Below are 55,449 nucleotides of genomic sequence, written 5' to 3' on the forward strand. Positions count from 1 at the left end.
ACCCATTTGAACACCCCCATGAGGTCGGATTGGTGTCCAACTTCTTGGGGGCAGTTCACTGGAGCGTGAGGAACGAGAGGTGTCTGGACTGGAGCGTGAGCAACGATAGGTGGCGGGGCCGGACCACCCTCTGCGTCAGCCCCTCGCCCCAAGCCTTACCCGCGTCGGGCGTTCTTCATCGAGATCTGGTCATTCAGGGTCCAGAAGTCATACAGAATCCCCAAGAGAAACAACCCGCCCGTGCACAGGTAGATAATGCCGGTGATCCACTTGCCCTGGTACATGCGGTGTACGCCAAACAGGCCGAGGAAGGTCAGCAGGATCCACGCCAGGCTGTAATCGGTGGAACCCGAGGTAAAGCGCAGGTCGGCTTCGCGGTCCATCGACGGGATCAGAAACAGGTCGATCAGCCAGCCGATACCAAACAGACCGAAGGTGAAGAACCAGAGGGTCCCGGTGACCGGCTTGCCGTAGTAAAAGCGATGCGCACCCAGGAACCCGAAAATCCACATCAGGTAGCCCATGACCTTGCTGTGCGTGTCCGAACGATAGGCGTTCATTTTTACCCTCTTTGCGCTGATAGAAAAAAATACATAACAAATTTGTGACTTGGTTTCCCTCTTCCGACGTATGGCACATGAGGCGGTTTTATGCCGCCAAGCCCTTGTCGTCAAAGGGATTAGCAAGAAAAAAGAAAGAGTCTGTCGCATAAAACGCAACGATACCAGTGTGATGCGCTCGACAAATGGGGTCAGATTTTCCGAAAAAGCTGTTATAAAGTTGCGCGCTGACCACTACGAGCCCTGCCGAATGCGTCCTTTTTTCAAGACATGGCTAACCATTTGCCTTTTTATGCCACTGGCCGCCCACGCCACCAATCGTGAGCAACAACTTCCTGCGAGCTTCACGGGCTACACCGCCAAAAGTCACTCTTCACCGGCACTCGCGACTCGCAATGCACCCCAGGAAGCCACACCAGTATCCGTTCACCCCAAAAATGCCCGCGCTTCCAAGCCGGTTTCACGCAAGAACGCCAGCAAGGCCACCTTGCAGGCGTCGGCTGCTGTCCCTGCCAAGCAGGGCAATGCCGTCGTGAAACGCGCCTTGCAGGCTGTCGGTACGCCTTACCGCTGGGGTGGCACCACACCCGGCAAGGGTCTGGACTGCAGCGGACTGGTCAAATATGCCTACACGGATGTGCGTGAGGTCGACCTGCCACGCACCTCCAATGCCATGGCCCAGGGTCATGGACAGACGGTGGATCGCAAGGATCTGAAACCGGGTGACTTGCTGTTCTTCAACATCAAGAGCCGCAACATCAACCACGTCGCCATTTACCTGGGTGACAACAAGTTCGTGCATGCGCCGCGTCGTGGCAAGGCCGTAACTGTCGATACGCTGAACAAGCCGTACTGGAACAGTCACTACAAGATTGCCAAGCGCGTTCTGCCAAAACAGCCCGGCCAGATGCGCGTGGTTCAGCGCTGATCCTGGCGTGAATCTGCGGTCCGCAAGCCGCATCTGAAAAAAGGGGTCTTGAACGCGTTCAAGACCCCTTTTTCGTTCCTGCAGCATCCCTGCGATCAGAAGTTATCTGGCACCTTGGCCCGCTCACGAGCGCTTTCGCGGGTGATCAGGCCTTTCTTCACCAGATCAGCCAGGCACATATCCAGCGTCTGCATACCCAACGAACCGCCGGTCTGGATCGACGAATACATCTGCGCCACCTTGTCCTCGCGAATCAGGTTACGGATCGCGGGCGTGCCCATCATGATTTCATGCGCGGCCACCCGTCCGCCGCCGACCTTCTTGAGCAGCGCCTGTGAAACCACTGCGTGCAGCGATTCGGAGAGCATCGAGCGAATCATCGACTTTTCCTGAGCCGGGAACACGTCCACAATCCGGTCAATGGTCTTGGCTGCTGACGTGGTGTGCAGCGTGCCGAATACCAGGTGGCCGGTTTCAGCCGCAGTCAGCGCCAGGCGGATGGTCTCCAGGTCGCGCATCTCACCGACCAGAATCACATCCGGGTCTTCGCGCAGGGCCGAGCGCAGTGCTTCCGAGAAGCCCAGCGTGTCGCGATGAACTTCGCGCTGGTTGACCAGGCACTTCTTCGATTCATGAACGAATTCGATCGGGTCCTCAATGGTCAGGATGTGGTGATGCTTATTGCAATTGAGGTAGTCGATCATCGCCGCCAGCGTCGTCGACTTGCCTGAGCCGGTCGGTCCGGTGACCAGAATCAGGCCGCGCGCCACATCCGTAATCTTCCGAAACACACTGCCCATCCCCAAGTCTTCCATGCTCAGGATTTTCGAGGGAATGGTACGAAACACCGCGCCTGCGCCGCGATTCTGGTTGAATGCGTTGACCCGAAAACGCGCAACGCCCGGCACTTCAAAGGAAAAGTCGGTTTCCAGACGCTCCTCGAAATCCTGCCGTTGCTTGTCGTTCATGATGTCGTAGATCAGCGCCTTGACCTCCTTGGCGTCCAGCGGGGGCAGGTTGATACGCCGCACATCGCCGTCGACGCGGATCATCGGTGGCAGACCTGCAGAGAGGTGCAAATCCGACGCGCCCTGTTTGGCACTGAAGGCCAGCAGCTCGGTAATATCCATACAGCTCCTCAATCACATAGAATGCCGCAGACTTTAGCCCTGCTGGCGCAAATCAATGTCCACGATAGCAGCGAACATTTCAACGCTCGAACAACGAATTCGCGACGCAGCCCTCGCCGCCAACCGCGAACCGGCGTCCGTCGGCCTGCTGGCGGTGAGCAAAACCAAGCCCGCCGGCGACTTGCGTGAAGCTTACACCGCAGGCTTGCGCAACTTTGGCGAAAATTATTTACAGGAAGCACTGGGCAAACAGCTCGAACTGAGCGACCTGCCCTTGTGCTGGCACTTCATCGGCCCCATTCAATCGAACAAGACACGCGCTATCGCCGAGAACTTCGCCTGGGTACATTCCGTGGACCGCCTGAAAATCGCCCAACGCCTGTCCGAGCAACGCCCCGAGGCGCTTGAGCCACTGAACATCTGCATTCAGGTGAACGTCAGTGGCGAAGCCAGCAAGTCGGGCTGCACGCCTCAGGACCTGCCGGAGCTGGCCGCCGCCATCATCGCCCTGCCGCGACTGAAGCTGCGCGGCCTCATGGCGATCCCCGAGCCCACAGACGACCCTGCGGCTCAGCATGCCTCGTTCGCCGCTGTGCGCACGTTGCAGGAGCAATTGAACCTGGCGCTCGACACACTTTCCATGGGCATGAGCCACGACCTGGAAGCCGCCATTGCACAAGGCGCAACCTGGGTGCGTATCGGCACAGCTCTCTTTGGCGCCCGCGACTATGGCCAGCCATAACCTTCCCCATAAGGACCCCTTCATGAGCAAGACTCGTATTGCCTTCGTCGGTGCCGGAAACATGGCTGCCAGCCTGATCGGCGGCCTGCGCGCCCAAGGCGTGGACGCGGCACTGATCTGTGCCAGCGCGCCGGGTGCCGAAACCCGCGAACGCATCGCCAACGATCATGGCATCCAGGTATTTGCCAACAACGCCGAGGCGATCAAGGGCGCAGATGTCGTGGTGCTGGCGGTCAAGCCGCAGATGATGAAAAACGTCTGCCAGGCGTTGAAGTCCAGCCTTGAAGCCAATCAGCTGATTGTGTCGGTTGCGGCCGGCATTACCTGCGCTAGCCTGACTCAATGGCTTGGCGATCAGCCGGTGGTGCGCTGCATGCCCAATACCCCGTCGCTGCTGCGTCAGGGGGCCAGCGGGCTGTATGCCACCGACAAGGTCACTGCCGAACAACGCGGGCAGGCCGAGCAACTGCTGTCTGCCGTCGGTGTAGCGGTCTGGGTCGAGCAGGAAAAACACATGGACGCTGTAACAGCGGTGTCTGGCAGTGGCCCTGCGTACTTCTTTTTGATGATGGAAGCGATGACCGCGGCAGGTGTAAAACTGGGCCTGCCGGAAGACATCGCGAAAAAGCTGACTCTGCAAACCGCACTGGGCTCGGCACTGATCGCGACCGGCAGTGATGTGGGTGCGGGCGAGCTGCGTCGTCGTGTCGCCTCGCCGGGCGGGACCACCGAGGCGGCCATCAAGGCATTTCAGGCAGGCGGCTTCGAAGCACTGGTGGAAACGGCACTGACTGCCGCAGATCATCGTGCAGCCGAGCTGGCTGAGCAACTGGGCAAATAATTTTCGGGTTTTCTGGAGCAGATCGATGATCGGATTGAACACCGCTGCAATTTACGTCCTGCAAACGCTTGGCAGTCTTTACCTGCTGATCGTGCTGTTGCGCTTTGTGCTGCAACTGGTGCGGGCCAATTTCTACAACCCGCTGTGCCAGTTCATCGTGCGCGCCACCCAGCCGCTGCTCAAACCGCTGCGGCGCATCATCCCCAGCCTGGGCGGGCTGGACATGTCTTCGCTGGTACTGGCGATCATCGTGCAGATGGTGCTGATGGCCTTGACCCTGCTGCTGATGTTCGGCACCACGGGCGATCCGCTGCACCTGCTGCTCTGGTCGATCATCGGCGTCACCGCACTGTTTCTGAAGATATTCTTCTTTGCCCTGATCATCAGCGTGATTCTGTCGTGGGTCGCACCGGGTAGCAGCAACCCTGGCGCAGAACTGGTCAACCAGATCTGTGAGCCCGCCCTGGCACCGTTCCGCAAGATCGTCCCGAACCTGGGCGGGCTGGATATCTCGCCGATCCTGGCGTTTCTGGTGCTCAAGTTGCTGGACATGCTGGTCATCAACAACCTCGCCGCCATGAGCAACATGCCGGATGTGCTGCGGTTGCTGATGTAAGCAATCTTGTTCCACGCTGGAGCGTGAGGAACGATAACCTCAACTATCGTGCGACGCTCCGCGTCGCATGCCGTTCTGGACGCTCTGCGTCCTGTCCCGAGGTGCAGCTGATTTGTGCCTCACAACATCGCTTATTGCCGCTGCACCCCGCGGTCTTTAGACTTACGCCTCATTTATGCGAGAGCAGGGTCGATGCCCACGGTATTCCCTCACGATTCTGTCGGACTGGTCACACCACAGACGGCGCACTTCAGCGAGCCTCTGGCGCTGGCGTGCGGTCGTTCGTTGCCGGCCTATGACCTGATTTACGAAACTTACGGTCAGCTCAACGCCGCACGCAGTAATGCCGTGCTGATCTGCCACGCGCTGTCCGGGCATCACCATGCCGCAGGCTTCCACAGCGCCGATGACCGCAAACCGGGCTGGTGGGATAGCTGTATCGGTCCCGGCAAGCCTATCGACACCAACAAGTTCTTCGTCGTCAGCCTTAACAATCTGGGCGGCTGCAATGGCTCCACCGGGCCGAGCAGCATTGACCCGGACACCGGCAAGCCGTTCGGTGCCAATTTCCCGGTGGTGACCGTAGAAGACTGGGTCAACAGCCAGGCCCGGCTGGCGGATCTGCTGGGTATCGACACCTGGGCTGCGGTGATTGGCGGCAGTCTGGGTGGCATGCAGGCGCTACAATGGACCATCAGCTACCCGGATCGCGTGCGCCATTGCCTGGCGATCGCCTCTGCCCCCAAGCTGTCGGCACAGAACATCGCGTTCAACGAGGTGGCGCGTCAGGCCATTCTCACCGACCCGGAATTCCACGGTGGCTCGTTCCAGGAGCGCGGTGTGATCCCCAAACGCGGCCTGATGCTGGCGCGGATGGTCGGGCACATCACCTACCTGTCGGATGACTCGATGGGCGAGAAATTCGGCCGTGGTCTGAAGAGCGAAAAACTCAACTACGACTTCCACAGCGTCGAGTTTCAGGTCGAGAGCTACCTGCGTTATCAGGGTGAAGAATTTTCGGGGCGTTTCGACGCCAATACCTACCTGTTGATGACCAAAGCGCTGGACTACTTCGACCCTGCCGCCAACTTCAACGACGATCTGGCCAAGACCTTCGCCAATGCCACCGCCAAATTCTGCGTGATGTCGTTTACTACCGACTGGCGCTTCTCGCCGGCCCGCTCGCGGGAACTGGTTGACGCACTGATGGCCGCGCGCAAGGACGTCTGCTATCTGGAAATCGACGCACCTCAAGGCCACGACGCCTTTCTGATCCCGATTCCGCGCTACTTGCAGGCTTTCGGTAATTACATGAACCGAATTTCGTTGTGAGGACGTCATGAGAGCCGATCTGGAAATCATCCAGGAGTGGATTCCCGCAGGCAGCCGCGTGCTCGACCTGGGTTGTGGCGACGGCGAATTGCTGACCTGGCTGCGTGACCACAAGCAGGTCACCGGCTACGGGCTGGAAAACGACGCTGCCAACATTGCCGAGTGTGTCGCCAAGGGCATCAACGTCATCGAGCAGGACCTCGACAAGGGGCTGGGCAACTTTGCCAGCAACAGCTTCGACGTCGTGGTCATGACCCAGGCCCTGCAAGCGGTGCATTACCCGGACCGAATCCTCGACGAGATGCTGCGCGTCGGGCGTCAGTGCATCATCACCTTTCCGAACTTCGGTCACTGGCGCTGCCGCTGGTACCTGGCGAGCAAGGGCCGCATGCCGGTGTCCGAATTCCTGCCGTATACCTGGTACAACACGCCGAACATTCACTTCTGCACCTTCGGCGACTTCGAAGAACTGTGTCGTGAACGCGATGCAAAGGTGCTCGACAGGCTGGCCGTCGATCAACAGCATCGTCACGGCTGGGCCAGCAAACTCTGGCCCAACCTGCTGGGTGAAATCGGCATCTACCGGGTCACCAGCCCAGGGCTGACGGACCACAAGATTGCCGTTTAACCGACCGTTTTCAAGCACCACGACAGGCCAACCATGAACCTCACACAACTCGTACTGGCCAGCCACAATGGCGGCAAACTCAAGGAACTCCAGGCCATGCTCGGCGGCAGCGTAACGCTGCGCTCGGTCAGCGAGTTCAGTCTGGTGGAGCCGGAAGAAACCGGCCTGTCCTTCGTCGAGAATGCAATCCTCAAGGCACGTAACGCCGCGCGCCTGTCCGGCCTGCCTGCGCTGGCCGACGACTCGGGGTTGGCGGTGGATTTCCTCGGCGGTGCGCCGGGTATCTATTCCGCACGCTATGCCGAGGGCAAGGGCGATGCCGCCAACAACGCCAAGCTGCTGGAGGCGCTCAAAGACGTGCCGGACGAGCAGCGTGGCGCACAATTTGTCTGCGTATTGGCGCTGGTACGCCACGCCGACGACCCACTGCCGATCCTCTGTGAAGGGCTGTGGCATGGGCGCATCCTGCACGCTGCCAGCGGTGAACACGGCTTCGGCTATGACCCGCTGTTCTGGGTGCCGGAGCGCAATTGCTCGAGTGCCGAACTCGGCCCGAGCGAGAAAAACCAGCTCAGCCATCGCGCCCGCGCCATGGTCCTGTTGCGGCAACGCCTGGGTCTGCAATGACCCACGATTCGCCTGCGCAGCCGCTGTTTCTCGGCGAGAGCGGTTTCTCGTCAGAGAGCCCACGCCCTGCGCTGCCGCACCTGCCACCGCTGTCGCTGTACATCCATATTCCGTGGTGCGTGCGCAAATGCCCGTACTGCGACTTTAACTCGCACACCGCAAGCCCCGTACTGCCGGAACAGGAATACGTCGACGCCCTGCTCGCCGACCTGGACCTTGACCTGCCGCACGTCTACGGCCGCGAGCTGCAATCGATCTTCTTTGGTGGCGGTACGCCGAGCCTGTTCAGCGCAGACGCACTGGGCCGCCTGCTCAAGGGCGTGGAACAACGCATCCGCTTTGCCAGCGACATCGAAATTACCCTGGAAGCCAACCCCGGCACCTTCGAACAGGTCAAATTCAGCGCCTATCGCGGTCTGGGCATCAATCGACTGTCGATCGGCATTCAGAGCTTTCAGGAATCCAAACTCAAGGCGCTGGGCCGCATCCACAATGGCGACGAAGCGATTCGTGCCGCCGACATGGCGCGTCAGGCCGGTTTCGACAACTTCAACCTGGACCTGATGCACGGTCTGCCAGACCAGTCCCAGGACGAAGCGCTGGCCGATCTGCGCCAGGCCATCGCCCTCGCCCCGACGCACCTGTCCTGGTATCAACTGACCCTGGAACCCAATACGGTGTTCTGGAATCAGCCACCGGTGCTGCCCGAAGACGACATTCTTTGGGACATTCAGGAAACCGGACAGCAGTTGCTGGCCACTCATGGTTACGCGCAGTACGAAGTGTCGGCTTATGCGCAGCCCGGAAAACCGGCCAGGCATAACCTCAACTATTGGGCGTTCGGAGATTTCATCGGTATCGGCGCAGGCGCACATGGCAAGTTGAGCCATCCGGACGGACGCATCATGCGCACCTGGAAGACCCGGCTGCCCAAGGATTACCTGAACCCGGACAAGCCTTTTCAGGCCGGGGCAAAGCTGTTGCCGCTGGACGAATTGCCGTTTGAATTTTTGATGAATGCATTGCGACTGACAAATGGTGTGGACGCTGCGTTATTTCGCGAAAGAACCGGTCTAAGCCTCGATTCGCTCGCCGAGGCACGTCGACAGGCAGAACAAAAGGGTCTGCTGCACCAGGACCCGACACGCCTGATCGCCACGCCGCAAGGCCAGCTGTTCCTCAACGACCTGCTGCAATACTTTCTGATCTAAGGACCCTGCATGGATTTCGTACTCGATCTGCTCGCCACCGTTTCGCGCTGGAGTCGCAGCAATCTTTCAGAAATCGCACTCGCGCTGGTGGGCTGCCTGCTGGTGCTGTTCGGCTCGGACATCAAAGGCTGGCTGGAACAGCGAATCAGCGGCATTACCGGTGCCCTGCGCATCCCGCTGATCGCCCTGCTCTGCGCAGTCGGCAGCGGCGCGGCGCTGATCTACGCCACGCCGTGGGTAGTGCGCGGCCTCAGCCAGTTCAACAACTACAGCCTGGCGCCGGTGCTGCTGGTGGTGCTGGTGCTGATCGGGGTGATTGCGGACAGGAAGTGAGCGCTCCCTTTCACTGCCCACAGTGTGAAACCAGCTGTAAACAAAAGCCCGGCATCTCTGCCGGGCTTTTTAGTGTTGCCAATGCAGATCAAGGCACCAGTTTGTCCAGCAACGCCTTGTCACGCACCGCGCCCTTGTCAGCGCTGGTCGCCAACAGGGCGTAGGCCTTGAGGGCGGTGGTCACTTTGCGTGGACGCGATTCCACCGGTTTCCAGCCTTTCTTGTCCTGTTCGGTACGGCGCTCGGCCATTTCCGCATCGTCGATCAACAGGTTGATCGAGCGATTGGGGATGTCGATCAGTACCTTGTCACCGTCGCGCACCAGACCGATTGCACCGCCTGCCGCCGCTTCCGGTGAAGCGTGACCGATGGACAGGCCGGACGTACCGCCCGAGAAGCGGCCGTCGGTGAGCAACGCGCAATCCTTGCCCAGCCCTTTGGACTTCAGGTACGACGTCGGGTAAAGCATTTCCTGCATGCCCGGACCGCCTTTCGGGCCTTCGTAACGGATGATGACGATGTCGCCCGCTTTGACTTCGTCAGCGAGAATCCCGCGCACCGCGCTGTCCTGGCTTTCGAAGATCTTCGCGTTGCCTTCGAAGACGTGGATCGACTCGTCGACGCCAGCGGTTTTCACCACACAGCCGTCCAGCGCGATGTTGCCGTACAGCACGGCCAGGCCACCTTCTTGCGAATAGGCATGCTCGACACTGCGGATGCAGCCGTTTTCACGGTCGTCATCGAGGCTTTCCCAGCGGGTCGACTGGCTGAACGCGGTCTGCGTCGGGATGCCCGCCGGGCCTGCCTTGAAGAAGGTGTGCACGGCCTCGTCGTCAGTCTGGGTGATGTCCCATTTGGCGATGCCTTCAGCCAGGGTCTTGCTGTGTACGGTCGGCAGGTCGGTGTGCAGCAGGCCGCCACGAGCCAGCTCGCCGAGGATGCTGAAGATCCCGCCCGCGCGGTGCACGTCTTCCATGTGGTACTTCTGGATGTTCGGCGCAACCTTGCACAGCTGCGGCACCTTGCGCGACAGGCGGTCGATGTGGCGCAGGTCGAAGTCGATCTCGGCTTCCTGAGCAGCGGCCAGCAAGTGCAGGATGGTGTTGGTCGAACCGCCCATGGCGATGTCCAGCGTCATGGCGTTCTCGAACGCCTTGAAGTTGGCGATGTTGCGCGGCAACACCGAGTCATCGTTTTCCTTGTAGTACTGACGGCACAGGTCAACGATGGTGCGGCCGGCCTGCAGGAACAGTTGCTCGCGGTCGCTGTGGGTGGCGAGTGCGGAACCGTTGCCCGGCAGGGCCAGACCCAGTGCTTCGGTCAGGCAGTTCATCGAGTTGGCGGTGAACATGCCGGAACACGACCCGCAGGTCGGACAGGCGCTGCGCTCGTACTCGGCGACTTTTTCGTCACTGGCTGTCGAGTCGGCGGCGATGACCATCGCATCGACCAGATCCAGGCCATGGCTGGCCAGTTTGGTCTTGCCCGCTTCCATTGGCCCACCGGAGACGAAGATCACCGGAATGTTCAGGCGCAACGACGCCATCAGCATGCCCGGGGTGATCTTGTCGCAGTTGGAAATGCACACGATGGCGTCGGCGCAATGCGCATTGACCATGTACTCGACCGAGTCGGCAATGATCTCGCGGCTCGGCAGCGAATAGAGCATGCCGTCGTGGCCCATGGCGATGCCATCGTCGACCGCAATGGTGTTGAATTCCTTGGCCACGCCACCGGCGCGCTCGACTTCACGCGCGACCAGCTGGCCCATGTCCTTGAGGTGGACGTGGCCGGGTACGAACTGGGTGAAGGAGTTGGCGATGGCAATGATCGGTTTCTTGAAGTCTTCGTCCTTCATGCCCGTGGCGCGCCACAGGGCACGGGCGCCGGCCATGTTGCGGCCGTGGGTGGACGTTTTCGAGCGGTAATCAGGCATTGAAACACTCCGGCAAAAATAAGGCTGATCAGGAAGGGAGTGAGCTTCTATTGACGTCGCGAACGAGCGGCAGTGACCGCAGGCAGCGAAGAAACCGAACACCACGGGATCACCGTGTATTCGGCCTGAGCTCATAAACCCGCCGGGGATGACTGGCGATGAATAGCGCCGATTCTACACCGCCGGGTGGTTTGATGGGGTCCGAATATCGCCATCGGTGCCGCGCTGCAAATCCCGATGGACAAAATGCTATCAGGGCATTTATCTTCCTCGGCAGGCCGCCTCATGTGGCCACGTCGCTCGGACGGTTCCGGGCGCTTACGTTTGCGAGATACTCATGGCTGACCAAGGTTCGCCGCGCCGCTTTGCGCGCATCGATCGACTCCCCCCTTATGTGTTCAACATCACCGCCGAGCTGAAAATGGCTGCTCGTCGTCGTGGTGAGGACATTATCGACCTGAGCATGGGCAACCCCGACGGGCCCACACCGCCGCACATTGTCGAAAAACTGATCACCGTCGCCCAGCGCGAAGACACCCACGGCTACTCCACCTCGCGCGGCATTCCACGCCTGCGTCGGGCCATTTCCAACTGGTACAAGAAGCGCTACGAGGTCGACATCGACCCTGAAAGCGAAGCGATCGTGACCATTGGTTCCAAGGAAGGCCTGGCCCACCTGATGCTCGCCACGCTGGATCAGGGCGACACGGTGCTGGTGCCCAACCCCAGTTACCCGATTCACATCTACGGTGCCGTGATTGCCGGCGCCCAGGTGCGATCAGTGCCGCTGGTGCCAGGCGTGGACTTCTTCGACGAACTGGAAAAAGCCATTCGCGGCTCGATTCCCAAGCCGAAGATGATGATTCTGGGCTTCCCGTCCAACCCGACGGCGCAATGCGTGGAGCTGGATTTCTTCGAGCGCGTGGTGGCGCTGGCCAAGCAGTATGACGTGCTGGTGGTTCACGATCTGGCGTACGCCGATATTGTCTACGATGGCTGGAAAGCCCCGTCGATCATGCAGGTGCCGGGTGCCAAGGACATTGCCGTCGAGTTCTTCACCCTGTCCAAAAGCTACAACATGGCGGGCTGGCGGATTGGCTTCATGGTCGGCAACCCGGAGCTGGTGAACGCTCTTGCGCGGATCAAGAGTTACCACGACTACGGCACCTTCACGCCACTGCAGGTGGCGGCGATTGCCGCGCTGGAAGGCGATCAGCAGTGCGTGCTCGACATTGCCGAGCAGTATCGCCAGCGCCGCAACGTACTGGTCAAAGGCCTGCACGAGCTGGGCTGGATGGTCGAAAACCCCAAGGCGTCGATGTACGTCTGGGCGAAGATTCCACAGGCTTATGCGCACCTGGGCTCGCTGGAGTTCGCCAAGAAGCTGCTGGCCGAAGCCAAGGTGTGTGTCTCGCCGGGCATCGGTTTCGGTGAGTACGGCGACGATCATGTGCGCTTCGCCCTGATCGAGAACCAGGACCGCATCCGCCAGGCCGTGCGCGGCATCCGCAGCATGTTCAGGGCCGACGACAAGCTCAAGTCCTGAGTTCGCCTTTTACGCCATGCCTGCTGACCGAATGCGCTCGGCAGGCATGCGCATCGCCACCGATTACGCCCCGCCCTGACTGACCGACAGTCGCCTCGGCAATTTTTACTTACTGCAAATGGCCGCGGACCGGTATGATCGCGCGCCCCGATACACCCGGAATTCTGAAATAAAATGAAACCCACCTTGATCGCCGCCGCAGAACTCGATCGCATCGACACCTGGGCCAAATACTCCAGCCACATGTGCGGGGGCTGCGTATCCAGTTGCTGCACGTTGCCGGTAGAAGTGAAGATCAAGGACCTGATCCGCATAGGCATCGTCGATGAGTTCGAACGCGGCGATCCGGCGAAGAACATCGCCAAACGTCTGCAGAAAGAAGGCATCGTTGAGCGTTACAACCAGAAGTCGGAAATCTTCACGTTGCAGCGCATGAGCAACAACGACTGCCTGTATCTGGACCGTAAAAGCCGCCTGTGCACCATCTATGACAAGCGCCCGGACACCTGCCGCAACCACCCGAAAATCGGGCCGCGCCCAGGTTATTGCGCGTACAAGCCCAAAGAAGTCGTGCGTCAGGAAAGCGGTTCTTTGAGAAACGCCACCAGCGCGCCAGTGCCGAAGTTCTGACCCCTTGAAGGGCTGCGCAACGCGCAGAATATCGGCTCACATCAATCAAGCCCCGGTCAGGGGCTTTTTTGTGGGCGATGGAAAAAGCCTATCGATGTTAATTTTTGTGAAAAATAAAAATACTTCACATTATTTACTCATTGATTCACTATCCGATTCACAGATCAGAACAATAACGCTCGAATGCCAGCGACACAGGCATCGGCACTGACTTTGAGGATTACTGCATGACCAGCAAAAACGTTGGCGTTATCGGCCTGGGTGCGATGGGTCTGGGCATTGCCCGTTCACTGCTGCGTAGCGGCTTCACTGTGCATGCCTGCGATGTGCGCAGCAGCGTGACCGAAGCGTTTGCTCAGGAAGGCGGCGTTGCCTGCCAATCCCCGGCCAGCATGGCCGCTGCCTGCGATGTGATCATTACCGTCGTGGTCAATGCCGAGCAGACCGAAACCGTTCTGTTTGGTGAAAACGGCGCGGTCGCGGCGCTGCGTCCGGGCAGTCTGGTCATCGGTTGCGCCACCGTTGCGCCGACCTTCGCCGTCGAACTTGGCGAGCGTCTGGCCGCACAGAACCTGCTGTACCTCGACGCACCGATCTCCGGCGGCGCCGCCAAGGCTGCCGCTGGCCAGATGACCATGATGACTTCCGGCCCGGCCGAGTCTTACGCCAAGGCCGAAGCCATCCTCAATGGCATGGCCGGCAAGGTATACCGCCTGGGCGACGTCCACGGGCTGGGCTCGAAAGTCAAAATCATCAACCAGTTGCTGGCCGGCGTACACATTGCAGCCAGCGCCGAAGCCATGGCCCTCGGTCTGCGTGAAGGTGTCGATGCTGACGCGCTGTACGAAGTGATCACCAACAGTGCCGGTAACTCGTGGATGTTCGAGAACCGCGTGCCGCACATCCTCAACGCCGATTACACGCCGCTGTCGGCTGTGGATATCTTCGTCAAGGACCTCGGCCTGGTGCTGGATACCGCGCGCAGCAGCAAATTCCCGCTGCCGCTGTCGGCCACCGCACACCAGATGTTCATGCAGGCCTCCAGCGCCGGTTTCGGCCGCGAGGATGACTCGGCAGTGATCAAGATTTTCCCGGGCATCGAATTGCCGAAAGCCAAGCCAGAAAAAGCCTGAGGAGCGACTGATGAGCCTGAACAACGCTCGCCCGCTGCTGGGCTGCATTGCCGATGACTTCACCGGCGCCACCGACCTTGCCAACATGCTGGTGCGCGGCGGCATGCGCACCGTGCAGAGCATCGGCATCCCCAGCGCAGAAATGGCTGCCGGTCTGGACGCCGACGCGATTGTCATCGCCCTGAAATCGCGCACCACGCCAAGCGCCGACGCGGTGGCTGAATCCCTCGCCGCGCTGGAATGGCTGCGCGAGCGCGGTTGCGAGCAGATCTTCTTCAAATATTGCTCGACCTTCGATTCGACCGCCGCTGGCAATATCGGTCAGGTGAGTGAAGCACTGCTGAAACAACTGGACAGCGACTTCACCCTGGCCTGCCCGGCCTTCCCGGAAAACGGCCGCACGATTTTCCGCGGCCACCTGTTCGTACAGGACCAGTTGCTCAGCGAATCGGGCATGCAGAACCACCCACTGACGCCGATGACCGATGCCAATCTGGTGCGCGTGCTGCAAGCGCAGACCACCGGCAAAGTCGGCTTGCTGCGCTATGACACAGTCGCCAACGGTGTGGATAGCGTGCGCAGCAAGATTGCCGAACTGCGCGCCGAGGGCGTGAGCATGGCGATTGCCGACGCCCTGTCGGACGCGGACCTGTACACACTGGGCGCAGCCTGCGCTGACCTGCCACTGCTGACCGGCGGCTCGGGGCTGGCATTGGGCTTGCCGGGCAATTTCCGCAAAGCGGGCAAGCTGCGTGACATTGATGCAGCCAAACAGATCGCTATCAGCGGCGGCGAAGTGGTGTTGGCGGGCAGCGCTTCGGTTGCCACCAATGGCCAGGTCGCGGCCTGGCTGGAAGACAATCGCCCTGCGCTGCGCATAAACCCGCTGGATCTGGCCGCAGGCAAGCCGGTGGTCGAGCAGGCGCTGGCATTTGCCAGAGACGCCGGGCAAACCGTGTTGATCTACGCCACCAGCACTCCGGATGAAGTCAAAGCCGTGCAGAAAGAGCTGGGTGTTGAACGCTCCGGTGCCATGGTCGAAGCCGCGTTGGGCGAGATCGCCAAGGGGCTGCTGAACGCTGGTGTGCGCCGTTTTGTAGTCGCCGGTGGCGAAACCTCCGGTGCGGTGGTTCAGGCGCTGGGCGTGCAACTGTTGCAGATCGGCGCACAGATCGACCCGGGCGTTCCGGCCACGGTGAGCAGCGGCGCACAACCGCTGGCACTGGCGCTCAAGTCCGGTAATTTCGGCGCTCGCGACTTCTTCGCCAAAGCCCTCAAGCAACTGGCGGGGGCAGCCTGATGATTGATGAAAACGCCCTGCGTCAGGAAATCTGCGACGTCGGCAGGCTGTTGTATGGCCGCGGCTACACGGTGGGCAGCGCGGGCAATATCAGCGCGCGGCTCGACGATGGCTGGCTGATCACCCCGACCGACGCCTGCCTGGGCCGCATGGACCCGGCGGATATCGCCAAGGTCAATCTGGCCGGTGAATGGGTATCGGGTAGCAAGCCGTCCAAGACCCTGGCCCTGCACCGCGAAGTCTACGACCGCAACCCGCAGGTCGGCGGCGTGGTGCATACGCACTCGACGCATCTGGTCGCCCTGACCCTGGCCGGAGTGTGGCAGGAGGACGACATTCTGCCGCCGCTGACGCCGTATCAGGTCATGAAGGTCGGGCATATCCCCTTGATCCCTTACGAACGTCCCGGCTCACCGAAAGTCGCCGAGCGCGTGGCGGAACTGGCCAACAGTGTGCGCGGCGTGATGCTCGAGCGGCTCGGCCCGGTGGTCTGGGAAAGCTCGGTGGCCAAGGCCTGCTACGCCCTGGAAGAGCTGGAAGAAACAGCGCGTCTGTGGCTGATGAGCAACCCCAAACCTGCACCGCTGGACCCGGCGGCGCTTGAAGAGCTGCGTCAGGTGTTCGGCGCCAGGTGGTAACGAGCACACGGTGATCGGGGAGCGCATTGCGCCTCCCGGTCGAAAAACAATAACAACAGGAATCGAGAGCATGACTCACCCCTACCCCGCTGTTTCGTTGTCAGTCTTTACCACCATCGACCGGAGTGCACGGGCATGACGCCGCTCATGTTGATGGTCGTGGCCGGTGCGGGCATCGCACTGCTGTTGTTTCTGGTGCTCAAGTACAAATTCCAGCCCTTCGTCGCCCTGATGCTGGTCAGCATTATCGTGGCGCTGGTCGCCGGTGTTAAACCGGCCGATCTGGTTGCCACCATCGAAGGCGGCATGGGCAAGACCCTCGGCCATATCGCGATCATCATCGCCCTGGGCGCGATGATCGGGCGCATCATCGAGCTGTCCGGCGGGGCCGAAGCACTGGCCAAAACCCTGATCAACCGCTTCGGCAACAAGCGCACGCCTCTGGCGCTGACCATTGCGGGTTTCATGGTCGGTATTCCGGTGTTCTTCGAGGTCGGCGTGATCATCCTCATGCCGCTGGCTTACGGTGTGGCGCGTGCGGCACGCAAGCCGCTGCTGATTTTCGCGCTGCCGATGTGCGCCGCCTTGCTCGCCGTGCATGCGTTTCTGCCGCCACACCCTGGCGCGGTCGCCGCTGCCAGTCAGTTGGGCGCGGACCTTGGACGGGTGCTGATGCTGGGCATTCCGATCGTTGCCGTGCTGTGCATGATCGGTTATTTCGTCGCAGGGCGCATGACCCGCAAGACCTACCCGATGACCGACGATATCCGCGCCGAAGTCTACGGCCCGCACGTTACCAACGAAGACCTGGAAGCTTGGGCCCGCAACGATTATTCCGCTGTGCGTGAGGCCACTGAAACCAGAACCCTGGGCGCAGAAGAGACCGCCAGCAGCCTGGCGAGCAAGCTGCCGCCTGCGCCCGCACCGGGTTTCGGACTGATCATCGCGCTGATTCTATTGCCGATCGTGCTGATTCTGATGGGCACACTGGCCACCACCATGCTGCCAGCCACGTCCACGCTGCGCGCAGTGCTGACCGTACTGGGTGCCCCCTTGGTTGCGCTGCTGATCGATACCCTGCTGTGCGCATGGCTGCTGGGCTCGCGTCGTGGCTGGAGCCGCACTCAGGTGTCCGACGTGATCGGTTCGGCCTTGCCCGGTGTGGCGATGGTTATTCTGATTGCCGGTGCCGGTGGCGTGTTCGGCAAGGTGCTGGTCGATACCGGCATTGGTGCCGTGGTCTCCGAGGCGCTGCGCAACACCGGTCTGCCGGTACTCGCGCTGGGCTTCCTGCTGACCCTGCTGCTGCGCGCTGTTCAGGGCTCGACCACCGTTGCACTGGTGACCACTGCAGGCATTCTCAGCCCGCTGATCGCCACGCTGGACCTGAGCGCCAACCACCTGGCCCTGCTGTGTCTGGCCATGGGCGGCGGCGGTCTGGCCATGTCGCACATCAACGATGCCGGTTACTGGATGTTCACCAAGCTGGCGGGCCTCAACGTCGCCGACGGCTTGCGCACCTGGACCGTACTGGTCACGCTGCTCGGCACACTGGGCTTCGTGATCACCCTGCTGCTTTGGCCATTCGTCTGACCCTTTAAAGACTGGAGTTAACATGCCTCGTTTTGCCGCCAACCTCAGCATGCTGTACCCGCAGCATGACTTTCTTGAGCGCTTCGCCGCAGCCGCTGCCGATGGTTTCGGCGCGGTCGAGTACCTGTTCCCCTACGCCTACAGCACTCAGGAACTCAAGCAGCGCCTGAGCGACAACGGTCTGGTGCAGGCGCTGTTCAACGCCCCGCCAGGCAACTGGGAAGCAGGCGAGCGAGGCATTGCCACGCTGCCGGGCCGTGAAGCAGAGTTTCGCAGCGGTATCGAGCGGGCTCTGGAGTACGCACAGGTGCTGGGCAATGACCGAGTGCATGTCATGGCTGGCTTGCTGGCCGATGAAAGCTTGCGTGAGCGTCATCAGGCGGTCTATCTGGAAAACCTCGCGTTCGCGGCTGAGCAAGCCAAGGGCGCAGGCGTCACGATTCTGATCGAGCCGATCAACACCCGCGACATGCCGGGCTTCTTCCTCAATCGTCAGGATCAGGCACAGGACATCTGCAGACTGGTGGGTGCCGACAACCTGAAGGTGCAGTTCGACTGCTACCACTGCCAGATCGTCGAAGGTGACCTGACCAGCAAGCTGCGTCGCGACTTTGCAGGCATTGGTCATATTCAGATCGCCGGGGTACCGGATCGTAACGAGCCGAACCTGGGCGAGCTGAATTACGAACACCTGTTCAACGTGATCGACGAGTTGGGCTACAGCGGCTGGATCGGCTGCGAATACCGCCCTAAAGGCGACACCAGCGTGGGTCTGGCGTGGTTGCGCGAGCTACAAGCCAAGGGCTGAAACACGCGGGATAGACGACGCGGAGCGTCGTGAACGGCATTCCCACGCGGAGCGTGAGGAACGATCATTCTGTAACTGTCGTGCCCGGGAAAACACTATCGTGCGACGCTCCGCGTCGCATGCCGTTCTGGACGCTCCGCGTCCGATCTTGAAGAGGTATCAGTCCTCTACGTCGAACTGGTCCTTTATATAGCGGATTTCAGTCCGGCCGTGCGGCGCTGGCTGGCCGTCTTCATCGAGGTTGACGAAGACGATCTTGTCGACAGTCAAAATGCTTTTGCGGGTGATCTTGTTGCGCACCTGGCATTTGAGGGTGATCGAGGTGCGGCCGAATTCCGTGGCGGTGATGCCCAGCTCGATGATGTCGCCCTGACGCGAGGCGCTGACAAAGTTGATTTCCGAGATGTACTTGGTAACCACGCGCTGGTTACCCAACTGGACAATCGCGTAGATCGCCGCTTCTTCATCGATCCAGCGCAGCAGGCTACCGCCGAACAATGTGCCGTTGGGGTTGAGGTCTTCGGGCTTGACCCACTTGCGGGTGTGGAAATTCATGTTCACTCCTGAGCGTCTGGCCGGTAGAGATGCGCATGATGGCAGAGCCGGCGGCCCACGCCCATGCCTGCGTCATAGCAACTGTGCATCGACCCGATTACAGGCAGATGGCAATTGCATGGCCTTTAAACCGACAGAAAGCCTTGGGAAGAATCGCGAGCGCAGCTATACTGCCCAACGTTTCAAAACGGTCATCCACGCTTGATACCGTTCCCGCCACCTGTCCGAGGGGCGCTGCAGCAGGTTTTCCCTGTCAGGCTCGGATGGGGCGTTGTTTGCCAGGACGATCCTCGACCGGCAAACCTTAAACGCACAACGGCGCCCATTCGCATTTTTATGGAATGGAGACTCTCAATGAGTGCTGTAATCACGCCCGCAGAATTTAATGACTACAAGGTTGCCGACATTTCCCTGGCCGCCTGGGGTCGTCGCGAAACCATCATTGCCGAATCCGAAATGCCTGCCCTGATGGGTCTGCGTCGCAAATACGCTGGTGATCAGCCGCTGAAAGGCGCGAAGATTCTGGGCTGCATCCACATGACCATTCAGACCGCCGTGCTGATCGAAACCCTGGTTGCCTTGGGTGCCGAAGTTCGCTGGTCGTCGTGCAACATTTTCTCCACTCAGGACCAGGCTGCTGCGGCCATCGCTGCTGCCGGTATTCCTGTGTTCGCCTGGAAAGGCGAAACCGAAGAAGAATACGAGTGGTGCATCGAGCAGACCATCCTCAAGGATGGCCAGCCATGGGACGCCAACATGATTCTCGACGACGGCGGCGACCTGACCGAGATCATCCACAAGAAATACCCGGCGATGCTGGACAAGATCCACGGCGTCACCGAAGAAACCACCACTGGCGTTCACCGCCTGCTGGACATGCTGGCCAAGGGCGAGCTGAAAATCCCGGCCATCAACGTCAACGACTCGGTGACCAAGAGCAAGAACGACAACAAGTACGGCTGCCGTCACAGCCTGAACGACGCCATCAAGCGCGGCACCGACCACTTGCTGTCCGGCAAGCAGGCACTGGTGATCGGCTACGGTGACGTGGGCAAGGGCTCGGCTCAGTCGCTGCGTCAGGAAGGCATGATCGTCAAAGTGACCGAAGTCGACCCGATCTGCGCCATGCAGGCCTGCATGGACGGTTTCGAACTGGTCTCGCCGTTCATCGACGGCGAAAACGACGGCACCGAAGCAAGCATCGACAAGGCTCTGTTGGGCAAGATCGACCTGATCGTGACCACCACCGGTAACGTCAACGTTTGTGATTCGAACATGCTCAAAGCGCTGAAAAAACGCGCTGTGGTGTGCAACATCGGTCACTTCGACAACGAAATCGACACCGCTTTCATGCGCAAGAACTGGGCATGGGAAGAAGTGAAGCCACAGGTTCACAAGATCCATCGCACCGGCCCTGGCGCGTTCGACGCCCAGAACGATGACTACCTGATCCTGCTGGCCGAAGGCCGTCTGGTCAACTTGGGTAACGCCACTGGCCACCCAAGCCGCATCATGGACGGCTCGTTCGCCAATCAGGTGCTGGCGCAGATCTTCCTCTTCGAGCAGAAGTACGCTGACCTGGCTCCCGCCAAAAAGGCCGAGCGTCTGACCGTTGAAGTACTGCCCAAGAAGCTTGACGAAGAAGTGGCCCTGGAAATGGTCCGCGGCTTCGGCGGCGTTGTGACCAAGCTGACCAAGACTCAGGCCGATTACATCGGCGTGACCGTCGAAGGTCCGTTCAAGCCGCACGCGTATCGCTACTGATTGAGCAGGCTCGGCCCGCTTCTTACGCAGAAGCGGATCGAGCGTGATCAGCCATCACCGGCAGCACTCGCTGCCCCGGTGATGCTCAGTATCTGAAGGCCGTTCCGGCCTTTTCGCGAACAAGTTCGCTCCTACGACGAGATCGGCTCCATGTCTCAAGAACGCCGCTTCAGCTTCGAGTTCTTTCCTACCAAGACCGACGCTGGACATGAAAAGCTGCTGACCGTTGCTCGTCAGCTCGCTACGTACAACCCCGATTTTTTCTCCTGCACCTATGGTGCCGGTGGCTCGACCCGCGACCGCACGCTCAATACCGTGCTGCAGTTGGAAAACGAGATCAAAGTCCCTGCTGCACCGCATTTGTCCTGCGTGGGCGACAGCAAGGACGACCTGCGCAACCTGTTGGCGCAGTACAAGGATGCGGGCATCAAACGCATCGTGGCACTGCGCGGCGACCTGCCTTCCGGCATGGGCATGGCCAGCGGTGAGCTGCGTCACGCCAATGACCTGGTGAGCTTCATTCGCCAGGAAAGCGGCAGCCACTTCCACATCGAAGTCGCCGCCTACCCGGAAATGCACCCTCAGGCGCGTAATTTCGAGGATGACCTGAAGCACTTCGTCAACAAGGCCAACGCCGGCGCCGACAGCGCGATCACGCAGTACTTCTTCAACGCCGACAGCTATTTCAACTTCGTCGAGCGCGTTGAAAAGATGGGCGTCAGCATTCCGATCGTGCCGGGCATCATGCCGATCACCAACTACAGCAAGCTGGCGCGTTTCTCGGATGCCTGCGGTGCGGAAATCCCGCGCTGGATCCGCAAACAGCTGGAAGCCTATGGCGATGACGTGCAAAGCATTCAGGCGTTTGGCGAAGAAGTCATCACGCAGATGTGTGAACGACTGCTGCAAGGCGGCGCCCCTGGCCTGCACTTCTACACCCTGAACCAGGCAGAACCGAGCCTGGCGGTGTGGAATAACCTGCAATTGCCACGCTGATACCGCTGTAAAGCCGCGATCTGTCGGGCTATTCTCGGGAGATCGCGGCTTGATACACCGTTGGGCAGCAGGAAAGCGGCGTATTGCGTTCGCTCTGTTATACTCCAGCCTTCCCGCCAGGCTTACGCCCGGAGGCCCGGTCTTGAAATCGTCACTCGTTCACGCCAACAGCGCAATTTTCATCAAGCGCAGACGTCACGAGATGCACTGAAGACCCGGCAGGACCGGACGGGATCGCGTTGTCTTTACACGCCATTCGCGCCAGGCAAGACATCCCTTGAGCTTAAGCTCCAACAGAACAGGATTACTCATGTCCTTTGCTTCCCTCGGTCTCTCCGAGGCTTTAGTCCGCGCCATCGAGGCAGCGGGCTATACCCAGCCTACCCCAGTGCAACAGCGGGCCATTCCCGCCGTGTTGCAAGGTCGTGACCTGATGGTTGCGGCACAGACCGGTACTGGTAAAACCGGCGGTTTCGCCCTCCCAATTCTGGAGCGGCTGTTTCCCAATGGTGTTCCGGACAAATCCCAGCGTCATGGCCCGCGCCAACCGCGCGTTCTGGTCCTGACCCCCACCCGCGAACTGGCCGCACAAGTGCACGAGAGCTTCAAGCTCTATGCCCGCGACCTGAAGTTCGTCAGCGCCTGCATCTTCGGCGGCGTCGGCATGAACCCGCAGGTTCAGGCCATGTCCCGTGGTGTGGACGTACTGGTAGCCTGCCCCGGCCGCCTGCTCGACCTGGCCGGTCAAGGCAGTGTCGATTTGTCCCACGTTGAAATTCTGGTGCTCGATGAAGCAGACCGGATGCTCGACATGGGCTTCGTCCATGACGTCAAGAAGGTCCTCGCGCGGCTGCCGGCCAAGCGTCAGAACCTGCTGTTCTCGGCGACCTTTTCCAATGACATCACGTCGTTGGCTGGCAAGCTGCTGCACAACCCCGAGCGCATCGAAGTCACGCCGCCGAACACCACGGTCGAGCGTATCGAGCAACGGGTTTTCCGCCTGGCAGCCAACCACAAACGTTCACTGCTGGCGCACCTGATTACCGTCGGCGCCTGGGAACAGGTGCTGGTCTTCACCCGCACCAAGCACGGCGCCAACCGTCTGGCCGAGTACCTGGACAAGCACGGCCTTGCGGCTGTCGCGATCCACGGCAACAAGAGCCAGAACGCCCGTACCAAGGCACTGGCCGACTTCAAGGCAGGTGATGTACGCATCATGGTCGCGACCGATATCGCCGCACGCGGCCTGGATATCGACCAGCTGCCGCATGTCGTCAACTTCGAGCTGCCAAACGTCGATGAAGACTACGTTCACCGTATCGGCCGTACCGGCCGGGCCGGTCGTTCGGGTGAAGCCATTTCCCTGGTTGCGCCGGACGAAGAGAAGCTGCTCAAAAGCATTGAGCGCATGACTAAACAGAAGATCGCCGATGGCGACCTGATGGGCTTCGACATCACCGCAGTCGAGGCTGAAAAGCCGGAAGTGCGTGAGCGTCCGGATGTTCGCAACTCCCGTGGTGCACGTCCTGCCGGAGACAAGAACAACGGCGGTCGTCGCGACAAGGGCAAGGACAAAGGCAAGGAAAAACCTGCTGCTGCAGCCGCCACTGGCGAACGCCCTGCAAGGCAGCCACGCGAAAAAAAACCTCGTGAGGGCACGCCTCGCAGCGAACAGCGTGCATCGCAGCCATCCATACCGCGTCCGGCGGCCGATCGTGCGCCGGACGAGTTCCGCGACGACGAAGTAGACAACTTCGGCAATCGTGCTGACTACGTCAGTCCTTATCAGGGCAAAGGCCAGAACCGTGGTCGTCGTCCTGCAGCAGCACCCGGTGCAGCACCGGCTGCTGGCGGCGCAGCTCGCCCAGCCAATTCGGGTAGACCTGCGGGCGGCGCTCGTAACGGTTCCGGTACTGGCGCGCCAAAGCGCAACGGTTCGGGTTCGTCGGCTCCGCGTTCGCGTGATGGCCAGCCGCGCGGTCGTCGCCCGGCACGTGAAGATCAGCCCTTGCCGCGTGAAGGTCAGGAGCCAGCCGTGCGTGCCCCGCGCGACGGTCAGCCTCAGCCGAAGATCGTGCATAAGGAATCCAAGATCGACCGTTTCCCGTCTGCCGAGCAGCTGGACCAGTTGCCGAGCCGCCCACGCGGTGAAAAACCGGCCCTGCTGACCCGCAACCGCGACAGCTGATAGCCACGCAACACCCAAAACGCCCCGACCTGCTCGGGGCGTTTTTGTTTGTCGTGTCGTTCGTTGTGTCGATGATGATCATCGCTCCCACGCTCCGCGTGGTAGCGCAGTTCTGGACGCTCTGCGCCCGATCTTGAGACGGCAGCGCGGCTCAGACCTGTGACGCAGAGCGTCACGAACTGCATGCCAACGCGGAGCATTGGCACGATAGTCATCTCAAGATTTTCTGTCCGCAAGGTTCATCGCTCCCACGCTCTGCGTGGTAGCGCAGTCCTGGACGCTCCGCGTCCGATCTTGAGACGGCAGCGCGGCTCAGACCTGTGACGCAGAGCGTCACGAACTGCATGCCAATGCGGAGGATTGGCACGATAGTCATCTCAGGAATTTTCATCGCACCAACAAAAACGCCGACCCAAGGGTCGGCGTTTTGTCGATCAGGCGTGCAATTACTTCTTCTGTACGCCTTCGAAGGTGATGTCCAGATCCAGCGTCTGCGACGTCGGGCCAGGGCCTTTGATGCCGAAGTCGTTCAGGTTCAGCGTCGAAGTACCGTTGAAGCCGGCACGGTAGCCGCCCCACGGATCCTTGCCTTCGCCGTTGAAGGTTGCCTTGATCACGATTGGCTTGGTCACGCCGTGCATGGTCAGGTCGCCAGTCACGTCAGCAGTTTTCTCACCGGTCGATTTGACGCTGGTGGAAACGAACTTGGCTTCCGGGTATTTGGCAACGTCCAGGAAGTCCTTGCTGGCGATGTGCTTGTCGCGCTCGGCATGGTTGGTGAACAGGCTGGCGGTTTTCAGCTCGACATTGATTTTGCTGGCTTCAGGCTTGGCAGCATCAAAGCTGAACGTGCCGTCCCAGTCCTTGAAAGTACCGTGAATGAAGCTGTAGCCCAGGTGGCTGATCTTGAAGTCAACGAATGCGTGCTGACCTTCCTTGTCGATAACGTAGTCGGCAGCCATGGCCTGGCCAGCAGACAACAGTGCAGTACCCAGAGCCAGAGCGGCGAGAGACTTCTTCAACATGCTTTTATTCCCGTTTTGGTTGAACAATCAATTACGACCCAGCATACGCTTGAGGGTCACATCGCGATCGATGAAGTGGTGTTTCAATGCTGCAAGACCGTGGAGCCCCGCGAATATCACGATGACCCAGGCCAGATACAGGTGAATCCAGCCCGCCGTTTCTGCCTGATCAGGAAGGCCCGAAACCAGCGCGGGCACATCGAAAAGGCCGAATACCGGAATCCCCACGCCGTCAGCGGTGGAGATGAGGTAACCGGCAAACATCACGGCAAACAGTGCTACATACAAAAACAGGTGACCGAATGCGGCACCGATGCGCGTCAACTTACTGTAGCTGGTCAACGGCGGCGGTGGCGGGCTGAGCAGACGCCAGACCACGCGGATCAACATGATCGCAAACAGGGTGATACCAATACTCTTGTGCAGATCAGGGCCTGCCTTGCGCCACGTATCGTAGTAATCCAGCCCGACCATCCACAGCCCCAGCGCGAACATTCCAAACACGACAGCAGCCACACCCCAGTGCAGCACCATGCTGACCAGACCGTAGCGAGAGGATGAATTACGTAGCTGCATTACCAGTACCTTGTCAGAAGTGTTACCAGACTAGCTTTTTATCTATCGAATGAAAGCGCAAAATTTCGCTCGGACATATCGAACAATACGATAGGTCTGTTGGACTTTTCGTATGCCGGTTCTGCTGGTGACACCAACACCTGACAGGCTTTACAGCATCTCAGGCTGTCCTCGCTGCGGCAGCATCTCGATAATTTGCCGTCAGTAATACTTTGCAATGACCATCGGCCGTTCGATACCGATGAACGGCATGATCCGCTCAGATATCCCCAGCCCACACAGACAGAACGAATTCAGCGGGCATAAAAAAAGGACGCGGTATACACCGCGTCCTCTTTCGCTCAGCTATTGCCCGGTCAGTTGTTAACGTCTGCGGGCGCTGTTTCAGCAGGGGTTTTGGCAGGAGCCGGTTTGCTCTGAGCCTTTTTCGCTGCCTCTTTTTTCGCAGCTTCCTTTTTTGCTGCTTCTTTCTTCGCCGCTTCTTTTTTGGCGGCTTCCTTGCTCTGCGGCTTTTTCGCAGGTTCAGCCTTGGTCGCCGGTTTCTTCGCAGGCTCGGCTTTTACCGGCGGCTTGGCAGGCTGGACAACCGGTGCAACCACGGGCGCCGGAGCAACAGCCGGTGCAGGCGCTGGAGCAGGCTCTACAGCCTTCTCTACCGGAGCAGGTGCCGGGGCCGGTTCTTCAGCACCACCAAACATGCGCGAGAAGAAGCCTGGCTTGTCGGCCTGCGGCTTGGCAGCTTCAGCCGGTTTGTCGGACGAACCACCGAACATGTTGCTGAAGAAATTGCCTTCGGACTTCTGCGAAGCCGGGGCCGGCGCTTTCGGCGGTGCAACCTTGACCGGTTCGAACGACTTGCCAGCCGCCAGATCCTGGACCTGACCAGCCGCACGCTGACCGCTGCGCAAGGCACCTTCCAGAGTGCCGGGGTACAAGGTGTCGGTGTGCTCGCCAGCAAAGGCTACGCGCAGAATCGGCCGCTCCCACAGACGCCAGTATTTACTGATCTGGCCGGGACCGAATGCCAGGTAGGAACCACCGGTGGACGGGTCGACGCTGTAACGGCGGATTTCATAGCCGGTGTAGGCGCCGCGTGCTTCAGGGTAGAACGCATGCAGACGGATCAGCACCTGATCGACCATCTGCTTGTCGCCGAAGGCTTGCATAATGCGTGCGTTGTCGCCGGACAGGTTGATCACCACGTTGGCGCCGCCCTTGAGCGCGGGCTCTACCCACAGCATGCCCAGACCGGTGTTGCTGAACACCTCACCGGACATGCGTGCCTTGCTATCCCAGACCGGAGTCTTGAACTTGAGCATGATCTGATCGCGCCAGCCGTAGTTGGTGCTCTTGATCGCGCCCATGTGCTGAGCGTCCAGCGCAGGTGTCATCTGGATCTTGCCCAGCGAGCGCAGCGGTACGGCCATGACCACGTAATCTGCGGTGTAGCTGGTTGCGCCAGCCTTGACGGTGACCTTGTCCTTTTCCTGGACGACTGCCGTCACCGGCGAGTTGGTCTTGACGGTCTTGAGCTGCTTGACGAACGCCTGGGTCAGCACCGCGCTGCCACCGGGCAGGCGCGCAGCACGCAAGTCACGCTCGTCAACCGAGCGATAAACCCGCGATTGCTGGGCGAGGTACAGCAACGACAGGCGCGAAGGCTCGTCGTAGCGGGTGCGGATCTGCTGGTTGATCAACTGACGCGCCGTAGCAGGCAGGTTCAGGCGGTCCAGCCAGTTGGCGACGTTGATCTGGTCCAGCGCAAACAGCGTGCTGTTGGACGCCGGGTTTTCCGGGTCGTCAACCGAACGCGCGAGGTTATCCAGCGTGTCGTTGTAGCGCTTGATGGCTTCGGCGGTCGCCGGCTGTTTGACGGCCAGGTCAGCCTGGGTGAAGTACACACCGTCGATCAGGTAGCCGGGCGTGCGCACAAATTCAGGCGCGGGCACGGTAGGCAGCTTGAAGCTGTCCAGGTAGCGGTTCAGCACTGGCTGAGCCTTGGTGTTGCCGATCCACTCGCTGGTCGCCAGACCGGAGCGTCCACCCAGACTCGGCTTGGCTTCCAGCACCGTCACCTGCCAGCCTTTGGCCTGCAGTTCATAGGCAGCGGTCAAGCCTGCCAGACCACCACCGACGACAATGGCGGTTCGTTGTTTTTCATCGGCGAGCGTCGAAACGCTGACCAACCCTGCCACTATCAGCGCACAGGCGCGCAGCCACCCAGAAAGCATTCGGCGAACTCCAGAAAACATAGGGAAGATTGGGCAAGTCAGCCCGGCACATCGACTTGCTGCGCAGGATACGCGAGCCATCAAATAGCCGCCAGCAATGTCCATCAGCCGTTAAAACTGCATCAAAGGTTGTTCCGCAGCCGGGCATTGCATAGGCTTGCGCGATTGTTCGTCCTCGCATCAGGCGAGTCGCTACCCGGAGATTGAAAATGGGCCTCAATGACCAGTGGATGCAACGTGACCTGAAGGTCCTGTGGCACCCCTGCACCCAGATGAAAGACCACGAAAATCTGCCGTTGATACCGATCAGGCGCGGTGAAGGCGTATGGCTTGAAGACTTCGAAGGCAAGCGTTATCTGGACGCTGTCAGTTCCTGGTGGGTCAACGTTTTCGGGCACGCCAACCCGCGCATCAACCAGCGCATCAAGGATCAGGTCGACCAGCTGGAGCACGTGATTCTTGCCGGCTTCAGTCATCAGCCGGTCATCGAGCTGTCCGAACGGCTGGTCAAACTGACGCCCGAGGGCCTGAACCGCTGCTTCTACGCCGACAATGGCTCATCGTGCATTGAAGTCGCGCTGAAGATGAGTTTTCACTACTGGCTCAATCGCGGCCAGCCAGACAAGAAACGCTTCGTCACCCTGACCAACAGCTACCACGGCGAGACCATGGCGGCGATGTCGGTGGGCGACGTGCCGTTGTTTACCGAAACCTACAAGGCGCTGCTGCTCGACACCATCAAGGTACCGAGCCCCGACTGCTATCACCGCCCGGACGGCATGAGCTGGGAAGAGCATTCGCGCAACATGTTCGCCGCCATGGAACAGACCCTCGCCGAACACCACGCCAGCGTTGCAGCAGTAATCGTCGAACCGCTGATTCAGGGCGCAGGCGGCATGCGCATGTATCACCCGGTCTACCTCAAACTGCTGCGCGAAGCCTGCGACCGCTACGGCGTGCACCTGATCCACGATGAAATCGCCGTGGGTTTCGGCCGCACCGGCACCATGTTCGCCTGTGAACAAGCGGGTATCCGCCCGGATTTCCTCTGCCTGTCAAAGGCCCTGACCGGTGGTTACCTGCCGCTGGCAGCCTGCCTGACCACCGACGATGTGTACGACGCGTTCTACGACGACTACCCGACCCTGCGCGCGTTTCTGCACTCACACAGTTACACCGGCAACCCGCTGGCCTGTGCGGCGGCGCTGGCGACACTGGATATCTTCGAGCAGGACAACGTCATCGAGAACAACAAGGCCCTGGCGCAGCGTATGGCGACAGCCACGGCGCATCTGGCCGATCATCCGCACGTCGCGGAAGTGCGTCAGACCGGCATGGCCATCGCTATCGAAATGGTTCAGGACAAAGCCACCAAGACCGCCTACCCGTGGCAGGAACGACGTGGCATGAAGGTCTTTCAGCATGCGCTGGAACGTGGCGCATTGCTGCGGCCACTGGGCAGTGTGGTGTATTTTCTGCCGCCGTATGTGATTACCCCGGAGCAGATCGACTTTCTGGCCGAGGTGGCCACCGAGGGCATTGATATCGCTACGCGCAGCAGTGTCAGTGTTGCTGTGCGCGAGAACTTTCATCCGGACTTCAGGGATCCGGGTTAGGGGCTAAAACCAAATGCAGCCGGACTGGCGCCTTCGCGAGCAAGCTCGCTCCCACTGGCTGGGGCTTGTCCGAGCGACCTTAGCTGGCTCGCGAATGCACCCTCACAAAACGAACACCAGAACCGAGACACACCATGAGACTGTCCCGCTTTTTTACTGAAGCGCCGCTGAGCCTGGGCGAGCACGAACTGCCTGAGGCCCAGGCGCATTACATCAGCCGCGTGCTGCGCATGACCGAAGGTGACGCGCTGCAACTGTTCGACGGATCGGGCCAGGAGTTTCGCGGCACCTTGCTGGAAGTCGGCAAGAAGCGCGTGCATGTGCAGCTGACCGAAAGCTTTGCCGGGCAGGTCGAGTCAGGCCTGCGCATCCACTTGGGCCAAGGCTTGTCGCGTGGCGAACGCATGGACTGGGCTATTCAAAAGGCCACCGAGCTGGGCGTCAGCGAAATTACCCCGATTGTCAGCGAACGCTGCGAGGTGCGCCTGAAGGACGAACGCGCCGAGAAGCGCCAGGCGCACTGGCAACAGATCGCAATCAGCGCCTGCGAGCAGTGCGGTCGATCGGTGGTGCCGGTGATTCATGCCCCGATGCCGCTGGCCGAGTGGATCAAGCACACCGAGGCCGACCTGAAACTGGTCCTGCACCCGGTGGCTGAACCTCTGACCAGCCATGACAAGCCTGCCAGCCTGGCCTTTCTGATTGGTCCGGAAGGCGGTCTGAACGATGCGGAAGTCGATCAGGCGCAAGCCGCAGGCTTCCACGCTGCGCGCCTCGGCCCGCGCGTTCTGCGCACTGAAACCGCCCCGGTGGTCGCGCTCAGCGTGGCGCAGCAGCTGTGGGGCGATTTCTGATCACTGATGATCGTCCCCTCCTCACAGCACATAAAAACAAATCGCCACGAAGTGCATCAAACTGCCGCCGATCACGAACAGGTGCCAGATGCCGTGAAAGTGGCGGATCTGGTCGTAGGCGAAGAACAGAATGCCGACGGTGTACAGCACACCGCCGCCGGCCAGCCAGATGAACCCCGCCAGGCCGAGCGCAGCAATCAGTGGCTTGACCGCCACGAGGACGATCCAGCCCATCACGGCGTAGATCACGATGGACATGATTCGCGCTTCGGAACGGGGTTTTATCTCCTGCAGAATGCCGATCAGCGCCAGCCCCCAGACGATACCGAACAGGGTCCAGCCCCACGCGCCGCGCAATGTCACAAGACAGAACGGCGTGTAGCTGCCCGCAATCATCAGGTAGATCGAAAAGTGATCGACCTTCTGCATGATCGATTTCGAACGGCCCTTGACGCTGTGGTAGATCGTCGAAACGCTGTACAGCGTGACCAGGCAGGCGCCATAGATCGCAATACTGACCACTTTCCAGACATCGCCGTGCAGACTCGCCATCACCAATAGCCAGATTGCGCCGACACCTGCCAGCACTGCGCCCACCAGGTGGGACCAGGCGTTGAATTTTTCTCCGTAATACATCCGCTCAATACCCTCTTTGTGGCAAAACACTGGGAGCAGAGGCTCGCGGTTATTGAAACAAACCGCAACACCCTGTTTCAGTGACGGATATTTTAAGCAGCTATCGGCGCACGACTTGTGCACAATCAGCGCACATCAATAACCAGCGCCACGACATGCAGATCGATGACGAACTGACGCTCAAAAAACTGGAAATATTCCTGGCCTTCATGCGCACCGGCAATCTGGCGCGGGCGGCGGAGGAGTTGCAGACCAGCAACGTCAGCGTGCACCGCGCCATTCACTCGCTGGAAAGCGCCCTGCGTTGCCCGCTGTTCAAACACGAAGGCCGCAACCTTACGCCGCTGGAAAGCGCGTATGTGCTGGAAGAGCGTGCGCAGAAACTGGTGCAGGATGTGCTCGCCACCGTAGAGCTGACCCGTCAGGCGGCAGGCTTTTCGGCGGCGCGCTTCCGCCTTGGGGCTTTGTATTCACTGACCGTCAAGACGGTGCCGCAGCTGATCATGGGCCTGAAAATCCGCCGCAGCGAGCTGAATATCGACCTGATTCTGGGTTCGAACATGGACCTGCTGTACAAGCTCAAGAACATGGAAGTCGACGCCATGCTGGTGTCGCTGGATGAAAGCACCCATGACCCGGACTGCGAGCAGCTGGCGTTGTTTTCCGACGATATCTTCCTGGCTGTGCCCACAGACTCGCCGTTTGCCGAGCACAGCGAGGTGGATCTCAGCGACCTGCGTGAAGCGACATTTATCACCCTCACCCAAGGCTTTGCCACTCATCGCGATGGTATACGGGTGTTTCAGCAGGCCGGGTTCGAGCCCAAAGTGGCGATGCAGGTCAATGACATCTTCACCCTGCTGAGCATGGTCAGTTCCGGCGTCGGCTATGCGCTGCTGCCGGGGCGCATTGCAGCGGTGTATGAAAACCGCGTGCGGCTGATTCCGTTGCAAAGCCGCTACCGGATGCAGCAACACATCGGCATGGTTTTCCTCAAGTCAAAACAGCGCGATCCCAACCTGCTCGCGCTGCTGGCCGAGTGCCGGATGTATGCGAATCGCCTGCTGGAGCAGACGACCTGATCGAAGGGACTAACCGACGATTGCACGCACGATGAAATACAGCACCGACGGCCCGAGCAGGCAGCCCAGACCGGTGTGGAACGTAGCGGTCAGCGCGCCGTAAGGCACCAGACGCCGGTCGGTTGCCGCCAGCCCTGCGGTAACGCCGCTGACAGTACCCGCCAGACCACCGAAGACCATCGCCGAACGCGGGTTGTCCAGACCCATCCAGCGCGCTGCAATGGGCGTACCGACCATCACCAGAATCGCCTTGATCAGGCCGGTGGCAATCGAAAGGGCCATCACATCTGAAGTCGCACCCAACGCGGCACCGGTCACCGGACCGACGATGTAAGTCACAGCGCCCGCGCCAATGGTGGTCATGCTGATTGCATCGCGGTAGCCAAACACCCAGGCAATGCTCGCGCCCACGATAAACGGCAGAATGGTGCCCAACAGCAAGGCAATTGCTCCGATCAGCCCGGCCTTGCGTGCTTCGGTGGCCTGCACTTCAAAGGCAGTCGCCACGATGGCGAAGTCACGCAACATCGCCCCGCCCATCAGGCCGATGCCTGAGAACAGCGCCATGTCGGCAAGCCCCTTCTGGCCTCCGGTCAACGTGCCGCCGACCCAGGCCAGAATCAGCCCGATGACAATCGCGATGGCCGAGCCATGCACCCGGCCGAAGGTCAGGCGCTTTGAAAGCACCACCGAGACCCACATGATGATACCGACGAAGGCAAATGCGGTGATCAGGCCGTTGTGTTCAAGTCCTTTCTCGATGAGGTCCCACATATCAGCGACCTCCAGCCGGGGTGATTTCAGGCTTGATCACAGGCGTCAGCAGCGGCTCTTCCTTGGGTAAAGGCTCGCCACGATTGGTGCGACTGATCACTGCGATGGTGCAGGCGCAGAGCACCACTGAACCGACAGCGGCCAATACCGCGACCGGCCCGCCCTTGAGTGCGGTCACAACGTTTTGTTGCGCGGCCATCGCCACCACCACCGGTATGTACAACGCGCCCCAGAAGCCCACGCCCATTTCGCAGTCCTTGGTCATGCCGCCGTGTTTCTGCATCCACAGACGTGCGCAGATCAACAGGATCATGGCGATCCCGACCCCGCCCACATTGGATTTCACGCCCAGCAGAACGCCGAGCATGTCACCGAGAATCACGCCCGCGAGCGTGCAGATAGCCAGTAGTGCAACACCATAGATAATCATTGTTGTTATTCCTCTGTTTGCATTGCTGAAGTTGTTGTTTTTGTCCTTCGTAGCAGCTGCACGGCGGCTCTATGGAGTGCGGCGACCCTCCTCGTGCGACAGCGCGATCAGGCTGTCCAGACGCGCAGCCTGAAAGGCCAGCGCCGTTCCTTGCTGGAAGACTTTGCGCGCCAGCCCGGTCAACACGGCACCGGGCGGCAATTCGATGTGCAGGCGCACGCCTCGCTCCCAGGCGGTTTCCACGGTGCTGCGCCAATCGATGACCCGGCACATGTTGAAGGCCAGGTCGTCACGCAGTTTTTCGGCATTCAGCAGCGGACGCGCGGTGCTGCCGCTGAGGTAACGTATCTTCGGTGCCTGCAACGCAACCCTTGAAAAGGCTTCTGCCAGTTGCTGCGCGGGAGCTTCCAGCAAGGCGCAATGCGACGGCACGCTGACCGCAAGACGCTTGACCGCCGCGGCCCCCGACGCCTTGGCCAAATGACCGACCTGCTGCATCGCCTCGGCGCTGCCCGAGATCACCATCTGGTTGTCGGCGTTGATATTGGCGAGAAACACTGGCATTTCCGGGCTGTGTACTTGCGTGATCAGCGCCCCGACCTGTGTCTGGTCCAGACCGATCACCGCAGTCATGCCATAACCTTCGGGCCAGGCGTTCTGCATCAACTCGCCGCGCAACGCCACCAGGCGCACGGCATCGTCAAAGGCCAGCGCCCCGGAGATCACCGCTGCCGGATAAGCGCCGATGGACAACCCTGCAACGTAGTCCGGCACACAGTCACGCGCCCGCAACAGACGGGCGCAGGCGACACCGGCGATCAACAGGCAAAGCTGGACGGCGCGGGTCGCTTGCAGCGCCTGAGTGCTGTCCAGCGCCAGTACGTCTTCGCCCAGAGCATCGGCAGCTTGCTGCAGGCAATCGTGGACGACAGGGTCGTCGGGTAATTGATGCAGCATGCCGGCCTGCTGCGCGCCCTGACCGGGAAACACCCACAGGCTGCTCATGCGCACGCCCCGATCAGATGCCATGGATCTGCAACCAGCCGCGCCCCTGCTGCGGTCTTGAGCAACACCCGCCCCGCTGGCCGCGCCCATTCACGCAACGCCACAGCGCCATGATCGAGTTGCAGCTGGACATCGACCCGGCAGACCGATGTTTCCAGCGCCTCGACCAATTCGGCTGCGCAACTGCGACTTAACGGCTCAGGCGTACGCAAAATCAGGTCCAGATCGCTGTCCTGATTCAACGCCGCAATACCACTGGCCAATTCGAACCCGGCGCTGCCGCCAACGCCCCAGACCAGTTCCAGCGCATCCATCACCGGGCGGACCTGACGCAAGGCACGCAATGCGGGCCAGTCCTGAATATTCTCGACCGGGCACAAGACCAGTTGTTCGGGGGTTACCCGCCGATAGACATCCGTCAACAGCATGCTCGCGGCATAGCGCTGCTCACGACCGTAGCCGCGCAACCCTACGGCCACCTGACCGGCTGGCATGGCCTGCCGACGCACCACGACCGGCTGCCCGGCCAGCACCGTTTCGACCGCCCATTTGGGCGCATCGTCCGGCAAGGCAGACAGTGGCATGCCCCACAGCAAATCATGGGGCAGTACTGCGCAAGCGCTGTCGATCACCATTGCGCCCGCAGCAACTGGCGCACGGTGGCCGATGCCGCACGATTGCTCGCGCCCAGACGGCTGCTCAGGTCGACCCCGCTGGCCCGCACGTCTCTGATCGCACTGCTCAGAACATTGCGAACCTGAGTCAGGTCATCCGCAGTGGGCTGCTCGATCTGGCTGACCGAAAGGGTTTCCCACAGCAGACCAAGGCTGGCATAGCTGTCGATGTCGTAGGCCATTGGCGGGATGCTGGCGGCGAGCTTTTCCAGGTCTTCGACACTGCGCAGCGTTACCCGAGCGGCGGAAGCCTTGCCCATCGCATGCACCATCACGCCGGGATCACGCAGTGCGATCAACCGATTGGCCTGATACCCGTGGGCCAGAAACGCGCCGGACATAGCCTTGCCGACCAGCAGACCAATCACCGCATGCCCGGCAAGACGTGCCCGCGCATAGCTGTCCACCGCACCGGCCAGCGCCTGATGAATGCCCAGCGCTTCTTCGCGGCGGCCATAGGCCTGGCTCGGCACATCGACAATCGCAATCAGTGCACGTTTTTCGGCGCGGTCGCGGTCCTGCTCGATGGCATCATCCACGGCTTTAGCCAGGCCCCAGCCTTCCAGCAGACCGACCTCGCCCTGACGCGCCCGAGGGAAACGATTGCCGGTATCGGCAACCACCGCCACAAAGCGCACTGGCTGGTCGCCCAGCAAGCCATCGGCGACCTTGAGCGAGGCAGGCAGACCGTCAACTTGCGTAGCACCTGCGCTCAATGCGTTGAACCAGTGCAAACCCCGTTGTGAATAGCTCATGACCGGGCTCCTTGATAAAGGGTACGTACACTCTGCGGATCGATTTGCGCTTCGGTGTCGAGGCTGGTGAGGCGCTGCAGAAACAGTTCGTACTGGCTACTGCGATGCGCTGCCGGTACGCCCTGCTTGAGCCAGCCGCTGACCTGCTGCCGGACATCGGCCACATCGTCTGCGGCAAAACCGTCCACCAGATCACTGGCAAACCGCTGCTCGCCACCGGTCAGACTCCAGATGAACGGGCGGTCACGGGAATCGTATTCTTCGATGCCGGCTTCCTGCTCGATCACCTGCGGGCCGTTCAGGCCCAGGCGGGCTTCCTGGGTCACCAGCAAATAGCTGCACAAGCCCGCAGCAATGGACATCCCGCCAAAACAGCCGACGCTGCCCGCCACTACGCCGATTACCGGCTGGTACTGACGCAAGTCGACCATCGCGGCATGAATCTCGGCAATCGCTGCAAGGCCCAGGTTGGCTTCCTGCAAACGCACGCCACCGGTTTCCAGCAGCACGATGGCAGCAGTGGGAATACCGTTGCGGTTGTCTTCGGCGGCCAGCTCAAGCGCACCGGCCATTTTCGCGCCGCCGACTTCGCCCATGCTGCCGCCCTGAAACGAGCCTTCGATGGCCGCAATGACTACCGGCCGCCCGTCAACGGTGCCTTTGGCGACCACCACGCCATCGTCGGCTTGAGGCACAACGCCTTGCCTGGCAAGCCAGGGCGACATGACGCGATCAAACGGGCCAAGCAATTCGCGGAAGCTGTCGGCATCCAGCAGAGCGCGGGCGCGCTGCCGGGCACCGAGTTCAATGAAACTGTGCTGGCTCAGCAAACGTGCATTATCAGTCATGACCGATCTCCTCGAAGCCCTGCTCCAGACGCAAGCGCACCACGCCGGGCGTGGCCCCGAAGTCGTGGATGTCGATGCTCAGCGCAGGCGGGGTCTGGCCGTCGAACATGCGCTCGAAAAGATGTTTCCAACGCAGCGAGGCACCGTTGACCGAGGTCACCACCTGAATTGATAGCTTGCCTGGCGAACCGGGCTCCAGCAGCACTTCCAGATCGCCCGAGCCAACCACACCCACCAGCGCGCGGCCTTTGGGCGGCTGTCCGGCAGGAAATTCAAAAGACAGGGTTTCCATTTCAGACACTCCTCGAAACACGGCCGAGCGCAGGCTCCAGGCCGTCGATAAACAGGCAGGCAGCCAGCAGATCAGCCGCGCCGCCAGGCGAAGCATTCAGCGCCAGCAGTTGCTGATCCAGTTGGTTCAGCGCGCGGCGCCCGGCAAGGCTGGCACTGCCGCCAACGTCCAGCACGTGCTGAGCGCCGCGCTGCATGGTGTGCAAGCCTTCGATACCGGCACGATGCAGCACGCAGGTGTCGGACAGGGTGGTCATGATCGCCAGCAGCGCATCCAGCCGGGCGTTCTGCTCGCCACTGCCCGCTGCGCGACTGCGTTGCAGTTGCGGCAAGGCGAAATCCCTGACTGCCGGGAAGCCTTGCTGCGCCTGTTCTCGGGCGCCCATTACACCGTAACGGCGAACCACTTCATTACCGTGACTGCCCTGCACGAGCACCTGGCGATCCTTGATCTGCGCCAGGCTGGCAGCCCGCGCGAGCACGGCTTCGGGTGCGCAGTTGCGGGCGTCCAGCGCGGCAGCCGTCACCAGCAGGCCCAGTGCCCAGATCGCACCTCGATGAGTATTCACACCCTGGGTGGTGCGCAGCATCGTGGCTTCGCCATCGCGACCGAGACGACCGAGCGCCTCACGTAATGGCTGGCCCACTGTGTTGAATTGCCCGGCGGCGTCAGCCATTAACTTGAAGGTCGGCCACAGTGACAGCGCCGAGGAATGCATCAGGCCCAGATGCAGATCGGTGTGCGCGCCGCTGCCACGCCGGTCCACCAGTGCTGGCTTGGGCGACAGGTCGGCTTCGGCGATCAGGGCATCGACGGCCAGATCGGCCAGTCGCTCGGCAAGCGAAGCAGCTTGCGGTGTCAATTGAAGTGCGCTCATCACCAACTCCTGAATTTGGCAGGCGGGCTGTACAGGCCACCGGACCACTGAACCAGATCGGCAATGCTCTTGGCCGCAAGCAGTTCACGGCTGGCATCGGTACGCCGGATACCCAGGTCTTCCGGAAGCGCGATCAGCCCTTCACGACGCATACGTGCAGTGTCTTTCGGGTTATGGCGCAAGCCGATCACGGTCACGCCCGCCACGGCGGCAATCATCGCCTGACGCTCTTCCAGGCTGCGCGCCTTGTAGAGGTAGGCGATGCCTTCTTCGGTCAACAAATGGGTGACGTCGTCGCCGTAGATCATGATCGGTGCCAGCGGCATGCCGCTTTTCTTCGCCACTTCTACAGCGTCCAGCGTTTCAACGAAGGTCGGCTTGCCGCCCTCCTGAAACGTCTCGACCATCTGCACCACGAGCTTTTTGCCGCGCTCCAGATAGGCATCCGGGCCGCTCTCGTTCTGTTGGCGCATGTCCAGCCATGCCGGGGTGGCATGACGTCTGCCGCGCGGATCATGGCCCATGTTCGGTGCGCCGCCAAAACCTGCCAGCCTGCCACGGGTGACGGTCGAGGAATGCCCGTCTCCATCCACCTGCAGGGTCGCGCCGATAAACAGGTCAACGGCATATTGGCCAGCCAGCTGACAGAGTTGGCGATTGGAACGCAGCGAGCCATCGCGTCCGGTGAAGAACACATCCGGGCGCGCAGCGATGTAGTTTTCCATGCCCAGTTCGGTGCCGAAGCAATGCACGCTCTCGACCCAGCCGCTTTCGATGGCCGGGATCAGCGTAGGATGCGGGTTAAGCGTCCAGTTACGGCAGATCTTGCCCTTGAGGCCCAGCGACTCGCCGTAGGTCGGCAGAATCAGTTCAATGGCTGCGGTATTGAAACCAATGCCGTGGTTCAGCGACTGAACGTTGTGTTTTTCGTAGATGCCGCGAATCGCCATCATCGCCATCAATACGTGCACTGGCTTGATGTGCCGCGGGTCGCGGGTGAACAGCGGCTCGATGTAGAACGGCTTGTCGGCCACCACCACAAAATCGACCCACGAGGCGGGAATGTCCACGCGAGGCAGTTCGCTGACGTCATCCACCAATTGGTTGACCTGAACGATGACGATGCCATCGCTGAATGCGGCCGGCTCGATCAGCGCCGGGGTGTCCTCGGTGCTCGGGCCGGTGTAGATGTTGCCTGCCCGGTCGGCCATGAAGCCTGCGGCCAGCACCACGTTGGGGATCAGGTCCACCACCAGCCGCGAATACAGTTCGATGTAGGTGTGGATCGCACCGATTTCCAGCAGGCCGTCTTCCAGCAGTTGGCTGATGCGCAGGCTTTGTGTGCCGGCAAACGAGAAGTCCAGTTTGCGTGCGATGCCTTGCTCGAAAAGGTCCAGATGCTCGGCGCGGCCAACGCTCGGCATGATCATGTGTAGGTCATGCACCTTGCCCGGATCGACTTTGGCCAGCGCGCGGGACAGGAAGTCCGCCTGCTTCTGGTTGTTGCCCTCAAGCACCACCCGATCACCGGAAACCAGCAAGGCCTCCAGCGCCGAGACAATCTTGTCGGTCGGCAGCACTACGCCATCGGCCAGCGCCCGCACCTGCTCCAGACGCCGCTGCTTCTCGGTGCGACGACGTGTCCAGCGTGCGTCGGGGGAAGTTGTTGTTGTCATGATCGCTCCACGATTTTGCTGTCGTGGGCCACCTTAGGAGCGATAGGGGCAGGCATCAATCAAGCAGCGAGGCGAATCGTTACGGCTGGAGTAACGATAGTAAAAGTGATCATTTTTTGATCACCTTTATTGGTGCCCGTAACATCCGCGAAACGCCCTGCTGATCTTTGTGTAGGACCGGTCTTTAACAGAATTTCTGCGCACCTGAGTAGCGGTTTTACGCCTAGCCTTCAGGCTTCCAGACCTCAAAGGAAGCACTGCCATGTCGTTCATAGTCAGGGAAGGCGATCTCACCACCACTGGCGGTTTTGTACTGAGCGCATCGGCAAGCGAGGTCATCGACCTGCGTCGCGTGGCCCGCATGGGCGACCCGGTGTGGTGCCCGGCATGCGGGGAGATTGGTTTCATCGCCCAGGGCAACCCCACCTACATCGACGAACTTGTGGCGGTCGCTACTCAGGGTCATGAGGTGCAGTGTGGCTGCGCACCCGGCAGCAATACGCTGACCACCTCGCAGGAGCACGTCCGGGCCGACATGGACGCGACCGTCGCCATCCCCGAAGAACTGGCCTCGACAGCGCGACTCTATGCCGAACATCTGGCGCGCTCATTGAGAGACGGCAGCTATACGCCCGAAGTACTCAGGCCTCTTTCGCAGCCATGTTGAGTTGCGAATCTCGTGCCCATGCTCCGTAGTCAGCATACACATGCTTTGTGGGAGTGAGCTTGCTCACGAATGCGGTGGTTTAAACGCCCTGCTTTCGGGGTCTGTACCGGCCCCTTCGCGAGCAAGCTCGCTCCCACATGACTTGCGTTTCAACTATAGCGCCAAGGCTCCGTATAGGTATGCCCATCACGGATGGGCGTTGGTCTCGAGCAAGTGATGCAGTTCCATGAACTGCTGCGTCAGTTTGTGCCGTGGGTCCAGGTGGATCAGCGGCAGGTTGGCCTGATGAGACTCGCGCATTTTCACCGATGCGCCCAGATAGACCGGCAACACCGGCAGACCCTCGGCGATCAGCTCGTCGAGCATCTGCTGCGGCAGGCTGGCTCGGGGCTGGAACTGGTTGACGATGATGCCTTCAACCTGAAGATCTTCGTTGTGATCCTCTTTCAGTTCCTCGATCTCGCGCATCAGCCCGTACAGCGCCTGTCGGGAAAAAGTGTCGCAGTCGAACGGGATCAACACACGATCAGACGCAATAAGTGCCGAAACCGCATAAAAGTTCAGTGCTGGCGGCGTATCCAGATAAATCCGCTCGTAATCCTCACTCAATTCGTCAAGCAGTTTGCGCAGCTTGTTGATCTTGTGTTTCGCCTCAAGTTTGGGCTGCAAGTCGGCAAGCTCGGCAGTGGCCGTGACCACATGCAGGTTATCGAACGGTGTTTCATAGATATCGACGTGGTTTTTCTTGGCGAACGGTGCTGCTGACAGCGTGTTCTTGAAGAACTCGGCAATACCCATCGGAATATCCTGACCGGTAAGTCCGGTGAGGTACTGAGTCGAGTTGGCCTGGGCATCGAGATCGATCAACAACGTCCGATAGCCTTCGTGAGCGCTGACTGCAGCCAGATTGCAGGCGATGCTCGATTTGCCTACACCGCCCTTCTGATTGAATACCACGCGACGCATGCTTTGGGTTCCTTGAAAGATGAAGAAACAGCAGGTGTGGCCGATAACGACCTTAAGAGGTGTAGAGTCTAGGCAGTGCATATGACAACAGCGAGCTTATCGCAAAACGGCACGTACCTGCCTGTCATCCTGAAACCAGACTTGAACTTTAAAATACACGTCTGTAAACGGTTTTTATGTAACAAATTTGCTAGTAATGACCCCCATCGGGATAATGCGCGCACTCGGTCAAATTACCGCACCCAGGCTGATATCTACCTGATATCGATGTAGCGAGAAACAAGCCCGCAGGGGCGGGAAGAGAAGTCTTGATCACCTTCAACATTGCACGATGGCATGCCTGGGCTCCGGGCCTGGCGAGCGCTGACGACTGGTTGCAATGGAGCCGCAATCCGACGTTGCTGGAAACCAGTGACGCCGCGCCAGACGTGTCTTTCCTGCCTGCCATGCAACGCCGCCGCCTGGGCCGCATGGCCAGAATGGCATTTGCCGTCGGCTGGCCATTGACTGAAGGCTTGGGACGCGTACCGCTGGTGTTTGTCTCGCGCCACGGAGAAACCCCGAGAACGTTTGAAATTCTGCGCGATCTGGCCGCGAACGAGCCGGTTTCACCGACCCAGTTCAGCCTTTCAGTGCATAACGCAGTGATTGGTCTGTGGTCGATCATGCGCGGTGAAACAAGTGAGATGACAGCCCTGGCCGCCGCAGGCGACGGGCTGGAGTATGGAGCGTTCGAGGCCGCAGCGTTGCTGGCCGAGGGTGCAGAAGCAGTATTGCTTGTGGTGACTGAAGAACAGCCACCACACGCTTATGCACAATGGATTGATGACGTGCCCTTTCCCTACGCGGTCGGCTTGCTGCTGACGCCCGGCAACGAGTGGGAATTGTCTTTGCACAGCGACACACAAGGGAACCCGCAGACTCGATGGCCCCACGCATTGAATCTGCTGCAAGCCTTGCACACTGATCAATCCGTCTGCCTGCACCCCTGGAATAACCGGTTATGGAACTGGCAACGCAAGAACTGAAAAAACGTCAGGATGCTTATTACTGGCGTTTGCTGGCAACCGCCTTCAGCTTTGCCCTGTTCGGGTTCAGCGGCCTGTGTCTGCGCTTGTTCGTTTTTCCGATACTGAGTTGCCTGCCCGGCAGTGTAGCCAGTCATCAGCGCCGCGCCAGGCGGACCATCAGCCGCCTGTTCTGGCTGTTCATCCGCATCATGGCGCGCATGGGCGTGTTGACCTACGAGGTGCAGGGAGCCGAAAAGCTCGGCCGCCCCGGGCAGATGATCATTGCCAACCACCCGTCACTGATCGACGTGGTGTTCCTGATCGGGCTGGTGCGTGACGCCAATTGCGTGGTCAAGCGCAGCCTGTGGGAAAACCCGTTCACCCGCGGCCCGGTGCGCTCCACCGGTTACATCAGCAACGACGGCAGCATGGACATGCTCGATGCCGCCGTGGAGCGCCTGCAAAGCGGCCAGACACTGATTATTTTCCCCGAAGGCACCCGCACCCAGCCGGGTCAGCCGCCGGTCTTTCACCGGGGCGCGGCCGCCATTGCACTGCGTGGCGCGAGCATGATCACTCCGGTGACCATCAAGGTCCAGCCGACCACTCTGACCAAGGCCGAGCCCTGGTATCGCATTGCACAACGCCGCGTGCACTTCAGTTTGCGCGTCGGTGCCGATATAGACCCCACCGCCTTCAGTTCGCTGGGTCCGCCGCCCGTGGCGTCCCGCAAGCTCAACGATTACCTGCATGACTATTTCACCAAGGAGCTCGCCTCAGATGAGCGATCTGCACCAGGACATTAAATTGTTGATCATCGATGCCCTGGGCCTCGAAGACATCACCCCGGAAGATATCGGCAACGATATGACGCTGTTCGGCGAAGGACTGGGACTGGACTCGGTGGATGCGCTCGAACTGGGCCTGGCCATCCAGAAACGCTATGGCATCAAGATCGATGCCGATGCAAAGGACACCCGTAACCATTTCGCCAGCGTCGACAGCCTTGCGGCCTTCGTCAGCGCCAGACAACCGGCCTGAGAATTGAACATGCAAACCCGTGAAGACATCTTCGAAATCCTGCGCGCCGCAATGGTGGAACTGTTCGAACTGGAGCCTGAGAGGGTCACACTTGAAGCCAACCTGTATCAGGATCTGGAAATCGACAGCATCGATGCCGTGGACCTGATCGACCACATCAAACGCAAGACCGGCAAGAAGATTGCCGCTGAAGAGTTCAAATCAGTCAGAACCGTGAACGACGTGGTAGAGGCCGTCTACAAACTGGTCAATACGGCCAAATGAAGCGGCTGATTGGCCTGATTCTGGTACTGGCCGGTGTGCTGTATCCGTTTGCCGTCTACTGGGGAACCGAACACTTCGCCCCGTGGCAGTTCGCGCTGCTGCTGGGCAGCCTGTGGCTGGCGCGCGCACTGACCGGCGAGCGCAAGCCAGGCAGCCTGGCGATGGCGATTGTCGCCCTGGTTTTTTGCGTGGCGCTGGGCGTACTCGACAGCCACCTGATGCTGCGCTGGTATCCGGTACTGGTCAGCGCGTTCATGCTCGGCCTGTTCGGTTCAAGCCTGGTCTACGGCCCGCCGATCGTGGAAAGAATGGCGCGCATAAACCGCCCTGAACTGCCCGAGTCCGGCATCCGCTACACCCGTAAAGTCACGCAGATCTGGTGCCTGTTCTTCCTCGCCAATGGCCTCACGGCAGCCATACTGACGCTCTGGGCACCGTTGTCCTGGTGGACGCTGTACACCGGCCTGGTTTCCTACGGATTGATGGGCCTGTTGTTCGCTGTTGAATGGATAGTCCGCCCACCCGCTGCGGGCGGCAAATGAAATGGATCGCATGAACTGGTTGAACCTAGAACACCTGCTGCTCGACGCCCTGCCCGACCGGCTGCTGACGCTGGCCCCGACCCTGGACCACGCGCAATTTCGTGATCAGGCACTGAGCGTGGCCGCAGGGCTGCAAGCACGCGGTATCAAAAACCTCGCAGTACACCTTGAAGATGCCGCTGACCTGGCCGTCGCCTTGTTCGGCGCCTGGCGCGCCGGTGTGCATGTGTTGCTGCCCGCTGACTTGCAAGGCCAGACCCGCGAGCGCTGGGCCAATCAGGTCGACCTGTGGCTGACCGACCTGGCGCACGACACGCATTTAAGCGATCTGCACGCCGCGCAGCTGGCTCCGGCAGCGCTCGACCTAGACCAGTGCCGGTTGAGCCTGTGCACCTCGGGTTCCAGCGGCGAGCCCAAACTGATTGAAAAACGCCTGCGCCAGCTGGCCAACGAAGTCTGCGGGCTGGAACAGTTGTGGGGCGCGCAGCTTGGTTCGGCATGCATGATCGGCAGCGTCGCGACGCAACATATTTATGGGCTGCTGTTCCGTTTGCTATGGCCGCTGTGCGCCGCACGCCCGTTCGTGCGCCGCCAGTTGCCGTTCGCCGAAGACCTGCAACGCGCCAGCCGCGAATACCCGTCCTTTGCCTGGGTCGCCAGCCCGGCACTGCTCAAGCGCATGGGCGACAACCTCGACTGGAGCAGCCTCAGTGCCGTGCGCCGGGTGTTTTCATCCGGCGGCGCATTGCCAGCCGAAGCGGCGCAAAGCCTGCAACAACGTCTTGGCCAGTGGCCGACGGAAATTCTCGGCAGTTCGGAAACCGGTGGCATCGCCTGGCGGCAGGGCGACCAACGCTGGCAAGCCTTCGATGGCGTAGAGCTGAGTCAGGACAACGAGGGTGCGCTGCGCATCAGCTCGCCCTATCTGCCGCCCGGTCATGTCGAGCAGACCGCCGATGCGGCGCTGATCGGTGCAGACGGGCGCTTCGAACTGCTCGGCAGGCTCGACCGCATCGTCAAACTCGAAGAGAAACGCGTGTCCTTGCCGCTGATCGAGCAGGCCCTCGCGGCTCACCCGTGGGTGAGTGAAGCGCGCCTTGGCGTGGTGCAGGCAAACCGTGCCTCGCTGGGCGCGCTGCTGGTGCTGAGCGACGCGGGCTTGCTGGCCCTGCGCAATCAGGGCCGTCGGGCGCTCACCGAAGCCTTGCGACAGTACCTGCAACCGCATTGCGAAACCATCGCTCTGCCGCGTCGCTGGCGTCTGCTGCGGCAGATGCCGCTCAACGCCCAGGGCAAGCTGCCTCAGGCAGAGGTCGAGGCGCTGCTGCTGGCGCCACGCTCGAAACAGCCAGAAGTGCTTGAGCAACAGAACGTCGAAGGCGAGCTGCACCTGCAATTGAGCGTCCCGCCAGATCTGGCATTTTTCAGCGGCCACTTTCCCAAGGCACCGGTCTTGCCCGGCGTGGTTCAGGTCGAATGGGCGATCAGTCTGGGGCAGCGCCTGTTGAATCTGCCACCCGACTTTGCCGGCATGGAAGTGCTCAAGTTTCAGCAACTGGTGCGCCCCGGCGACCGCCTGAAATTGACCCTGCGCTTCGATGCCGCACGCTCAAAGCTGCATTTCGCCTTTCACAACAGCGAAAACGCACCCTGCTCCAGTGGCCGGATTGTGCTGGAGGGCGGCCATGCATAAGCCTTGCGTGATCATTCCGGTGTTCGACCACGAGCTGGCCGTGCCCAACGTGGTCAAGGCCGTCCGCAATGCAGGCTTGCCCTGCATACTGGTGGACGATGCCAGCAGCCCGGCTTGCGCCGCAGTGTTACAGCAACTGGCGCAGGGTGAGGATATCTACCTGTTGTGCCTGCCGGTCAATCAAGGCAAGGGCGGCGCGGTCATGGCCGGGTTTCGCGAAGCGGCACGCCTGGGTTTCAGCCATGCGCTGCAGGTCGATGCCGACGGTCAGCATGACCTGAGCGATATTCCGGTGTTTCTGGAGCAGTCACGCCAGTACCCGCAAGCGTTGATCTGTGGCTATCCGCAGTACGACGAAAGCGTGCCCAAAGGCCGCCTGTACGCCCGTTATCTCACCCACGTCTGGGTATGGATCAACACCCTGTCGCTGCACATTCGCGATTCCATGTGCGGCTTTCGGCTCTACCCGCTGGCCCCGGTTCTGGCGCTGATCGACAGCGTGCAGATCGGCAGGCGCATGGACTTCGACTCGGAAATTCTCGTGCGCCTGTCATGGCGCGGCCAGGCGATGCGCTGGCTGCCGACCCGCGTTCACTATCCGCAGGACGGCCTGTCGCATTTCCGCCTGTTTCACGACAACGCCCTGATCTCGAAAATGCACGCCAAGCTGTTCTTCGGCATGCTGATGCGTCTGCCGGTGATCCTCTGGCGACGGTGGCGCTCATGACCATTGAAAAATCGCCCAAGGAACATTGGGCCAGTCACGAAGAGCGTGGCAGTTTCCTGCTCATGAAGCTTACCGCCTGGGGCATGCGCGTGCTCGGTCGTCGCCTGCTCAGCCCGGTGCTGTATGGCATCGTCCTGTATTTCTTCGCCTTCGGCCGCCGTGCCCGACACAGCATTTGGGAATACCAGCAGCGCCTGGCGGACTGGAGCGCCAGACCCGAACTGCGCCCCAGCCAACGGCGCGTGTTTGGCCAGTTCATGGCCTTCGCCGAGGCACTGCTCGACAAGCTTGACGTATGGAACGGCAAGCTGGGCATCGAGCAGATCGAGATCATCGACCCTGCCCTGCTACGCCACAACCTGCGCGGCGAGCGCGGGCAGATGCTGGTGGGGGCGCATCTGGGCAACCTTGAGGTGTGCCGCGCACTGGCCGAGCTCGGCGAAAAAGTCACCATGAACGTGCTGGTACACACCAAGCACGCCGAACGCTTCAATCGCCTGCTCGGTGAAGCCGGGGCGACCAACCTGCGGCTGATTCAGGTCAGCGAGCTGGACCCGGCGATCATGCTGCAACTCAGCCAGCGTCTGGACGAAGGCGAGTGGCTGGCCATCGCCGGTGACCGCGTTGCCCTGCACGGCGGGCGCAATGTGCGGGTCGACTTTCTGGGCCGGCCAGCGACGTTCCCGCAAGGCCCGTGGCTGCTGGCCGGTCTGCTCAAATGCCAGGTCAATCTGTTTTTCTGCCTTAAAGGCCCGAAGGGCTATCGGGTGATTCTTGAACCGTTCGCCGACGCCATCGAATGGCGGCGCAGCGACCGCGCCCAGGTCATCGCCCACTGGGCCGAACGTTATGCCGAGCGTCTTGGGCACTACTGCCTGGAAGCCCCGCAGCAATGGTTCAATTTCTACCCATTCTGGAAGTCCGATGATGATTCAAGCTCCTGACCCGATCATTTTCGGCGAGCGCGCGCTGTGTATCGAAGACGTGCTGGCCCTGGCCAATCGGCAGGCACCGAGTGTGTTGCAAGGCGGCGCTGAATTTCGCGCACGCATCGCCAAGGGCGCGCAGTTTCTCGATTCGTTACTCAACAAGGAAGGCGTGATCTACGGCGTCACCACCGGCTACGGCGACTCCTGCGTGGTGGCCGTGACGCTGGAGCATGTCGAGGCGCTGCCGCAGCATTTGTACACATTTCACGGCTGCGGGCTAGGCAAGCTGCTGGACGCCCAGGCCACCCGTGCAGTGCTGGCGGCGCGTTTGCAGTCACTGTGCCAAGGCGTTTCCGGGGTGCGTGTCGAACTGCTTGAGCGTTTGCAGGCGTTTATCGATCACGACGTGCTGCCGCTGATCCCGGAAGAGGGCTCGGTGGGTGCCAGCGGTGATCTGACCCCGCTGTCGTACGTGGCCGCGACCCTGTCCGGCGAGCGCGACGTGATGTTCCGTGGCGAGCGCCGTCCGGCCAGCGATGTGCACCGCGAACTGGGCTGGACGCCGCTGGTGCTGCGCCCCAAGGAAGCGCTGGCGCTGATGAACGGCACCGCGGTCATGACCGGCATCGCGTGCCTGGCGTTCGCCCGCGCCGATTACCTGCTGCAACTGGCGACCCGTATCACCGCCATGAACGTGGTGGCGCTGCAAGGCAACCCGGAGCACTTCGACGAGCGCCTGTTCGCCGCCAAGCCGCATCCGGGTCAGATGCAGGTAGCCGCGTGGTTGCGTCAGGACCTGGCCATCGACGCGCCAACCGCACCGCTGCATCGTTTGCAGGACCGCTATTCGCTGCGCTGCGCACCGCATGTGCTGGGCGTGCTGGCCGACAGCCTGAACTGGCTGCGCTCGTTCATCGAGATCGAGCTGAACAGCGCCAACGACAACCCGATCATCGATGCCGAAGCAGAGCGCGTGTTGCACGGCGGGCATTTCTACGGCGGGCACATTGCGTTTGCCATGGACAGCCTGAAAACGCTGGTGGCCAATGTCGCAGACCTGCTCGACCGGCAACTGGCGCTGCTGGTCGACGAACGTTACAACCACGGCTTGCCGAGCAATCTGTCGGGGGCCAGCGCCGAGCGGGCCATGCTCAATCACGGTTTCAAGGCGGTGCAGATAGGCACCAGCGCATGGACCGCCGAAGCATTGAAAAACACTATGCCGGCCAGCGTGTTCTCGCGCTCCACCGAATGCCACAATCAGGACAAGGTGAGCATGGGCACCATCGCTGCGCGTGACGCCATTCGAGTGCTGGAGCTGACCGAGCAGGTTGCCGCCGCCACGCTGATCGCCGCCAACCAGGGTATATGGCTGCGCAGCAAGGCCGCCGATGCGCGTCCGCTGCCACCGGCACTGGCGGCCATGCATCAACAACTGGGCGAGGACTTTGCCCCCGTCATCGAAGACCGGGCGCTGGAGAATGAACTGCGCCTGTGCCTGAAACATATTGCCAACCGCCGCTGGAGGTTGCATGCGCAGTAAGGGTTTTCTGCACGTCGACACCGAAATCGTGGTGCCGTTTTTCGACGTCGACATGATGAACATCGTCTGGCACGGGCATTACGTCAAATACCTGGAAGTCGCCCGCTGCGCATTGCTCGACCACATCGGTCATAACTACATGCAGATGCTCGAATCCGGTTATGGTTGGCCGGTGATCGACCTGCAATTGCGCTATGTGCGCAGCGCGGTGTTCGGCCAGACACTGAACGTACGCGCCAGTCTGGTGGAGTGGGAGAACCGTCTGAAGATCAACTACCTGATCACCGACGCACACACCGGCGAACGTCTGACCCGCGCCAGCAGCGTGCAGGTTGCGGTCGACAGCCAGAGCCGGGAAATGCAACTGGCTTCGCCCCAGGTTTTTATCGATGCCGTGAAGAGAGCCTTGCCATGAACCGTCCGTTTCGCGCCTTGCTGCTACTGGGGTTGCTGTGCCTGTCTTCACTGGCGCAGGCTTTCGATCTGCAACAACTGAGTGACCAGCTGGCTAAACCTGCGGTGGTGCAAGGGCGCTTCATTCAGGAAAAACACCTGCGCGCCCTGCCGCAACCGCTGCTCAGCAAGGGCCGCTTCGTGCTCGCCAGGGATTTCGGGCTGCTCTGGCTGCTGGAAACACCGCTGAAACAGGATTACCGCATCAATGCCAGCGGCATTTCCCGCCGCGAAAGCGTGGGCGACGTCAGCACCTGGAAGCCCGTACCGAACAAGAATGCCGGGGCCGAGCAGAACCGCTTGTTCCTTGCTGTATTGCAGGGCGACAGCAGCGGCCTGCAACGGGATTTCGACTTGCAGCTCAAGGGCGACGCAAACGCCTGGCAACTCACTCTCACGCCGCGCTCGGTGCTGCTGCAACAAGTGTTCAAACAGATCAACATCGATGGCGGCGAACTGGTCCAGCGTATCGAGTTGCTGGAAACCCAGGGCGACAGTACCGTCCTGAAAATGATCGACAGCAGCAGTGCCCCCACCCTGACCGATGCGCAGCGTAATGACTTCAAAGAATGAGCGGCTATTGCCGCGACTGTTCCTGCTGATTCTGGCAAGCGTGCTGGCGCTGGCCGGCTGGCAGTGGCACGACCGCTCACCGCTGTCGGCCAACCTCATGGAACTGGTGCCGGGCACTGACAACGACGAACTGGTGGTGAGCGCCGAAAAGCGCATGCAGGAGCCGCTCAATCGCGAAATGCTCGTGCTGGTGGGACACACCGACCGCCAGCAGGCTGTGGAACTGGCTCGCACGCTGGCGGAGCAATGGCAAGCGAGCGGCCTGTTCGAGAAGGTTCAGTGGTCGCTGCAAGCTGATCTGCCCGCGTTGCGCACCCAGTTGCTGCAAGGGCGAATCGCGATGTTGCCGGCAGCCGATCGCGCTCTGTTGATCGATGAGCCGAAGACTTTCATCGAGCAGCGCGTACAAACACTCTTCGATCCGTTTGCCGGGTTCAGCCTGGTGCCGGGTCAGGATGACTGGCTGGGGCTGACCGGACGTATCCAGAACGGCTTGCCGAAACAGGGCTCGGTCGAGGCGGATCTGGCCAGTGGCGCGCTGATTGCCAGCGCCGAGGGCAAAAGCTGGGTACTGCTGCGTTCGCGAACCCGAACCGATGCTTTCGATCTGCACCTGCCCGGTCAGGTCGCGGACCTGCTGGCGCAAGCGCGGGTGCAGGCACAGCAGGCCGGTGGTCAATTGCTCGCCGCCAGCGGCCTGCTGTACGCCGCCGACGGGCAGAAGCAGGCCAGCCGGGAAATCACCTGGGTGGGCGGCGGCGCAACGCTCGGCATCCTGTTGCTGCTGTTGCTCGCATTCCGACGCTGGAGCGTGCTGCTGGCGTTCGTACCGGTGGTGGTCGGCATGCTCTTCGGCGCAGTGGCTTGCGTGGCGCTGTTTGGCAGCATGCACGTCATGACGCTGGTGCTGGGCTCCAGCCTGATTGGTGTGGCGGTGGATTACCCGCTGCATTACCTGTCCAAGAGCTGGAGCCTGAAACCCTGGCGCAGCTGGCCCGCCTTGCGCCTGACCCTGCCGGGCCTGACGCTGAGCCTGATCACCAGTTGTATCGGCTATCTCGCCCTGGCCTGGACGCCGTTCCCGGCACTGACACAAATTGCCGTGTTCTCCGCCGCTGGCCTGATCGGCGCTTACCTGACCGCGGTGTGTCTGCTGCCTGCACTGCTTGCAAAAGTCGAAATCAGCCCCGCGCAATGGCCGCTGAAACTGGCGCAACTGATGCTCGATTGCCGCGCTGCGTTGTTGCAGCGCATCAGCACGCCGATTCTGCTGGTGCTGCTGTTGGCCTTCTGCGGTGGCGGGCTCTGGCACCTGACTACCAAGAACGATATTCGCCAATGGGTCTCGGCACCTCGGGCATTGACCGACGAAGCCCAGGCTATCGCGCGGATTACCGGTTATCAGCCCACCAGCCAGTTCTTTCTGGTGCGCGGCAAGGATCAACAGCAGTTGCTGGATCGGCAGTCGGCACTGACTCAGCGGCTCGATCAACTGGTCAGCATGGACAAGCTGCAGGGTTACATGGCGCTCAACCAGTTGCTGGATTCGCCTGCCGAGCAGCAACTGACCCGTGATGCACTGGGCAAATTGCCGCAACACTGGGCACCACTGGTACAGCTTGGCGTTCCGGCCAACGCACTGAAAACCGAACTCGCGCAATTGCAGGCACTGCCAACGCAAGACATTGATCAGGCGCTTCAAGGCCCGCTCAGCGAACCGTGGCGTACGCTCTGGCTAGGCGCCAGCGAAGATGCCGAAGGCGACGCTCAGGTAGCCAGCATCGTCAGCCTGCGTGGCATGAACAGCATGGCGTTGCTGCGCGTGCAGGCCATCGGCCTGGAGGGCGTGCAACTGGTCGACCGTCTGGGTGAGCTCAACGAGGTGTTCGCCCACACGCAGATCAGCGCAGCGGAATTGAAGCTGGCATCGTGCGTACTGATTGTTTTGCTGCTGATCGCTCCGTTTGGCTTCGGCGGTGCGTTGCGCATTGTCGCCCTGCCCCTGCTGGCGGCCCTGTGCAGCCTCGCCAGCCTGGGCTGGCTCGGTCAGCCGCTGACTCTGTTCAGCCTGTTCGGCCTGCTGCTGGTCACGGCGATCAGCGTCGATTACGCCATTCTGATGCGCGAGCAGATAGGCGGCGCGGCGGTCAGCCTGCTGGGCACGCTGCTGGCAGCGGTCACCACCTGGCTGTCGTTCGGCCTGCTGGCTGTTTCCGGCACCCCGGCGATCAGCAATTTCGGCCTGTCGGTCAGCCTGGGGCTGGCCTTCAGCTTTCTTTTGGCACCGTGGGCCAGCCCGCGTAAAGCGCTTCATTCGCCAGCCAATGCTGAAGGGCCACACGCATGAGTCTTGCAGCGTTGTCGTCACTCCCAGCCACCGCCCAACCGAAAAGGAATACCTGTGCCCATCACTGATAGGGAAATTCGTCAGGTCGTCATCATCGGTGCCGGCCCGGCCGGTTCAATAGCGGCTGCCCTGCTCAAACGCCAGGGCCATGACGTGCTGATTATCGAGCGTCAGCTGTTCCCGCGCTTCTCCATCGGCGAAAGCCTGCTGTGCCACTGCCTGGACTTCGTCGAAGAAGCCGGGATGCTCGACGCCGTGCAGGCCGCCGGTTTCCAGCTCAAGAACGGTGCTGCCTTTGCGCGCGGCGAGCAGTACAGCGATTTCGATTTTGGCGATACCTTCAGCAACGGCAAGCCGACCACCTTTCAGGTGCAACGCAGCGAGTTCGATAAGCTGCTCGCTGATCAGGCCGATCTGCAGGGTGTGGAAATCCGCTATCAGGAAGAAATCATCAGCGCCGACTTCGACAGCCTGCAGCCGGTATTGCGGGTAAAACGCGAGGACGGCAGCGAATACAGCGTACAGGCAACCTTCGTCCTCGACGCCAGCGGCTATGGCCGTGTGCTGCCGCGCTTGCTGGATCTGGAAGCGCCATCGGGCTTTCCGGTGCGTCAGGCGGTGTTCACCCATATCGAAGACCGCATCGAAAGCCCGCCCTTCGACCGTCAGAAGATCCTGGTCAGCATCCATCCGCAGCATAGCGATGTGTGGTTCTGGTCGATCCCGTTCAGCGAAGGCCGCTGTTCGATAGGCGTGGTCGCCTCGGCCGAGCGCTTCAAGGACAAGCCCGAGGATCTGGATGCCTGCCTGCGCGCCTTTATCGATGAAACACCACAACTGGCCAGCGTGCTGAAAAACGCGGTCTGGGATACGCCAGCGAGGACCATCGGCGGCTACTCGGCGAACGTCACAACCCTGCATGGAAAGGGCTTTGCGCTGCTGGGCAATGCGGCAGAATTCCTCGACCCGGTGTTTTCATCTGGCGTGACCATCGCCATGCGTTCGGCGAGCATGGCCGCTGGCGTGCTGAATCGACAATTGCAGGGTGAGAGCGTGGACTGGGAAAGCGAGTTCGCCGTTCCGTTGAAACGTGGCGTCGACACCTTTCGCGCCTATGTCGAGGGCTGGTACGACGGTACGTTCCAGAGCGTGATTTTCTACCCCGGCAGCGCTCCGGACATCCGCCGCATGATCAGCTCGATTCTGGCTGGTTATGCCTGGGATGAGCGCAACCCGTTTGTCAGCGAGCCTAAACGTCGCTTGCGCACACTCTCGGAAATCTGCGCGGACGGTGACTCATGAATCGACCGTTCCTGAGTGACAGCTATGTCGAGGAAACCCGCTTCGGCCTGTGGTTTCTGCGCAGTAACATCTGGCAGTACCGCGTGCTGCGCGTGGCGATAGACGACTTGCGCAGCCTGTTCGATAGCGCGCTTCCGCCAGCACCGGTTTTGCTCGACGCCGGTTGCGGGCAGGGCAAGTCGTTTCAGCACCTGAGCAGGGTTTTTCAGCCTTCAAGGCTGATTGGTGTCGATGCCGATCTGCACAGCCTGGAGATGAGCCGTCAGGAGGCGCGCGCCAAAGGCATAGAGGTCGAGCTGATCGGCAGTGACTGCGCGGCGCTGCAAGTGCCGGACGCCAGCGTCGATCTGCTGTTCTGTCACCAGACCTTTCATCATCTGGTCGAGCAAGAGCAGGCGCTGGCCGAGTTTTATCGTGTACTCAAGCCAGGCGGCTACCTGCTGTTCGCCGAGTCGACCGAGGCGTACATCGACACCTGGGTGATTCGCTGGCTGTTCCGTCACCCCATGCACGTTCAGAAAAGCGCGGCGCAGTATCTGCAGATGATCCGCGACCAGGGTTTCGAGTTCGATGCACCGAATGTTTCGTACCCTTACCTGTGGTGGAGCCGCGCCAGGGACTTCGGCCTGCTCGAAGTCTTGAAACTGCAAAAGCCCAGGCCGTTCGGGCAACGTGAGGAAACGCTGGTCAATGTCGTGGCCCGCAAACCGCTACAAGGTGGCGCATCATGATCCGGGTATTATTTCTGGCCTTTCTGCTGCTGGGCGGCTGCGCTGCACAGGCACCGCTGCCGACCACCGCACCGACCATGCAATTGCCGATGCAGCTGCACATTGAGCGTCGCCAGGCCGATCAGCATCAGGACTGGTTACTGATCATCCAGCGCGAAAACGGCGGATTGCGCTGGTCGATGATGGACCCGCTGGGTATTCCCCAGGCTCGCCAGTTGCTGATCAACGGACAATGGCAAGCCGACGGTCTGCTTCCCCCCAACCCCGAAGCACGCGAGCTGTTTGCGGCAATAATGTTCGCCATGACCTCGGATCTGGAAATGCATGGCCGCTATCCCACGGCGTACCGCCAGGGCATGCAGCGGCGTCTGGATGATCGCTGGCTGGTCGAATATCAGTCAGCCAACGCCTACACCATCCGTCTCAAGGACGGGTTGAGCTACAGGGTTACACCGCTGAACGACGAGAGCATGCCATGACTGCCTATCTCAATGCGCTGGGCCTGATCTGCTCGCTGGGCGACAGCCGTGAAGAGGTGTCGCGCAGACTGTTCGCAGGCGACAGCTCGGGCATGGTGTTCGAAAGCGGCTGGGTGCCGGAACGCGCGTTGCCGGTCGGCGCGGTCAAATCCGCATTGCCGCCCATTCCGCCCACCATGCAATCGCAGCGCAGCCGCAACAACCAGTTGCTGCTGGCCGCGGCCTTGCAGATCGAAGATGACATTCGTCAGGCTATCGCGCGCTACGGAGCCGGGCGGATTGGCGTGATCGTCGGCACCAGCACCTCGGGTATCGATGAAGCAAGCGAGAGCATGGCAAGCTGGCTGCGTGATAAGACCTTCCCCGAAGATTACGATTATCGCCAACAGGAGCTGGGCGCACCGGCGAACTTCCTGGCCAGCTGGCTGCAATTGAGCGGCCCGGCCTATGTGATTTCCACAGCCTGCACGTCCAGCGCGCGGGCGCTGCTCAGCGCACGCCGGGCGCTGGACATGGGCCTGTGCGATGCGGTGCTGTGCGGCGGAGTCGACAGCCTGTGCAGGTTGACCCTCAATGGGTTCTCGGCGCTTGAAGCCATGTCGCCACAACTGTGCAATCCGTTTTCCACGCACCGCAACGGGATAAACATCGGCGAGGCGGCAGCGCTGTTTCTGATGACCCGCGAAGCTGCCAACAGCCACTCGATTGCCCTGCTGGGCGCGGGTGCCAGTTGCGACGCCCACCACATCTCGGCCCCCGAACCTACCGGGCGGGGTGCGCGGGATGCCATGCTGCA

General features: G+C 60.9%; 57 protein-coding genes and 1 riboswitch (1 of these 58 only partly in view). Of the genes, 39 read left to right on the forward strand and 18 right to left on the reverse strand.

Going from position 1 to position 55,449, the window contains the following annotated elements:
- Positions 1-155: 155 nt before the first annotated feature.
- Positions 156-560 (reverse strand): TM2 domain-containing protein, encoded by a 405-nt coding sequence (locus RYC17_RS25240; RefSeq protein WP_316904698.1) that lies wholly within the window; start codon positions 558-560, stop codon positions 156-158.
- A 250-nt stretch (positions 561-810) separates the two neighbouring features.
- On the opposite strand from RYC17_RS25240, the gene RYC17_RS25245 reads away from it, so the two are divergent.
- Positions 811-1,488, forward strand: a complete 678-nt coding sequence (locus RYC17_RS25245) for a C40 family peptidase (protein WP_002551729.1) — start codon at positions 811-813, stop codon at positions 1,486-1,488.
- A gap of 95 nt (positions 1,489-1,583) precedes the next feature.
- Here the strand turns inward: RYC17_RS25245 and RYC17_RS25250 are convergent, their stop codons facing one another.
- Positions 1,584-2,618 carry a type IV pilus twitching motility protein PilT gene (locus RYC17_RS25250; RefSeq protein ID WP_002551728.1) on the reverse strand — a complete coding sequence of 345 codons (1,035 nt, stop codon included), beginning with the start codon at positions 2,616-2,618 and terminating at the stop codon, positions 1,584-1,586.
- 55 nt (positions 2,619-2,673) lie between these two features.
- On the opposite strand from RYC17_RS25250, the gene RYC17_RS25255 reads away from it, so the two are divergent.
- From RYC17_RS25255 to RYC17_RS25290, 8 genes are all read left to right on the forward strand, one after another.
- Complete coding sequence (locus RYC17_RS25255) at positions 2,674-3,360, forward strand: YggS family pyridoxal phosphate-dependent enzyme (RefSeq protein WP_002551727.1); 687 nt, start codon at positions 2,674-2,676, stop codon at positions 3,358-3,360.
- A gap of 22 nt (positions 3,361-3,382) precedes the next feature.
- Positions 3,383-4,201, forward strand: a complete 819-nt coding sequence (gene proC / locus RYC17_RS25260; protein WP_316904699.1) for a pyrroline-5-carboxylate reductase — start codon at positions 3,383-3,385, stop codon at positions 4,199-4,201.
- Positions 4,202-4,226: 25 nt separating this feature from the next.
- Entirely contained in the window at positions 4,227-4,817 is a 591-nt protein-coding gene (locus RYC17_RS25265; RefSeq protein WP_002551725.1) for a YggT family protein, read from the forward strand.
- 192 nt (positions 4,818-5,009) lie between these two features.
- The gene (locus RYC17_RS25270; protein WP_003432070.1) at positions 5,010-6,149 is read left to right on the forward strand and encodes a homoserine O-succinyltransferase MetX; all 1,140 of its coding nucleotides are present in this window, start codon (positions 5,010-5,012) and stop codon (positions 6,147-6,149) included.
- A gap of 7 nt (positions 6,150-6,156) precedes the next feature.
- Positions 6,157-6,777: a methionine biosynthesis protein MetW gene (gene metW / locus RYC17_RS25275; protein WP_004666458.1), complete on the forward strand. Its 621-nt coding sequence runs from the start codon at positions 6,157-6,159 to the stop codon at positions 6,775-6,777.
- 33 nt (positions 6,778-6,810) lie between these two features.
- Positions 6,811-7,404: an RdgB/HAM1 family non-canonical purine NTP pyrophosphatase gene (gene rdgB, locus RYC17_RS25280; protein ID WP_058399845.1), complete on the forward strand. Its 594-nt coding sequence runs from the start codon at positions 6,811-6,813 to the stop codon at positions 7,402-7,404.
- Positions 7,401-8,615 carry a radical SAM family heme chaperone HemW gene (gene hemW, locus RYC17_RS25285; RefSeq protein ID WP_122259468.1) on the forward strand — a complete coding sequence of 405 codons (1,215 nt, stop codon included), beginning with the start codon at positions 7,401-7,403 and terminating at the stop codon, positions 8,613-8,615. Before rdgB ends, hemW begins: the two co-directional genes overlap by 4 nt.
- A gap of 9 nt (positions 8,616-8,624) precedes the next feature.
- Complete coding sequence (locus RYC17_RS25290) at positions 8,625-8,948, forward strand: DUF3392 domain-containing protein (RefSeq protein ID WP_002551720.1); 324 nt, start codon at positions 8,625-8,627, stop codon at positions 8,946-8,948.
- A gap of 88 nt (positions 8,949-9,036) precedes the next feature.
- On the opposite strand, the gene ilvD is transcribed toward RYC17_RS25290, so the two are convergent.
- Positions 9,037-10,884, reverse strand: coding sequence for a dihydroxy-acid dehydratase (gene ilvD, locus RYC17_RS25295; RefSeq protein ID WP_031595017.1), 1,848 nt, complete (start codon positions 10,882-10,884; stop codon positions 9,037-9,039).
- A 337-nt stretch (positions 10,885-11,221) separates the two neighbouring features.
- Here ilvD and alaC point away from each other — a divergent pair, with 337 nt between their 5' ends.
- From alaC to otnI, 7 genes are all read left to right on the forward strand, one after another.
- Complete coding sequence (gene alaC, locus RYC17_RS25300) at positions 11,222-12,430, forward strand: alanine transaminase (protein ID WP_316904700.1); 1,209 nt, start codon at positions 11,222-11,224, stop codon at positions 12,428-12,430.
- A gap of 174 nt (positions 12,431-12,604) precedes the next feature.
- Complete coding sequence (locus tag RYC17_RS25305) at positions 12,605-13,060, forward strand: YkgJ family cysteine cluster protein (protein WP_003422458.1); 456 nt, start codon at positions 12,605-12,607, stop codon at positions 13,058-13,060.
- Positions 13,061-13,287: 227 nt separating this feature from the next.
- Complete coding sequence (gene ltnD, locus RYC17_RS25310) at positions 13,288-14,193, forward strand: L-threonate dehydrogenase (protein WP_005778759.1); 906 nt, start codon at positions 13,288-13,290, stop codon at positions 14,191-14,193.
- 10 nt (positions 14,194-14,203) lie between these two features.
- Positions 14,204-15,493: a 3-oxo-tetronate kinase gene (gene otnK, locus RYC17_RS25315; RefSeq protein ID WP_058399841.1), complete on the forward strand. Its 1,290-nt coding sequence runs from the start codon at positions 14,204-14,206 to the stop codon at positions 15,491-15,493.
- Positions 15,493-16,131 (forward strand): aldolase, encoded by a 639-nt coding sequence (locus RYC17_RS25320; RefSeq protein WP_003392253.1) that lies wholly within the window; start codon positions 15,493-15,495, stop codon positions 16,129-16,131. The genes otnK and RYC17_RS25320 overlap by 1 nt, the downstream gene beginning before the upstream one ends.
- Before the next feature lie 135 nt (positions 16,132-16,266).
- Positions 16,267-17,724, forward strand: coding sequence for an SLC13 family permease (locus tag RYC17_RS25325; RefSeq protein WP_058407738.1), 1,458 nt, complete (start codon positions 16,267-16,269; stop codon positions 17,722-17,724).
- A gap of 22 nt (positions 17,725-17,746) precedes the next feature.
- A complete protein-coding gene (gene otnI, locus RYC17_RS25330) occupies positions 17,747-18,532 on the forward strand; it encodes a 2-oxo-tetronate isomerase (RefSeq protein WP_316904701.1) in 786 nt (261 codons plus the stop codon).
- 159 nt (positions 18,533-18,691) lie between these two features.
- On the opposite strand, the gene RYC17_RS25335 is transcribed toward otnI, so the two are convergent.
- Positions 18,692-19,087 (reverse strand): acyl-CoA thioesterase, encoded by a 396-nt coding sequence (locus tag RYC17_RS25335; RefSeq protein ID WP_004409331.1) that lies wholly within the window; start codon positions 19,085-19,087, stop codon positions 18,692-18,694.
- A 220-nt stretch (positions 19,088-19,307) separates the two neighbouring features.
- Positions 19,308-19,418, forward strand: a riboswitch (S-adenosyl-L-homocysteine riboswitch).
- 23 nt (positions 19,419-19,441) lie between these two features.
- Between RYC17_RS25335 and ahcY the strand changes: the two genes are divergently transcribed.
- The 3 genes from ahcY (at position 19,442) to RYC17_RS25350 (ending at position 24,035) form a co-directional block, all read left to right on the forward strand.
- Entirely contained in the window at positions 19,442-20,851 is a 1,410-nt protein-coding gene (ahcY, locus tag RYC17_RS25340; protein ID WP_058407740.1) for an adenosylhomocysteinase, read from the forward strand.
- 150 nt (positions 20,852-21,001) lie between these two features.
- A complete protein-coding gene (gene metF, locus RYC17_RS25345) occupies positions 21,002-21,847 on the forward strand; it encodes a methylenetetrahydrofolate reductase [NAD(P)H] (protein ID WP_003346344.1) in 846 nt (281 codons plus the stop codon).
- Positions 21,848-22,157: 310 nt separating this feature from the next.
- The gene (locus RYC17_RS25350) at positions 22,158-24,035 is read left to right on the forward strand and encodes a DEAD/DEAH box helicase (RefSeq protein ID WP_058399837.1); all 1,878 of its coding nucleotides are present in this window, start codon (positions 22,158-22,160) and stop codon (positions 24,033-24,035) included.
- Between the two features lie 446 nt (positions 24,036-24,481).
- Here the strand turns inward: RYC17_RS25350 and RYC17_RS25355 are convergent, their stop codons facing one another.
- From RYC17_RS25355 to RYC17_RS25365, 3 genes are all read right to left on the reverse strand, one after another.
- Positions 24,482-25,060 carry a YceI family protein gene (locus tag RYC17_RS25355; protein WP_058407742.1) on the reverse strand — a complete coding sequence of 193 codons (579 nt, stop codon included), beginning with the start codon at positions 25,058-25,060 and terminating at the stop codon, positions 24,482-24,484.
- A 27-nt stretch (positions 25,061-25,087) separates the two neighbouring features.
- A complete protein-coding gene (locus RYC17_RS25360) occupies positions 25,088-25,636 on the reverse strand; it encodes a cytochrome b (RefSeq protein ID WP_002551706.1) in 549 nt (182 codons plus the stop codon).
- A 356-nt stretch (positions 25,637-25,992) separates the two neighbouring features.
- A complete protein-coding gene (locus RYC17_RS25365; protein WP_316904702.1) occupies positions 25,993-27,867 on the reverse strand; it encodes a flavin monoamine oxidase family protein in 1,875 nt (624 codons plus the stop codon).
- A 209-nt stretch (positions 27,868-28,076) separates the two neighbouring features.
- Here RYC17_RS25365 and RYC17_RS25370 point away from each other — a divergent pair, with 209 nt between their 5' ends.
- Positions 28,077-29,483, forward strand: coding sequence for an adenosylmethionine--8-amino-7-oxononanoate transaminase (locus tag RYC17_RS25370; RefSeq protein WP_316904703.1), 1,407 nt, complete (start codon positions 28,077-28,079; stop codon positions 29,481-29,483).
- Between the two features lie 134 nt (positions 29,484-29,617).
- Positions 29,618-30,337 (forward strand): 16S rRNA (uracil(1498)-N(3))-methyltransferase, encoded by a 720-nt coding sequence (locus RYC17_RS25375; RefSeq protein WP_005743076.1) that lies wholly within the window; start codon positions 29,618-29,620, stop codon positions 30,335-30,337.
- A gap of 21 nt (positions 30,338-30,358) precedes the next feature.
- Here RYC17_RS25375 and trhA read toward each other — a convergent pair whose 3' ends face one another.
- Positions 30,359-30,973 carry a PAQR family membrane homeostasis protein TrhA gene (trhA, locus tag RYC17_RS25380; RefSeq protein WP_044317446.1) on the reverse strand — a complete coding sequence of 205 codons (615 nt, stop codon included), beginning with the start codon at positions 30,971-30,973 and terminating at the stop codon, positions 30,359-30,361.
- A 155-nt stretch (positions 30,974-31,128) separates the two neighbouring features.
- Between trhA and RYC17_RS25385 the strand changes: the two genes are divergently transcribed.
- Entirely contained in the window at positions 31,129-32,055 is a 927-nt protein-coding gene (locus RYC17_RS25385) for a LysR substrate-binding domain-containing protein (protein WP_316904704.1), read from the forward strand.
- Between the two features lie 9 nt (positions 32,056-32,064).
- Here RYC17_RS25385 and madM read toward each other — a convergent pair whose 3' ends face one another.
- The 9 genes from madM to mdcA all read right to left on the reverse strand — a co-directional run bounded on the left by madM (position 32,065) and on the right by mdcA (position 39,386).
- Positions 32,065-32,829, reverse strand: a complete 765-nt coding sequence (gene madM / locus RYC17_RS25390; protein WP_219170824.1) for a malonate transporter subunit MadM — start codon at positions 32,827-32,829, stop codon at positions 32,065-32,067.
- Position 32,830: 1 nt separating this feature from the next.
- Positions 32,831-33,259: a malonate transporter subunit MadL gene (gene madL, locus RYC17_RS25395; RefSeq protein WP_058399832.1), complete on the reverse strand. Its 429-nt coding sequence runs from the start codon at positions 33,257-33,259 to the stop codon at positions 32,831-32,833.
- A 69-nt stretch (positions 33,260-33,328) separates the two neighbouring features.
- Complete coding sequence (gene mdcH / locus RYC17_RS25400) at positions 33,329-34,264, reverse strand: malonate decarboxylase subunit epsilon (protein ID WP_316904710.1); 936 nt, start codon at positions 34,262-34,264, stop codon at positions 33,329-33,331.
- A complete protein-coding gene (locus RYC17_RS25405; protein WP_044295656.1) occupies positions 34,261-34,899 on the reverse strand; it encodes a malonate decarboxylase holo-ACP synthase in 639 nt (212 codons plus the stop codon). Before RYC17_RS25405 ends, mdcH begins: the two co-directional genes overlap by 4 nt.
- Positions 34,893-35,693 carry a biotin-independent malonate decarboxylase subunit gamma gene (gene mdcE / locus RYC17_RS25410; protein ID WP_219170821.1) on the reverse strand — a complete coding sequence of 267 codons (801 nt, stop codon included), beginning with the start codon at positions 35,691-35,693 and terminating at the stop codon, positions 34,893-34,895. Before mdcE ends, RYC17_RS25405 begins: the two co-directional genes overlap by 7 nt.
- The gene (locus tag RYC17_RS25415; RefSeq protein WP_005747356.1) at positions 35,690-36,541 is read right to left on the reverse strand and encodes a biotin-independent malonate decarboxylase subunit beta; all 852 of its coding nucleotides are present in this window, start codon (positions 36,539-36,541) and stop codon (positions 35,690-35,692) included. The genes mdcE and RYC17_RS25415 overlap by 4 nt, the downstream gene beginning before the upstream one ends.
- Entirely contained in the window at positions 36,534-36,833 is a 300-nt protein-coding gene (locus RYC17_RS25420) for a malonate decarboxylase subunit delta (protein ID WP_004654333.1), read from the reverse strand. Before RYC17_RS25420 ends, RYC17_RS25415 begins: the two co-directional genes overlap by 8 nt.
- Position 36,834: 1 nt before the next feature.
- Positions 36,835-37,710: a triphosphoribosyl-dephospho-CoA synthase gene (locus tag RYC17_RS25425; RefSeq protein ID WP_004666473.1), complete on the reverse strand. Its 876-nt coding sequence runs from the start codon at positions 37,708-37,710 to the stop codon at positions 36,835-36,837.
- Positions 37,710-39,386, reverse strand: coding sequence for a malonate decarboxylase subunit alpha (mdcA, locus tag RYC17_RS25430; protein ID WP_122259103.1), 1,677 nt, complete (start codon positions 39,384-39,386; stop codon positions 37,710-37,712). Before mdcA ends, RYC17_RS25425 begins: the two co-directional genes overlap by 1 nt.
- Before the next feature lie 262 nt (positions 39,387-39,648).
- Between mdcA and RYC17_RS25435 the strand changes: the two genes are divergently transcribed.
- Positions 39,649-40,053, forward strand: coding sequence for a PAAR domain-containing protein (locus tag RYC17_RS25435; RefSeq protein WP_316904705.1), 405 nt, complete (start codon positions 39,649-39,651; stop codon positions 40,051-40,053).
- A gap of 186 nt (positions 40,054-40,239) precedes the next feature.
- On the opposite strand, the gene RYC17_RS25440 is transcribed toward RYC17_RS25435, so the two are convergent.
- Positions 40,240-41,019 carry a ParA family protein gene (locus tag RYC17_RS25440; RefSeq protein WP_316904706.1) on the reverse strand — a complete coding sequence of 260 codons (780 nt, stop codon included), beginning with the start codon at positions 41,017-41,019 and terminating at the stop codon, positions 40,240-40,242.
- A gap of 308 nt (positions 41,020-41,327) precedes the next feature.
- On the opposite strand from RYC17_RS25440, the gene RYC17_RS25445 reads away from it, so the two are divergent.
- The 16 genes in view from RYC17_RS25445 to RYC17_RS25520 are tightly spaced (at most 54 nt apart) and all read left to right on the forward strand, a layout consistent with a single transcriptional unit that may run on beyond the window.
- A complete protein-coding gene (locus tag RYC17_RS25445) occupies positions 41,328-42,047 on the forward strand; it encodes a beta-ketoacyl synthase chain length factor (protein WP_002551689.1) in 720 nt (239 codons plus the stop codon).
- On the forward strand, positions 42,023-42,835 hold the full coding sequence (locus tag RYC17_RS25450; RefSeq protein WP_058399824.1) for a lysophospholipid acyltransferase family protein: 813 nt from the start codon (positions 42,023-42,025) through the stop codon (positions 42,833-42,835). Before RYC17_RS25445 ends, RYC17_RS25450 begins: the two co-directional genes overlap by 25 nt.
- A complete protein-coding gene (locus RYC17_RS25455; protein ID WP_002551687.1) occupies positions 42,810-43,070 on the forward strand; it encodes a phosphopantetheine-binding protein in 261 nt (86 codons plus the stop codon). The genes RYC17_RS25450 and RYC17_RS25455 overlap by 26 nt, the downstream gene beginning before the upstream one ends.
- A gap of 9 nt (positions 43,071-43,079) precedes the next feature.
- Complete coding sequence (locus RYC17_RS25460; protein WP_316904707.1) at positions 43,080-43,334, forward strand: acyl carrier protein; 255 nt, start codon at positions 43,080-43,082, stop codon at positions 43,332-43,334.
- Positions 43,331-43,876, forward strand: coding sequence for a hypothetical protein (locus tag RYC17_RS25465; protein ID WP_058399823.1), 546 nt, complete (start codon positions 43,331-43,333; stop codon positions 43,874-43,876). Before RYC17_RS25460 ends, RYC17_RS25465 begins: the two co-directional genes overlap by 4 nt.
- Positions 43,877-43,886: 10 nt before the next feature.
- Positions 43,887-45,569: an AMP-binding protein gene (locus tag RYC17_RS25470; RefSeq protein ID WP_316904708.1), complete on the forward strand. Its 1,683-nt coding sequence runs from the start codon at positions 43,887-43,889 to the stop codon at positions 45,567-45,569.
- On the forward strand, positions 45,562-46,296 hold the full coding sequence (locus tag RYC17_RS25475; protein WP_058399822.1) for a glycosyltransferase family 2 protein: 735 nt from the start codon (positions 45,562-45,564) through the stop codon (positions 46,294-46,296). The genes RYC17_RS25470 and RYC17_RS25475 overlap by 8 nt, the downstream gene beginning before the upstream one ends.
- Positions 46,293-47,240, forward strand: coding sequence for a glycosyl transferase (locus RYC17_RS25480; protein WP_122259097.1), 948 nt, complete (start codon positions 46,293-46,295; stop codon positions 47,238-47,240). The genes RYC17_RS25475 and RYC17_RS25480 overlap by 4 nt, the downstream gene beginning before the upstream one ends.
- Positions 47,221-48,768, forward strand: a complete 1,548-nt coding sequence (hutH, locus tag RYC17_RS25485; protein WP_122259096.1) for a histidine ammonia-lyase — start codon at positions 47,221-47,223, stop codon at positions 48,766-48,768. The genes RYC17_RS25480 and hutH overlap by 20 nt, the downstream gene beginning before the upstream one ends.
- Positions 48,758-49,183, forward strand: coding sequence for an acyl-CoA thioesterase (locus RYC17_RS25490; RefSeq protein ID WP_057412034.1), 426 nt, complete (start codon positions 48,758-48,760; stop codon positions 49,181-49,183). The genes hutH and RYC17_RS25490 overlap by 11 nt, the downstream gene beginning before the upstream one ends.
- Positions 49,180-49,794, forward strand: a complete 615-nt coding sequence (locus tag RYC17_RS25495; protein WP_122259095.1) for an outer membrane lipoprotein carrier protein LolA — start codon at positions 49,180-49,182, stop codon at positions 49,792-49,794. The genes RYC17_RS25490 and RYC17_RS25495 overlap by 4 nt, the downstream gene beginning before the upstream one ends.
- Positions 49,778-52,141: an MMPL family transporter gene (locus RYC17_RS25500; protein ID WP_193601001.1), complete on the forward strand. Its 2,364-nt coding sequence runs from the start codon at positions 49,778-49,780 to the stop codon at positions 52,139-52,141. Before RYC17_RS25495 ends, RYC17_RS25500 begins: the two co-directional genes overlap by 17 nt.
- Before the next feature lie 54 nt (positions 52,142-52,195).
- Positions 52,196-53,443, forward strand: a complete 1,248-nt coding sequence (locus tag RYC17_RS25505) for an NAD(P)/FAD-dependent oxidoreductase (RefSeq protein ID WP_122259093.1) — start codon at positions 52,196-52,198, stop codon at positions 53,441-53,443.
- On the forward strand, positions 53,440-54,174 hold the full coding sequence (locus RYC17_RS25510) for a class I SAM-dependent methyltransferase (protein ID WP_122259092.1): 735 nt from the start codon (positions 53,440-53,442) through the stop codon (positions 54,172-54,174). Before RYC17_RS25505 ends, RYC17_RS25510 begins: the two co-directional genes overlap by 4 nt.
- Complete coding sequence (locus RYC17_RS25515) at positions 54,171-54,653, forward strand: hypothetical protein (protein WP_057403621.1); 483 nt, start codon at positions 54,171-54,173, stop codon at positions 54,651-54,653. Before RYC17_RS25510 ends, RYC17_RS25515 begins: the two co-directional genes overlap by 4 nt.
- Positions 54,650-55,449 carry the 5' portion of a beta-ketoacyl-[acyl-carrier-protein] synthase family protein gene (locus RYC17_RS25520; protein ID WP_230017360.1) on the forward strand. It continues 397 nt past the right edge of the window, so only the first 800 of its 1,197 coding nucleotides appear in the window; its start codon is at positions 54,650-54,652; its stop codon lies off the right edge, out of view. Before RYC17_RS25515 ends, RYC17_RS25520 begins: the two co-directional genes overlap by 4 nt.

Origin of the sequence: Pseudomonas syringae group sp. J248-6, from assembly GCF_032586995.1 — a bacterium.
GTDB lineage: Bacteria > Pseudomonadota > Gammaproteobacteria > Pseudomonadales > Pseudomonadaceae > Aquipseudomonas > Aquipseudomonas amygdali.

What these genes read in the sequence shown, in the direction of transcription:
- RYC17_RS25415 (WP_005747356.1), bottom strand. Translation starts at nt 36,541, where the DNA reads ATGACTGATAATGCACGTTTGCTGAGCCAGCACAGTTTCATTGAACTC.
- ilvD (WP_031595017.1), bottom strand. Translation starts at nt 10,884, where the DNA reads ATGCCTGATTACCGCTCGAAAACGTCCACCCACGGCCGCAACATGGCC.
- RYC17_RS25490 (WP_057412034.1), top strand. Translation starts at nt 48,758, where the DNA reads ATGCGCAGTAAGGGTTTTCTGCACGTCGACACCGAAATCGTGGTGCCG.
- hemW (WP_122259468.1), top strand. Translation starts at nt 7,401, where the DNA reads ATGACCCACGATTCGCCTGCGCAGCCGCTGTTTCTCGGCGAGAGCGGT.
- RYC17_RS25500 (WP_193601001.1), top strand. Translation starts at nt 49,778, where the DNA reads ATGACTTCAAAGAATGAGCGGCTATTGCCGCGACTGTTCCTGCTGATT.
- RYC17_RS25375 (WP_005743076.1), top strand. Translation starts at nt 29,618, where the DNA reads ATGAGACTGTCCCGCTTTTTTACTGAAGCGCCGCTGAGCCTGGGCGAG.
- RYC17_RS25350 (WP_058399837.1), top strand. Translation starts at nt 22,158, where the DNA reads ATGTCCTTTGCTTCCCTCGGTCTCTCCGAGGCTTTAGTCCGCGCCATC.
- RYC17_RS25440 (WP_316904706.1), bottom strand. Translation starts at nt 41,019, where the DNA reads ATGCGTCGCGTGGTATTCAATCAGAAGGGCGGTGTAGGCAAATCGAGC.
- RYC17_RS25435 (WP_316904705.1), top strand. Translation starts at nt 39,649, where the DNA reads ATGTCGTTCATAGTCAGGGAAGGCGATCTCACCACCACTGGCGGTTTT.
- RYC17_RS25455 (WP_002551687.1), top strand. Translation starts at nt 42,810, where the DNA reads ATGAGCGATCTGCACCAGGACATTAAATTGTTGATCATCGATGCCCTG.
- RYC17_RS25320 (WP_003392253.1), top strand. Translation starts at nt 15,493, where the DNA reads ATGATTGATGAAAACGCCCTGCGTCAGGAAATCTGCGACGTCGGCAGG.
- RYC17_RS25465 (WP_058399823.1), top strand. Translation starts at nt 43,331, where the DNA reads ATGAAGCGGCTGATTGGCCTGATTCTGGTACTGGCCGGTGTGCTGTAT.
- otnK (WP_058399841.1), top strand. Translation starts at nt 14,204, where the DNA reads ATGAGCCTGAACAACGCTCGCCCGCTGCTGGGCTGCATTGCCGATGAC.
- rdgB (WP_058399845.1), top strand. Translation starts at nt 6,811, where the DNA reads ATGAACCTCACACAACTCGTACTGGCCAGCCACAATGGCGGCAAACTC.
- RYC17_RS25360 (WP_002551706.1), bottom strand. Translation starts at nt 25,636, where the DNA reads ATGCAGCTACGTAATTCATCCTCTCGCTACGGTCTGGTCAGCATGGTG.
- RYC17_RS25475 (WP_058399822.1), top strand. Translation starts at nt 45,562, where the DNA reads ATGCATAAGCCTTGCGTGATCATTCCGGTGTTCGACCACGAGCTGGCC.
- RYC17_RS25270 (WP_003432070.1), top strand. Translation starts at nt 5,010, where the DNA reads ATGCCCACGGTATTCCCTCACGATTCTGTCGGACTGGTCACACCACAG.
- RYC17_RS25255 (WP_002551727.1), top strand. Translation starts at nt 2,674, where the DNA reads ATGTCCACGATAGCAGCGAACATTTCAACGCTCGAACAACGAATTCGC.
- RYC17_RS25385 (WP_316904704.1), top strand. Translation starts at nt 31,129, where the DNA reads ATGCAGATCGATGACGAACTGACGCTCAAAAAACTGGAAATATTCCTG.
- mdcH (WP_316904710.1), bottom strand. Translation starts at nt 34,264, where the DNA reads ATGAGCAGCCTGTGGGTGTTTCCCGGTCAGGGCGCGCAGCAGGCCGGC.
- metF (WP_003346344.1), top strand. Translation starts at nt 21,002, where the DNA reads ATGTCTCAAGAACGCCGCTTCAGCTTCGAGTTCTTTCCTACCAAGACC.
- RYC17_RS25240 (WP_316904698.1), bottom strand. Translation starts at nt 560, where the DNA reads ATGAACGCCTATCGTTCGGACACGCACAGCAAGGTCATGGGCTACCTG.
- RYC17_RS25250 (WP_002551728.1), bottom strand. Translation starts at nt 2,618, where the DNA reads ATGGATATTACCGAGCTGCTGGCCTTCAGTGCCAAACAGGGCGCGTCG.
- RYC17_RS25495 (WP_122259095.1), top strand. Translation starts at nt 49,180, where the DNA reads ATGAACCGTCCGTTTCGCGCCTTGCTGCTACTGGGGTTGCTGTGCCTG.
- RYC17_RS25425 (WP_004666473.1), bottom strand. Translation starts at nt 37,710, where the DNA reads ATGAGCGCACTTCAATTGACACCGCAAGCTGCTTCGCTTGCCGAGCGA.
- RYC17_RS25420 (WP_004654333.1), bottom strand. Translation starts at nt 36,833, where the DNA reads ATGGAAACCCTGTCTTTTGAATTTCCTGCCGGACAGCCGCCCAAAGGC.
- RYC17_RS25470 (WP_316904708.1), top strand. Translation starts at nt 43,887, where the DNA reads ATGAACTGGTTGAACCTAGAACACCTGCTGCTCGACGCCCTGCCCGAC.
- RYC17_RS25265 (WP_002551725.1), top strand. Translation starts at nt 4,227, where the DNA reads ATGATCGGATTGAACACCGCTGCAATTTACGTCCTGCAAACGCTTGGC.
- RYC17_RS25510 (WP_122259092.1), top strand. Translation starts at nt 53,440, where the DNA reads ATGAATCGACCGTTCCTGAGTGACAGCTATGTCGAGGAAACCCGCTTC.
- madM (WP_219170824.1), bottom strand. Translation starts at nt 32,829, where the DNA reads ATGTGGGACCTCATCGAGAAAGGACTTGAACACAACGGCCTGATCACC.
- trhA (WP_044317446.1), bottom strand. Translation starts at nt 30,973, where the DNA reads ATGTATTACGGAGAAAAATTCAACGCCTGGTCCCACCTGGTGGGCGCA.
- RYC17_RS25515 (WP_057403621.1), top strand. Translation starts at nt 54,171, where the DNA reads ATGATCCGGGTATTATTTCTGGCCTTTCTGCTGCTGGGCGGCTGCGCT.
- RYC17_RS25305 (WP_003422458.1), top strand. Translation starts at nt 12,605, where the DNA reads ATGAAACCCACCTTGATCGCCGCCGCAGAACTCGATCGCATCGACACC.
- madL (WP_058399832.1), bottom strand. Translation starts at nt 33,259, where the DNA reads ATGATTATCTATGGTGTTGCACTACTGGCTATCTGCACGCTCGCGGGC.
- RYC17_RS25355 (WP_058407742.1), bottom strand. Translation starts at nt 25,060, where the DNA reads ATGTTGAAGAAGTCTCTCGCCGCTCTGGCTCTGGGTACTGCACTGTTG.
- mdcE (WP_219170821.1), bottom strand. Translation starts at nt 35,693, where the DNA reads ATGAGCTATTCACAACGGGGTTTGCACTGGTTCAACGCATTGAGCGCA.
- ltnD (WP_005778759.1), top strand. Translation starts at nt 13,288, where the DNA reads ATGACCAGCAAAAACGTTGGCGTTATCGGCCTGGGTGCGATGGGTCTG.
- RYC17_RS25245 (WP_002551729.1), top strand. Translation starts at nt 811, where the DNA reads ATGCGTCCTTTTTTCAAGACATGGCTAACCATTTGCCTTTTTATGCCA.
- RYC17_RS25460 (WP_316904707.1), top strand. Translation starts at nt 43,080, where the DNA reads ATGCAAACCCGTGAAGACATCTTCGAAATCCTGCGCGCCGCAATGGTG.
- RYC17_RS25290 (WP_002551720.1), top strand. Translation starts at nt 8,625, where the DNA reads ATGGATTTCGTACTCGATCTGCTCGCCACCGTTTCGCGCTGGAGTCGC.
- hutH (WP_122259096.1), top strand. Translation starts at nt 47,221, where the DNA reads ATGATGATTCAAGCTCCTGACCCGATCATTTTCGGCGAGCGCGCGCTG.
- RYC17_RS25405 (WP_044295656.1), bottom strand. Translation starts at nt 34,899, where the DNA reads ATGGTGATCGACAGCGCTTGCGCAGTACTGCCCCATGATTTGCTGTGG.
- proC (WP_316904699.1), top strand. Translation starts at nt 3,383, where the DNA reads ATGAGCAAGACTCGTATTGCCTTCGTCGGTGCCGGAAACATGGCTGCC.
- otnI (WP_316904701.1), top strand. Translation starts at nt 17,747, where the DNA reads ATGCCTCGTTTTGCCGCCAACCTCAGCATGCTGTACCCGCAGCATGAC.
- RYC17_RS25325 (WP_058407738.1), top strand. Translation starts at nt 16,267, where the DNA reads ATGACGCCGCTCATGTTGATGGTCGTGGCCGGTGCGGGCATCGCACTG.
- ahcY (WP_058407740.1), top strand. Translation starts at nt 19,442, where the DNA reads ATGAGTGCTGTAATCACGCCCGCAGAATTTAATGACTACAAGGTTGCC.
- RYC17_RS25370 (WP_316904703.1), top strand. Translation starts at nt 28,077, where the DNA reads ATGGGCCTCAATGACCAGTGGATGCAACGTGACCTGAAGGTCCTGTGG.
- RYC17_RS25365 (WP_316904702.1), bottom strand. Translation starts at nt 27,867, where the DNA reads ATGCTTTCTGGGTGGCTGCGCGCCTGTGCGCTGATAGTGGCAGGGTTG.
- alaC (WP_316904700.1), top strand. Translation starts at nt 11,222, where the DNA reads ATGGCTGACCAAGGTTCGCCGCGCCGCTTTGCGCGCATCGATCGACTC.
- mdcA (WP_122259103.1), bottom strand. Translation starts at nt 39,386, where the DNA reads ATGACAACAACAACTTCCCCCGACGCACGCTGGACACGTCGTCGCACC.
- RYC17_RS25450 (WP_058399824.1), top strand. Translation starts at nt 42,023, where the DNA reads ATGGAACTGGCAACGCAAGAACTGAAAAAACGTCAGGATGCTTATTAC.
- RYC17_RS25335 (WP_004409331.1), bottom strand. Translation starts at nt 19,087, where the DNA reads ATGAATTTCCACACCCGCAAGTGGGTCAAGCCCGAAGACCTCAACCCC.
- metW (WP_004666458.1), top strand. Translation starts at nt 6,157, where the DNA reads ATGAGAGCCGATCTGGAAATCATCCAGGAGTGGATTCCCGCAGGCAGC.
- RYC17_RS25480 (WP_122259097.1), top strand. Translation starts at nt 46,293, where the DNA reads ATGACCATTGAAAAATCGCCCAAGGAACATTGGGCCAGTCACGAAGAG.